This is a genomic window from Dysgonomonas sp. GY75 (assembly GCF_015234155.1).
Lineage (GTDB): Bacteria > Bacteroidota > Bacteroidia > Bacteroidales > Dysgonomonadaceae > Dysgonomonas > Dysgonomonas gadei.
Map to the genome: position 1 here is coordinate 57,672 of NZ_JADCLQ010000056.1, position 57,671 is coordinate 115,342.

43 protein-coding genes and 1 pseudogene (2 of these 44 cut by a window edge) are annotated in these 57,671 nt (G+C 41.5%); 9 read left to right on the forward strand and 35 right to left on the reverse strand.

Features of this window, described 5'->3' with window-relative positions; translation table 11 throughout:
* From IR083_RS21520 to mutL, 9 genes are all read left to right on the forward strand, one after another.
* Window positions 1-1,144, forward strand: the 3' portion of a protein-coding gene (locus IR083_RS21520) for a peroxiredoxin family protein (protein ID WP_194225867.1). 89 nt of this gene lie to the left of the window's left edge; the window shows 1,144 of its 1,233 coding nt (coding positions 90-1,233); the start codon falls outside the window, past its left edge; it ends in the stop codon at window positions 1,142-1,144.
* Window positions 1,145-1,155: 11 nt separating this feature from the next.
* Complete coding sequence (locus tag IR083_RS21525) at window positions 1,156-2,199, forward strand: EFR1 family ferrodoxin (RefSeq protein WP_194225868.1); 1,044 nt, start codon at window positions 1,156-1,158, stop codon at window positions 2,197-2,199.
* Between the two features lie 244 nt (window positions 2,200-2,443).
* Entirely contained in the window at window positions 2,444-3,097 is a 654-nt protein-coding gene (locus IR083_RS21530) for a hypothetical protein (RefSeq protein ID WP_194225869.1), read from the forward strand.
* A gap of 151 nt (window positions 3,098-3,248) precedes the next feature.
* On the forward strand, window positions 3,249-4,724 hold the full coding sequence (gene guaB, locus IR083_RS21535) for an IMP dehydrogenase (RefSeq protein ID WP_194225870.1): 1,476 nt from the start codon (window positions 3,249-3,251) through the stop codon (window positions 4,722-4,724).
* Between the two features lie 145 nt (window positions 4,725-4,869).
* The gene (locus IR083_RS21540; protein ID WP_194225871.1) at window positions 4,870-6,885 is read left to right on the forward strand and encodes a peptidylprolyl isomerase; all 2,016 of its coding nucleotides are present in this window, start codon (window positions 4,870-4,872) and stop codon (window positions 6,883-6,885) included.
* Window positions 6,882-7,748: a peptidyl-prolyl cis-trans isomerase gene (locus IR083_RS21545; protein WP_194225872.1), complete on the forward strand. Its 867-nt coding sequence runs from the start codon at window positions 6,882-6,884 to the stop codon at window positions 7,746-7,748. Before IR083_RS21540 ends, IR083_RS21545 begins: the two co-directional genes overlap by 4 nt.
* A gap of 81 nt (window positions 7,749-7,829) precedes the next feature.
* Window positions 7,830-9,215, forward strand: coding sequence for a peptidylprolyl isomerase (locus IR083_RS21550; RefSeq protein WP_194225873.1), 1,386 nt, complete (start codon window positions 7,830-7,832; stop codon window positions 9,213-9,215).
* A 114-nt stretch (window positions 9,216-9,329) separates the two neighbouring features.
* Window positions 9,330-11,141, forward strand: a complete 1,812-nt coding sequence (locus tag IR083_RS21555) for an OstA-like protein (RefSeq protein WP_199343261.1) — start codon at window positions 9,330-9,332, stop codon at window positions 11,139-11,141.
* Between the two features lie 93 nt (window positions 11,142-11,234).
* Window positions 11,235-13,076 carry a DNA mismatch repair endonuclease MutL gene (gene mutL / locus IR083_RS21560; protein WP_194225874.1) on the forward strand — a complete coding sequence of 614 codons (1,842 nt, stop codon included), beginning with the start codon at window positions 11,235-11,237 and terminating at the stop codon, window positions 13,074-13,076.
* A 12-nt stretch (window positions 13,077-13,088) separates the two neighbouring features.
* Here the strand turns inward: mutL and IR083_RS21565 are convergent, their stop codons facing one another.
* The 35 genes and pseudogenes from IR083_RS21565 to IR083_RS21730 all read right to left on the reverse strand — a co-directional run.
* Window positions 13,089-13,847 (reverse strand): hypothetical protein, encoded by a 759-nt coding sequence (locus IR083_RS21565; RefSeq protein WP_194225875.1) that lies wholly within the window; start codon window positions 13,845-13,847, stop codon window positions 13,089-13,091.
* A 2-nt stretch (window positions 13,848-13,849) separates the two neighbouring features.
* On the reverse strand, window positions 13,850-14,332 hold the full coding sequence (locus tag IR083_RS21570) for a hypothetical protein (protein WP_006799037.1): 483 nt from the start codon (window positions 14,330-14,332) through the stop codon (window positions 13,850-13,852).
* 101 nt (window positions 14,333-14,433) lie between these two features.
* Window positions 14,434-14,886 carry a GatB/YqeY domain-containing protein gene (locus IR083_RS21575; protein ID WP_006799038.1) on the reverse strand — a complete coding sequence of 151 codons (453 nt, stop codon included), beginning with the start codon at window positions 14,884-14,886 and terminating at the stop codon, window positions 14,434-14,436.
* A gap of 66 nt (window positions 14,887-14,952) precedes the next feature.
* On the reverse strand, window positions 14,953-16,245 hold the full coding sequence (gene ftsZ, locus IR083_RS21580) for a cell division protein FtsZ (protein ID WP_006799039.1): 1,293 nt from the start codon (window positions 16,243-16,245) through the stop codon (window positions 14,953-14,955).
* 73 nt (window positions 16,246-16,318) lie between these two features.
* Entirely contained in the window at window positions 16,319-17,650 is a 1,332-nt protein-coding gene (ftsA, locus tag IR083_RS21585) for a cell division protein FtsA (RefSeq protein WP_194225876.1), read from the reverse strand.
* A gap of 58 nt (window positions 17,651-17,708) precedes the next feature.
* Window positions 17,709-18,443: a cell division protein FtsQ/DivIB gene (locus IR083_RS21590; protein ID WP_194225877.1), complete on the reverse strand. Its 735-nt coding sequence runs from the start codon at window positions 18,441-18,443 to the stop codon at window positions 17,709-17,711.
* Between the two features lie 2 nt (window positions 18,444-18,445).
* Window positions 18,446-19,267, reverse strand: coding sequence for a glycoside hydrolase family 16 protein (locus IR083_RS21595; protein WP_194225878.1), 822 nt, complete (start codon window positions 19,265-19,267; stop codon window positions 18,446-18,448).
* Window positions 19,264-20,637 (reverse strand): UDP-N-acetylmuramate--L-alanine ligase, encoded by a 1,374-nt coding sequence (gene murC / locus IR083_RS21600; RefSeq protein ID WP_194225879.1) that lies wholly within the window; start codon window positions 20,635-20,637, stop codon window positions 19,264-19,266. Before murC ends, IR083_RS21595 begins: the two co-directional genes overlap by 4 nt.
* The gene (gene murG, locus IR083_RS21605) at window positions 20,630-21,742 is read right to left on the reverse strand and encodes an undecaprenyldiphospho-muramoylpentapeptide beta-N-acetylglucosaminyltransferase (RefSeq protein ID WP_194225880.1); all 1,113 of its coding nucleotides are present in this window, start codon (window positions 21,740-21,742) and stop codon (window positions 20,630-20,632) included. Before murG ends, murC begins: the two co-directional genes overlap by 8 nt.
* The gene (locus IR083_RS21610) at window positions 21,739-22,989 is read right to left on the reverse strand and encodes an FtsW/RodA/SpoVE family cell cycle protein (protein WP_194225881.1); all 1,251 of its coding nucleotides are present in this window, start codon (window positions 22,987-22,989) and stop codon (window positions 21,739-21,741) included. The genes murG and IR083_RS21610 overlap by 4 nt, the downstream gene beginning before the upstream one ends.
* A 6-nt stretch (window positions 22,990-22,995) precedes the next feature.
* On the reverse strand, window positions 22,996-24,330 hold the full coding sequence (gene murD, locus IR083_RS21615; RefSeq protein WP_194225882.1) for a UDP-N-acetylmuramoyl-L-alanine--D-glutamate ligase: 1,335 nt from the start codon (window positions 24,328-24,330) through the stop codon (window positions 22,996-22,998).
* Window positions 24,331-24,428: 98 nt separating this feature from the next.
* Window positions 24,429-25,691, reverse strand: a complete 1,263-nt coding sequence (gene mraY / locus IR083_RS21620) for a phospho-N-acetylmuramoyl-pentapeptide-transferase (protein ID WP_006799047.1) — start codon at window positions 25,689-25,691, stop codon at window positions 24,429-24,431.
* Between the two features lie 18 nt (window positions 25,692-25,709).
* A complete protein-coding gene (locus IR083_RS21625; protein WP_194225883.1) occupies window positions 25,710-27,161 on the reverse strand; it encodes a UDP-N-acetylmuramoyl-L-alanyl-D-glutamate--2,6-diaminopimelate ligase in 1,452 nt (483 codons plus the stop codon).
* A 103-nt stretch (window positions 27,162-27,264) separates the two neighbouring features.
* A complete protein-coding gene (locus IR083_RS21630; RefSeq protein ID WP_194225884.1) occupies window positions 27,265-29,472 on the reverse strand; it encodes a penicillin-binding protein in 2,208 nt (735 codons plus the stop codon).
* 24 nt (window positions 29,473-29,496) lie between these two features.
* Entirely contained in the window at window positions 29,497-29,823 is a 327-nt protein-coding gene (locus tag IR083_RS21635) for an FtsL-like putative cell division protein (RefSeq protein WP_006799050.1), read from the reverse strand.
* 34 nt (window positions 29,824-29,857) lie between these two features.
* Window positions 29,858-30,769, reverse strand: a complete 912-nt coding sequence (rsmH, locus tag IR083_RS21640) for a 16S rRNA (cytosine(1402)-N(4))-methyltransferase RsmH (protein WP_194225885.1) — start codon at window positions 30,767-30,769, stop codon at window positions 29,858-29,860.
* Window positions 30,770-30,771: 2 nt separating this feature from the next.
* Window positions 30,772-31,233, reverse strand: coding sequence for a division/cell wall cluster transcriptional repressor MraZ (locus IR083_RS21645; RefSeq protein WP_006799052.1), 462 nt, complete (start codon window positions 31,231-31,233; stop codon window positions 30,772-30,774).
* A 487-nt stretch (window positions 31,234-31,720) separates the two neighbouring features.
* Window positions 31,721-33,490, reverse strand: a complete 1,770-nt coding sequence (locus tag IR083_RS21650) for an alpha-L-rhamnosidase C-terminal domain-containing protein (protein WP_194225886.1) — start codon at window positions 33,488-33,490, stop codon at window positions 31,721-31,723.
* A gap of 148 nt (window positions 33,491-33,638) precedes the next feature.
* Window positions 33,639-34,541 carry an AraC family transcriptional regulator gene (locus IR083_RS21655; protein WP_006799054.1) on the reverse strand — a complete coding sequence of 301 codons (903 nt, stop codon included), beginning with the start codon at window positions 34,539-34,541 and terminating at the stop codon, window positions 33,639-33,641.
* Between the two features lie 567 nt (window positions 34,542-35,108).
* Window positions 35,109-35,960, reverse strand: coding sequence for a hypothetical protein (locus IR083_RS21660; protein WP_194225887.1), 852 nt, complete (start codon window positions 35,958-35,960; stop codon window positions 35,109-35,111).
* A 65-nt stretch (window positions 35,961-36,025) separates the two neighbouring features.
* Complete coding sequence (locus IR083_RS21665) at window positions 36,026-37,285, reverse strand: hypothetical protein (RefSeq protein ID WP_194225888.1); 1,260 nt, start codon at window positions 37,283-37,285, stop codon at window positions 36,026-36,028.
* A 4-nt stretch (window positions 37,286-37,289) separates the two neighbouring features.
* Window positions 37,290-39,158, reverse strand: a complete 1,869-nt coding sequence (locus IR083_RS21670) for a transglutaminase-like domain-containing protein (protein WP_194225889.1) — start codon at window positions 39,156-39,158, stop codon at window positions 37,290-37,292.
* Between the two features lie 162 nt (window positions 39,159-39,320).
* The gene (gene rpiA / locus IR083_RS21675) at window positions 39,321-40,019 is read right to left on the reverse strand and encodes a ribose 5-phosphate isomerase A (RefSeq protein ID WP_194225890.1); all 699 of its coding nucleotides are present in this window, start codon (window positions 40,017-40,019) and stop codon (window positions 39,321-39,323) included.
* A gap of 21 nt (window positions 40,020-40,040) precedes the next feature.
* Window positions 40,041-40,811: a 3'-5' exonuclease gene (locus IR083_RS21680; RefSeq protein ID WP_194225891.1), complete on the reverse strand. Its 771-nt coding sequence runs from the start codon at window positions 40,809-40,811 to the stop codon at window positions 40,041-40,043.
* An 89-nt stretch (window positions 40,812-40,900) separates the two neighbouring features.
* Window positions 40,901-42,025: a DNA polymerase III subunit beta gene (gene dnaN, locus IR083_RS21685; RefSeq protein WP_006799057.1), complete on the reverse strand. Its 1,125-nt coding sequence runs from the start codon at window positions 42,023-42,025 to the stop codon at window positions 40,901-40,903.
* Window positions 42,026-42,200: 175 nt separating this feature from the next.
* The gene (locus tag IR083_RS21690; protein ID WP_194225892.1) at window positions 42,201-43,016 is read right to left on the reverse strand and encodes an SDR family oxidoreductase; all 816 of its coding nucleotides are present in this window, start codon (window positions 43,014-43,016) and stop codon (window positions 42,201-42,203) included.
* Complete coding sequence (gene uxuA, locus IR083_RS21695; RefSeq protein ID WP_194225893.1) at window positions 43,000-44,220, reverse strand: mannonate dehydratase; 1,221 nt, start codon at window positions 44,218-44,220, stop codon at window positions 43,000-43,002. Before uxuA ends, IR083_RS21690 begins: the two co-directional genes overlap by 17 nt.
* Window positions 44,221-44,277: 57 nt before the next feature.
* A complete protein-coding gene (locus IR083_RS21700) occupies window positions 44,278-46,326 on the reverse strand; it encodes an alpha-glucuronidase (RefSeq protein ID WP_194225894.1) in 2,049 nt (682 codons plus the stop codon).
* A 307-nt stretch (window positions 46,327-46,633) separates the two neighbouring features.
* Complete coding sequence (locus IR083_RS21705; RefSeq protein WP_194225895.1) at window positions 46,634-47,602, reverse strand: glycoside hydrolase family 43 protein; 969 nt, start codon at window positions 47,600-47,602, stop codon at window positions 46,634-46,636.
* Between the two features lie 41 nt (window positions 47,603-47,643).
* Entirely contained in the window at window positions 47,644-48,795 is a 1,152-nt protein-coding gene (locus tag IR083_RS21710) for an endo-1,4-beta-xylanase (protein ID WP_194225896.1), read from the reverse strand.
* Window positions 48,796-48,829: 34 nt separating this feature from the next.
* Window positions 48,830-50,239 (reverse strand): MFS transporter, encoded by a 1,410-nt coding sequence (locus IR083_RS21715; protein ID WP_006799063.1) that lies wholly within the window; start codon window positions 50,237-50,239, stop codon window positions 48,830-48,832.
* Between the two features lie 29 nt (window positions 50,240-50,268).
* Window positions 50,269-52,965, reverse strand: coding sequence for a glycoside hydrolase family 11 protein (locus tag IR083_RS21720; RefSeq protein WP_194225897.1), 2,697 nt, complete (start codon window positions 52,963-52,965; stop codon window positions 50,269-50,271).
* 13 nt (window positions 52,966-52,978) lie between these two features.
* Complete coding sequence (locus tag IR083_RS25035; RefSeq protein ID WP_410492896.1) at window positions 52,979-55,414, reverse strand: glycosyl hydrolase 115 family protein; 2,436 nt, start codon at window positions 55,412-55,414, stop codon at window positions 52,979-52,981.
* Between the two features lie 48 nt (window positions 55,415-55,462).
* Window positions 55,463-57,136, reverse strand: a pseudogene (locus tag IR083_RS25040) (glycoside hydrolase family 43 protein); the annotation flags it as partial.
* A 102-nt stretch (window positions 57,137-57,238) separates the two neighbouring features.
* Window positions 57,239-57,671 carry the 3' portion of a hypothetical protein gene (locus IR083_RS21730; protein ID WP_194225899.1) on the reverse strand. The gene runs 185 nt beyond the window's last position, so only the last 433 of its 618 coding nucleotides appear in the window; the start codon falls outside the window, past its right edge; its stop codon occupies window positions 57,239-57,241.

The following is a 57,671-nucleotide window of genomic DNA, read 5'->3' on the forward strand; positions in this document are numbered from 1 at the left end:
ATGGCGCGGCGAGTTCTCCGTCTCTGACCAGAAATTCCCGTTCCTTTTCGATGTAGTAAATGCGGCGACAGATTCGGCGACAGTATATCTGATTAACGGAGCTGAACGCGTTCCTCTCAAAGGCATCCGCTATTCTTCGGATACAGTTATCATCCCCATCGAAGCTTATGATGCTGAACTAAGAGGTGTCATAAGCAACGGAAAATTCGATGGGCGATTTATAAAACTCTTTGTCGAAGGCGGCGATGAAGGTGTGCCTTTCTCCGCTGCGAAAACAGATGCTCCCCGTTTCGAAAAAGCAACTGCTCTGGCGACAGCCTCTCTTGCAGGAAAATGGGATATCCAATTTATAAGCCAGAAAGGCGATACAGCTCGCAATGTCGGTATCTTCAATCAGAATGGAGATATCCTTACGGGTTCCATCCTTACCAATGCCGGAGACCTTCGCTATCTTGAAGGAGCATTGACAAACGATGGCTTCCAATTCTCTGCCTTTGCCGGATTAAGCCCCTACCTGATCAAAGGACAATTTGAAGGTAACGATAATTTCACGGGAGAGTTTTACACCACAAGAGGTGTAACTAAACTAATCGGGAAGCGCAATGCCGAAGCGGCACTGGCCGACCCTTACAGCCTTGCATACATGAAAAAAGGATTCGACCGTCTCGACTTTACCTTCCCCGATATTGAAGGTAATAAAGTGTCGTTGTCTGATCCTAAATTCAAGGATAAAGTAGTCATTGTCTCAATACTTGGCAGCTGGTGCCCTAACTGCCTCGACGAGATGGAATATCTTTCACCTTGGTATAAAGAAAACAAAGATCGCGGCGTGGAGATCATAGGCTTGTCCTTTGAGCGGAAAGACGATCCCGAATACGTAAAGACCGTTCTTTCGCGTCTGGTAAAACGCTATGATACTACATATGATATCTTATTCGCAGGCAAGCTGGGTGATGATGCAACGGCCAAAGCCCTGCCTCAGGTAAGCAAAATAATGGGCTACCCTACTACCATTTTTATCGACAAGAAGGGCAAAGTCCGCAAGATACATACCGGCTTCAACGGGCCGGCTACAGGGTTGTTTTACGAAGAGTTCAAACAAGACTTCAACAAAGTAATAGACGAACTCCTCGCAGAAAAATAATCATCCCTGTCATGGACAAACTCAGGAAAGCACATGTGTTTTACTTTTCGGGTACAGGTAATGCCCGACGAGTAGCATTGTGGTTTTCTGAGTTTGCAGCTAAAAGCAATATCGATTGTCGGCTTACAGATATCACAAAAGCCGACACTCATCTGCAGGAGCCGGAAGCGGAGACTTTGATTGTAATCATATCGCCCATCCACGGCTTTAATTATCCCAAAATAACCCTCGACTTTATCCGCCGTTTTCCAAAAGGAGAAAACAAAGTGGTGTTGATGAATACCAGAGCCGGACTTCGAATCGGCCGTTTCGTTACACCTGGTCTTACGGGGATCGGATTCATGTTATCCGCATTCATTTTAAAGAAAAAGGGCTATCATATCACAGGGCAAGTCCCTTTCGACATGCCTTCAAACTGGCTATCCATTCATCCGGCATTGAGTGACAAATCGGTAAAGTTTCTGCATCAGAAAAATTATGCCCGCCTCGAGAAGCACTGCCAAAGGATATTATCCGGTAAACCAGACTTTGCATCCGATAAGGACATCGTGCAGGATGCTCTTATATCTCCTGTTGCATTGGCTTATTACCTTGTCGGACGGTTTGCCCTCGCAAAATCATTCTACGCTTCTCCCGCTTGCGATAACTGCGGCTTATGTATAAAGAAATGCCCGGTGAAGGCAATCGAAAATATAAAAAGTCATCCCTTTTGGACATCTAGGTGCGAAAGCTGTATGAAATGTATGAACGAATGCCCCAAGAAAGCAATTGAAACCGCGCACGGATTGTTTCTGACTGTCTCATTGGCTGCATCATTTGCTTCATCTTATCTTATACACCATTTTATATCAAACGATATCCAATCCGGCTTTATAAAATCAGCCGTTTTCACATCTGTCTTCATGTTGTTACTGTTCGCCCTGTATAGATTACAGCATCTTCTGCTCAGGATAAAATGGATTGGAAAACTTATTTCATATTCCTCATTAACCCGTTATAGATTCTGGGGACGGTACAAATCTATCCCTGATAATAAATGGAAGGATAACGAATAAAAAAGGTAACAAAAGTAACAGTATTTTTAGTAAACAGTCATCAACTTATAATATGTAAAAACTTTGCGCCTTTGCGTGAAACAAAATAAAGGGTAACTGCCCGTAGGGCGAAGTAACTTGTAACTGCTTTTACATATAGATAAATGAATCCTGGAATGATAAAAATAAAGTATCCTGCACTATGATTTCGAAATAAATATCTAATTTTGAACCCATATATTTTTATTATTAACCGGTATCTTCAATGAAAAAACAGCTTTTGCTCATCCTCCTGTTAGCAGTATACTCTAATCTGTCGGCCAGTGTATATACTCCTGATAAGTTACTATATAATGGGAAAGAATACAGTATTGTAGAAAGTAAATTCTTATCACATTTCTTTGTTAACAAAGCGGATCATACCGAAACTACTTTTGATAGCGAAGTTTTTGTGTCTACCGGGATGAGACAGGGTTATATAGGAACATTCCAGATCGAGAACAACCAGCTTTATGTGACGGCAATACAGAAATATTATATGGAGGATCTGCAAATAAAGAGGGAGAACGCATATGCTTCACTGTTTCCAAATACAACCCGGACAAAAGCAGGATGGGTGTCGGGTCTGATGCTTGCAGGAGAAGTCCCCGAAGAGGGTATTAAGAACGGAGATTCCCCCAAAAACTATATACTTCTGGAAATAAAAGACGGAACCATTATTAAGGAACGAAAACTAAACAAAAAAGAACTGAACAACTTTAAGAAAAAACAATACCAGTCTTTCAAAAACACAGAAGAATACAATACGGTTTTCAACCAACTTAAGGCACAGGCTCCTGACTATGTTTCCGATAAATCAATAGATGAAGCAATAAAACAATTCATATTGAAACATTCCGGCAAAATATTGACGGATTAACAAATCAGGCTGAATTAACGCTTAATTGTTAAATTTTTAACTGCTTCTAAAAACTTTTGGCAAATCCACATCTTTTTTAATCAAAAAGAAACTCTGTTTGGCAAAAAATGACTATATTTGCACGCAATAAATTTCAAAAGCTCTTTTATATATGTCTTTTATTGCAGATAAAGTAGTCATGGATGGATTGACATTCGACGATGTATTGTTGATCCCCGCATATTCAGAAGTTCTCCCACGCGAAGTCGATCTCTCGACAAGTTTCTCACGCAATATCAAATTAAATATCCCAATCGTTTCGGCAGCTATGGACACAGTCACAGAGGCTAAACTGGCTATTGCGATTGCCCGTGAAGGGGGTATTGGCGTTATACACAAAAATATGTCGATCGAAGCCCAGGCCCAACAGGTAAGATTCGTAAAGCGTGCCGAAAATGGTATGATATCGAATCCTGTAAGCATTCTTCGGGACAAAACAGTAGGTCAGGCGTTGGCTATGATGGCCGAATTCAAAATCGGAGGTATCCCTGTTGTGGATGCCAATAATTATCTTGTGGGTATTGTTACCAATCGCGACCTGCGTTTCCGTCGCGATATGAACCAGTTGATAGATGATGTGATGACCAAAGACAGGATTATCACTACACGCCAAAGCACCGATCTGGAAGCTGCGGCAGACATTCTGCAACAACACAAAATAGAAAAACTGCCTGTAGTAGATTCCGAAAACAGACTGATCGGACTGATTACATACAAAGACATAACTAAAGCTAAAGATAAGCCATTTGCATGCAAAGACGAACACGGACGTTTACGTGTCGCTGCCGGAGTAGGTGTGACATATGATACGCTCGACCGTGTAGCAGCATTGGTCGAAGCGGGAGTAGACGCCATTGTTATAGACACCGCGCACGGACACTCGAAAGGGGTAGCCGATATGCTGAAAAGGGTAAAGATAGCCTATCCCGGCATAGACGTAGTAGTGGGCAACATCGCCACTGGCGAAGCAGCCAGATATCTGGTAGATGCAGGAGCAGATGCTGTGAAAGTCGGTATTGGCCCGGGTTCTATCTGTACTACACGTGTAGTAGCAGGAATCGGTGTTCCACAACTGTCAGCTATCTACGATGTTGCTAAAGCGCTGAAAGGAACAGGTATTCCGTTGATTGCCGACGGAGGTCTGCGTTATTCGGGAGATATAGTGAAAGCTTTGGCTGCCGGAGGTTATTCGGTAATGATGGGTTCATTACTTGCCGGAGTGGAAGAGTCCCCGGGCGAAACTATCATATTCAACGGACGTAAATTCAAATCGTACCGTGGAATGGGCTCTCTCGAAGCAATGGAAAAAGGCTCGAAAGACCGCTATTTCCAGGATATGGAAGCCGATATAAAGAAACTTGTACCTGAAGGTATTGCTGCCCGTGTACCATTCAAAGGCTCATTGTTCGAAGTTGTTTACCAGATGACTGGCGGTTTACGCGCAGGGATGGGTTATTGCGGAGCTAATAACATAGACGCGCTGCATAACGCTAAATTTACGCGCATCACAAATGCCGGAGTAGCTGAAAGCCATCCGCACGATGTGGCGATAACAAGCGAAGCGCCTAATTATAGCCGCGGAGAATAAATTCGATCGCATAAATTCTGAAATAAATTAAGGCTCTGTATGTTCAAAAAACATACAGAGTTTTTATTTTAGAATATTTTAAAACATTATAAGCCTATATTTCTTGTATCTTTGTCTCTGGTTTATTATTACATAGCTTATTTATATGATAAAAAAGCACTCTTTATTATTCTTCGCACTACTTACAACATTAGGTATGCTTGCACAACAGGACGATACTGTTGTATTCACAATAGATGGAGTACCTGTGTATAAGTCAGAGGTTGAATACGCCTACAAAAAGGGAAATGCCAATGCCGAAACCAAGCAGAATTTTGCCGACTTTGTAAATTCATATATAAACTTTAAGTTGAATGTAACTGAAGCTAAAGCCCAGCAATTAGATACAACGGCATCTTACCAGCGGCAGCTCTCGTCCTACAGGTCGCAGATGGCTCAGCAATATATGAATAATACCGACTATGAAGACGAATATATAGAGAGAATATATAAGCGGATGAAGGAAAATGTGGAGATCAACCATGTTATGTTCCCTTTCGACAATAAAGAAATAGTATTGCCTGCCGATACTCTGAGGATGTATAAGAAGGCAATGGAAGCCAGAGCTAAAATACTGAAAGGCGGATTCACCGGAGCTGAGCTGAGTACCCCCCGTTCGGGTGCGATGTTCTATCCCCGCGCCGAATCCCGCAACGGATATATAGGCTGGGTATCTCCTTTCATGTTTGCCGCCAAAGTAGAAGATGCCATATACAGCCTGCCGCTGAACGAGGTGAGTATGCCTATACGTGCAGCCCGGGGATATCATATTGTGCAAGTACTGAACAGACGCCCGGCAATGGGAGCCGTAGAAATAGAACAAGTCGTATTTAACTTCTCACATCTGCCTCCGTCACAACAGCAGATAGACAGTGTGGGTAAGGTTGCGTGGAGAGAGTATGAAAACATTAAGTCTCCGGCAGATTACCAGTCTCTTTGCGACTTATTTTCCAAAGTTCACAAAATGGGAACTAACGGATGCTACTTTGGCATCATAAAACTGGATTCGAACCTGCCTATGGATTTTACTATGGCAGCTTTCAGTCTGGAAAAGGCCGGTGATATAAGCAAGCCGGTAATGTCAAACTATGGCTATCACATTATAAGGCTGTTGCGGAAAATACCGACAGAGAGTCTTGATGTAATGAGAAATCAGTTGCGGGAAAGAATCCTCAGAAGTGATAAAGTGCAGGAACTTAGCGATGAGAAAAGACGCAGTCTGAAAAGCTACTTTAATGTTACAGTCAATAAAGAGGCTTACTCCAAATTATATGAAATAACAGAAACCGTCTCCCCTCGTGATTCTGTGTTTCTGAAAATGATAAAGAACGGTGACGATATTCTGTTCGATATAGACGGACAAAGGGCATATCCGGTTCGTGAATTTGCCAAGTATATTAATTACAGGCAGAAAGAAAGAATAAAAGATACGAATGACATTACAATTATGCAGATTGAAGAAGCCTCTCCTTATAGTCTGTCGTCGGATATACTCAACGAATATTTTGAAGGATTTCAGGCACTTCTGCTCTCCGATTATGAAGAAAATACGCTGGACAAAAGATTTCCTGACTTTGCCCGCATAGTAAATGAGTTTTCCGATGGTCTGTTATATTATGACGTGCAAAATAAAAATGTGTGGGAGCGCTCAAAGACAGATACGGAAGGTTTAGCAGCTTGCTTCGACAAAAACAAAGTGAAATACTCATTGGATGGCCCGAGATATAAAGGTATGGTGGCATACGCAAAGAGTGGGGATATACTCAAGAAAGCCGAAGCTGCCTCTAAAAAGGTAAAATCCCGCGAAGCTTTTATCAAAGAGATAGATGATACGTTGAACAAGGATTCTATACGAGTCAAAATAGAACCGGGACTATGGATAAAAGGTGGCAACGCATATGTAGACAATAAAATATATGAAGGTGCTACACCTCCCCCATTCAAAGGATATCCGTATTTCTTTGTGACCGGAAAGTTTATAGATACACCTGAGGACTACACAGATGTCCGTTATGCAGTGGAGCTGGATTATCAGGAAAAACTCGAAAAAGAGTGGGCTGCTTACCTCCAAAATAAATACAAAGTAGAAATTAACAAGTCGGCATTAAATTTGAAACAATGAAAAAGATCCTTATCTGCTTACATCTGTTTTTTATGGTTTTCGTAGCGTTTTCCTGTAGCGGAAGCGGGGCAGCCGATGCCGACCGGGCTTTAAATCCGATTGTTACCGTGGGAGATAAAACGCTTTATCAGGCCGATCTGGACGAAGTTATTCCTATTGGCCTTTCTGCCGAAGACAGCACTGCTGCAGTCAAGTCTTATATCGATATGTGGGTAAACGACCAGTTGATATATAACAAGGCCCTGCAAAACATTATAAACAAGAAAGATATAGACGAGTTGGTCGAAAGCTACAAAAAGTCACTGATAACAAGTTCATATCAGGAACAATTGCTGAAAGAGTATTTTTCAAAATCCGTTTCGGAAAATGAACTCAAAGCATACTATGAGCAGAATAAGGATAAATTCAAGCTGGAAGACAATATTATTAAGGGGCTGTATCTGAAAATCCCTGTAAATTCAAAACAGCTGACTAATTTTCAGAAATGGTATAAACAAGGAAATGATGCTGCGATAGAAAATATTGAAAAGAATACATTGCAGAATGCAGTGGCTTACGAATATTTTTATGACAAATGGGTAGGACTGGTGGATGTACTGGAGAATATGCCACCTGCCGTTACTGATGAAAAAATATTTCTTCAGAGGAACAAGAATCTGGAATTGCGCGACTCATCTTTTGTATATCTATTGAATATCAAAGAGTACGAACTGGCCGGAAGTGAAGCCCCGTATGACTATGTGAAAGGGCAACTATCCGAAATGTATATGGAACAAAAGAAGGCTGATTATTTGCAGCAGGTGAAAAAAGACTTGTATGACAAAGCCGTTTCGGATGAAGAAATTAAGTTTTATAATAAATAGAATATAACTTCTTTTTTTACGTTAAGAGAAAAAGTAATACATTATCACTATATTTACGCGATTTTTTAATTGAACATACAAATGGTAAAACAGGCCGGAAAATTTATTTTATTAGCAATACTATTAAGTTCGGGGCTTTTGTGTAAGGCTCAGGACAATATCATCGACCAGATAATCTGGGTAGTAGGAGACGAAGCTATACTAAAGTCGGATGTAGAAAAAGCCCGGCAGATGATGCTGTCGAGGGGCGAACGTATCGAAGGTGACCCATATTGCCTGATACCCGAACAGCTGGCTGTACAAAAACTGTTTCTCGACCAGGCCAAGATAGACAGTATAGATGTGCCTACAGCAGAGGTGTCCAGAGGAGTAACCCGTCAGGAAAACATGGTTATTGCTAATCTGGGTTCCAAAGAAAAAGTAGAAGAATATCTTCAGGCTTCGATGAGCCAGTTGCGCGAAGAATGGAGAGAAGAAATCCGCAACGGCTATCTGGTATCGGAAGTCAAGAAAAAACTGGTAGGAAAAAAGAGTAGCCTGACTCCGTCGGAGGTAAGAAGGTACTATGCCCAATTGCCACAGGATAGCTTACCATATATACCCACTACCGTAGAAGTACAGATAATCACAAATGAACCGATAGTTCCTCTGGCTGAAATAGATAAAGTAAAAGAACGCCTTAGAGATTTTACCAACAGGGTAAATGCAGGGGAAAGCTTCTCCACACTGGCTATTATGTACTCCGAAGATGGTTCTGCCCAGAACGGAGGAGAAACCGGATTCAGCGGACGTGCCAGTTGGGTTACGGAATTCTCCAATATGGCTTTTTCGCTGAACGATCCTAAAAAAGTATCCAATATAGTAGAGACCGAATATGGATTCCATATTATCCAGTTGATCGAACGCAGAGGTGACCTGATAAACGTGCGTCATATTCTGCTTCGTCCGAAAGTGCCGGAAGCTGAATTCGAAAAAGCAATTGCCAAAATGGATTCCATCACCAAGGATATAAAACAAAACAAATTTACATTCGAAGATGCAACGGTGCTATCATTCGACAAAGACACCCGAAAGAATAACGGATTAATGGTTAACCGTAAGGAAAGTGCAAACTATGGCACACCACGCTTCCTGAAAGAAGAACTTCCTCCGGCTGTAGCTATCGCTGTGGATAAGTTGAAAGTAGGAGAAGTATCGGATCCGTTCAGAATGAAGACAGATAACGGGAAAGAAGTAGTAGCCATCGTAAAACTCAGAAGCCGTACCGAAGGGCATGTAGCTAATGTATCCGATGACTATCAGGCCCTGAAAGAAATAGTAGAAGCGCATAAACAAGAGGATATACTTCGTAAATGGCTCCAAACTAAAATCAAGGGTACATACGTTTTCATAGATGAAAACTGGCGGAATTGCGATTTCCAATATTCAGGATGGCTCAAAGACGATACTACTAATAAGGTTAAATAAACCTATATTAAATAAAACGTGTTCAATAAACTTATAAAATATGCGATACAAAGGCATAGAATACCTCTGGTGAGTGTTCTGTGCCTCATTGCTCTTTATGCTTCGGCCCAGTCGATGCTGTCGCCACAGGTGAAACCGGATATTACACAGGTTCCCAAAAAACCACAGGACCCTGTGAAGTCGCAGTCCGCAAGCAAAGGTGGAGTAAAAGTAATTGAGTTGGTCAATTCGAAAAGACTGATAAGACGGCCTGATTTTGAGCCGCAAATATTAAAAGACAGTGTTATATTCTTGCACGACGGAGCTTATCTCTACTGCGACAGTGCTTATTGGGATGAGAAGCAGAATTCTTTCGAAGCTTTCAGTAATGTCCGTATGGAACAAGGAGATACCCTGTTCCTGAACGGAAGATATATGCATTATGACGGGAATACGAAGTTGGTAAAGGTTCGCGAGAATGTTAATCTGGAACATTCCCCTAAAAGCAAAAGAAACCCGATAACATTGTTTACCGACAGTCTTAATTATGACCGGACTCTGAATCTCGGTTATTATTTCGACGGCGGTATGCTTGTAGATTCACTCAACGAATTGACTTCTTTCTGGGGACAATATGAACCCAATATCCGCATTGCCACATTTAAGGATAGCGTAATCTTGAAGAATCCGAATTTCACGCTTTATTCGGATAAGTTGAAATATAATACGAACGAAAAGATAGCTATCTTCACTACTCCGACCGAAATAGTATCCGACAGCGGAGTTATCTATACGAGCAACGGATGGTACAATACTGAGACCGAGAAATCACTCCTTCTCGATCAGTCGACAGTAATGAATAAAGAAGGAAACCGCTATCTGAGAGGTGATTCTATCTATTATTATAAGACACTGGGCTATGGCGAAGTATTCGGTAATATGTTTTTACAGGATACTGTAAAGAAAATAATTCTTATCGGTAATTACGGTTATTATAATGAACTAAACAATTCGGCATTAGCTACCGATTCCGCTTATTGTATCGAATATTCGCAAGGAGACAGCCTGTATATACATGCCGACACGCTAAAATTACTGACTATTATAGACAGTACCCATATTCCTAAAATCAAACCAGTAACGGCAGATTCTCTGATAAAGACCGAACCTCTGATTCTGGACTCTCTGGCCAGGGATTCTTTGCATATCATCGACCGATTCCAAAACGATTCGGCACGGGTAGACATGGGACTTCCGGCAGACACAATGCCGCTTTATACAACCTCTGCATTACATGCTGTGGATACCACAAGAAAGGAGTTCCGTATGATAAAGGCCTATTATGGGGTAAGGTTTTATCGTTCCGATATGCAAGGTGTATGTGATTCCCTGCAATTCAACTCCAAGGATTCTATTATCCATATGTATCGCGACCCTATATTGTGGAATACCAACAGGCAGCTGTCGGGTGATACGATAGATATCTTTATGAATGACAGTACTATAGATCGGATGCATGTAAAGCAGTATAGTTTCTCTATCGAAGAAAAAGATTCTATACACTTCAATCAGCTGAAAAGCCGTTCGATGAAGATTTTTTTCGAAAATAAGAAGGTAAAACGAGTCTTGGCCGAAGGAAATGTAGAAACAATCGCCTATCCGGAAGAACGGGACGGTACACTAAACGGTGTCCTCAATTGGCTGGAAGGTAGTTATCTGCAGATTTTTATGAATGACGGCCAGTTCGAAAAGTTAGTCGTGTGGCCTAAGCCTGTAGGAAAAACAACCCCTTTCCATTTGATAACTCCTGAACAATTAAGGCTGAAAGACTTTTACTGGTACGATTATATAAGACCTCTGGATAAAGACGATATATTCAGGAAAGCGCCGAAAAAAGCCGGGGATGTACGCCCTAAACGTCCGGCAGTCTTTGACAGAGAAGAATAAAGACCATTATAAGTTATAAATTACGAATTATAATAAGTAGTTAATTGTTGACTGCTAACTGTTGACTGTTGACTGTTGACTGACATACAGGATATGAGCGATATAATACATCTTTTACCCGATTCCATAGCCAATCAGATTGCCGCGGGAGAGGTCATTCAACGACCTTCATCCGTAGTAAAAGAACTGGTCGAAAATGCTATTGATGCAGGGGCCGACACTATACAACTTATCATCAAGGATGCCGGACGTACATTAGTTCAGGTCATCGACAACGGTAAAGGCATGTCCGCCACCGATGTGCGCATGGCTTTTGAACGTCACGCAACTTCGAAAATAAGGTCGGCTGATGATCTTTTTGCCTTGCATACAATGGGATTCCGCGGAGAGGCATTGCCTTCTATTGCCGCTATTGCGCAGGTAGAAGTAAAGACCCGCAGGGAAGAGGACGAACTGGGCACTTTACTCCAGATTTCAGGTTCGAAAGTTGAAACTCAGGAATGCATCGCCTGTCCCAAAGGGAGTAATTTTTCGGTAAAGAATATCTTTTTCAATGTACCTGCCCGCCGTAAGTTCCTTAAATCGAATGATACCGAACGGAGGAATATACTTACCGAGCTGGAACGGATAGTATTGGTTAATCCCGGAATAGAATTTTCTTTCACCGACAACGATATTGAAGTTCTCCGGTATCCTGCATGCAATCTGCGTCAGCGAGTTGTAAATGTGGTAGGAAAGAATTTCAACCAGCAACTGATATCCATCGATATAGATACTTCTCTGGTAAAGATAAAAGGATTTGTGGGTAAACCCGAATCGGCCCGCAAAACAAGAGCCTTGCAGTATTTCTTTGTGAATGGGCGATATATGCGCCATCCGTATTTCAACAAGGCCGTGACAGCCGCTTTCGAACCGTTAATCCCATCGGGCGAAAATCCGAATTATTTCATTTATTTCGATGTTGAGCCGGACACTATCGATGTGAATATACATCCTACAAAGACCGAAATAAAGTTCGAAAACGAACAGCCTATATGGCAGATACTATCGGCAGCGGTAAAAGAAGCATTAGGTAAGTTCAATGAGGTGCCTACTATCGACTTTGATACAACGGATGCAATAGACATACCTATTCACGACCCGTCGAAGAATGTAAGCCAGCCACGTGTGAATATAAACCCATCATACAACCCTTTCAAAAGTCCGGTCTCAAACTCAGGTTATCAGCGTCAGAATGTAGACTGGGAAAAATTCTATGAAGGATTTGAAAAAGATAAGGGTAGTTCGAACTTAGATATAGAGCCGGATACGGATGTGAATATATTCGGCCATTCGTCCGATCCGGGGATGAATACCTCTTCTGTAAGCACCGAGATGGTAGTCCATTACCAATATAAGAATAAATACATACTTACATCTGTAAAATCGGGACTGATGCTCATAGACCAGCACCGGGCACATGTACGTATCCTGTTTGACCAGTTTATCGCTCAGATTCGTCAAAAGAGAGGTATCTCGCAGCGAGCTTTATTTCCCGATATAATAGAGTTGTCGCCTTCCGAAGCGGCGATGATCCCTTATCTGATGGATGATCTGGAAGCTGTAGGATTCGATTTGAGCCATCTTGGCAACAATGCCTATGCAATAAACGGAACACCTTCCGAAATCACGAACGTAGATCCTGTGCAGCTTGTACATAATATGATAAGCCGGAGTGTAGACAGCGGAAGCGATGTAAAAGAAGAAATACAGGAATCCCTTGCCTTGTCGATGGCCAATGCGGCATCTATCCCTTATGGGCATAAATTATCCGACGAGGAGATGAATAAAATTGTAGACCAACTGTTTGCATCCCCTGCGCATAAGCATACTCCCGATGGTAAGACAATCATCTCATTACTCGAAGATGATGTGATAGAGAAAATGTTCCGGTAATAAAGAGCATTTCTATTTCCCCCATCCAAAAGACATGCCCAGACTGACGCCTAAAGAATGCATATTCTTCCCTTTTATTTCTATTTCGTCCACGACTGAGCCATCATAGTAGTCTGTAGTTACTGCTTTGAATTTGGGTTTAGTCAATCGAAGACGGTAGTTTATCCCCAGTGTAAGACTGGTTGTATTGGTTAATTTATAAGAGGATGTAAGTTGAAGTGCTGTTATTATATTCTTGTCGGATACAAAATTATCATCATCAGGATGCCATATATATCTTACATTATACTTTGTATTTGTATCATGTTCTTTCACCGTGTAGCTTGCTGATGGAACATACATATCCTCCAAGCCAAAACCCAGATGAGGAACAAGGTCAAATTTTTTGAACCTGAATTTGTAGAATGCACCAATAGTCAGTTTGGCACCGGGATTACCGTCATTTTCGCTAAAATGATCACTACTGAGATAATAAGAATTAAGATCAAACTCATTGAGGTAATTAGCGCTCTTATGATTCTTATTGTAAGAATACAACGAGACCGAAAGATCGGAATAAACCCCTATATTTCGGGATATGAGAAAATTTATTCTGCTTTTCAAATCTGTCGACCTGTTTTTCCTTAATCCTTTATTAATATCCGGATTATCGAACCACTGATTTAAGCCGAAAATTTGTTCCACTTCAAAATCCAACCAAAATTTCTTTTCCTGTGCATGGCTACCCGAGAACATAATCAGGGGCACGATAAAAAATAGCATTCTCTTCATTATCAATATAATTCTATCGGATTGGTACTGGCTTCAAAAATCTTATCTTCATTATCGGTCACCACAACCTTGAAGATGTATGTATCGGCAGGAATTGATTTCCTCAAAACAAAAGCATGGCTATATGGTTTCGGACCAAAAATTATTTTGGAAAATAGTTTGGAAATTTCGCTTCCGGCAGGATATTCTGTACCTATATCGACATTGCAGTATATCCGTTCCGATTTGATACTGCCTGTTATATTGTAATAATAATCCGCGTGAGTGTACTCATCTTCTTCCAGATAGCTGATAGCGATTATATAAGCCTCTTTCTTTATCGGCTCATCTGATACTATTGGATTTTTACCCTCATTATTTACATTATAAATTTCTATGCCGATCAGTTTGGGCGGTATAGTTTCCTCTGCATCTTTTTCGTCGCATTTCATTGCTATGTTCAATATGAATACTATAGAAATGAGCAGGTATAATTTCAATTTCATAGTCAATACATTTTTAGATTAGGCTAAGTATTATATAAAACGAAAAAGCAGAATGTTTATTACACCCTGCTCTTAAATTATATAGATTATCTTCGTCTATTTTATTTGCTCAATAGCTTCTTCACCGTCTCCGAAATGGCTTTACCTGCTGCAACTCCGGCTAACGCCTTTGTAGCCACACCCATTACTTTGCCCATATCGGCAGGTGAAGTTGCCCCAACCTGAGCGATGATTTCACCGATTTTAGCATCCAATTCGTCTTGCGATAGTTGTTTCGGAAGAAAAGCTTCTATCACAGCCAATTCTGCCAATTCGTTTTCAGCAAGATCTGCGCGATTCTGAGTTGTATAAATAGCAGCACTGTCGCGGCGTTGCTTTGCCATCTTTTGAAGTATTTGGATAGCCGCCTCGTCGGAAAGCTCGTCATTAGCCCCTTTTGCAGTTTTTGCCTCTATGAATTCTTTTTTAATTCCACGCAGTGCTTCCAGTCTTACTTTATCTTTCGCACGCATTGCATCTTTTATTCCTTCACTAACTTGATCGAATAAGTTCATGGTTATATGTTTTTTATTATATTGTTTTATTAAGTAACAGAAAGAGTCAAATGTAACACTATCGAATCAGAATAGTTCCCCCGGTTTCTTTGCTTCGGGCTTATATTCTCCCGGATTAAATTTATCGTCACGTTTAAATACCGGAGTATTTTCCAGCGCATCCACAATACGGTCATTATCCAGTTCTTCTGTAGATAAGATAATAGGCTTGGGGGTGAAGAAAGATGTTCTCACCGCCATTGTCTGCACCCCGTCTTTACCGTAGTGCTTTTCTATCATCTCGTTGATACGGCGTTTTTCTTCTTCCTCTGTCCTGATGCGTTCTTCTTCGAGTATTTCCTCCTCTTCTGTCATTTCGCGGTAATGCTCATCTATACCCGGAATACTGGACATACCAAATCCTGTGGCAAGAAGAGTTATCTTCACTTTTTCTCCCAGTTTCTTATCAGTAGCTGTACCCCAGATAACTTCGATTTCTGGGCCGAAGCGTTTCATAAAATTAGCTACAGCTTCCATTTCTTCAACAATGAGAGGATTTTCATCGCTTGAATATATATTAAATAATATTTTCTTAGCATCGAACACATCATTGTTATTCAACAACGGAGAGTGAAGCGCATTTACAATCGCATCTTCCACACGGCTTTCTCCTTCACCGTATCCGCTACTCATAATGGCCACCCCGCCGTCTTTGAGGATTGTTTTCACATCGGCAAAGTCAAGATTGATATGGCCATGTACCGTGATTATTTCCGCGATTCCTTTTGCCGCGATAGTCAATGTATCATCCGCTTTTGCAAAGGCATTCGGAATAGTAAGGTCGGCATAAATATCTATCAGACGCTCATTGTTGATAACCAGCAATGCGTCTACATTCTTCGCTATATCTTCGACTCCGCGCAAAGCCTGTATTATCTTTTTACGGCCTTCGAAAACAAACGGAATAGTCACAATCCCTACTGTAAGGATTCCCATATCTTTCGCAATACGCGCCACTACAGGTGCTGCTCCCGTACCTGTACCACCTCCCATTCCGGCCGTGATAAAGGCCATTCTGGTACCGTCGTTAAGCAGTCTTTCCAAATCGTCGCGACTTTCTTCCGCCGCAGCTTTGGCTACTTCCGGACGGTTACCCGCTCCAAGGCCTTCCGTTGTTTTCCGTCCCAACTGGACACGGGTTTCCACAGGTGATTCGCAAAGAGCTTGATTATCTGTGTTACACAATGCAAACGACACATCGTGTATTCCTTCGTTGTACATATGATTCACGGCGTTACCACCGCCACCTCCTACACCAATTACTTTTATTATAGTCTGGGTTTTCTTTGGAAACTGGAAATCAAGTATTTTTTCATCCATATTTTAGAGGTTGTTTATTTTTAGCTGTTGACTTTTAGCTGATAGCTTATATTTATTTTACTTATTACTGCATTTACTCTTCGTCGTTGAACATTGTTCCTCCGAAGTTCTGTATTTTTTCAAAAAAGCCAAACAAAGTTGTTTGTTTGCCGTCTTTTTGTTTCTTGTGCTTTTTGTTTTTCTTTGTATCTTCCTCCGGTTCTTCTTCCTCTTCAGCAGGAGGGGTAGGGGGCGGAGTAGGAGCAATTACAGGTTCTACCTTAGGTATCACAACTTCTTTCTTCTCACAATTTTCATTGGCAAAAAGCAACAGACTCAAGGCCTGTGTATATAAAGGATTCTGAAGTAATTCAGCTGCATTGTTTATGTATACGCGTTTTGCTACTGCACGTTTTACCGGAAGTTGAGATTTTTCGGCAAGGTAATCGACCAGGCCGTTCATCTGAGACGCTCCACCTATCATGATAATACCTGCATCCAGTTCATCTGAATACCCCGATAATTTTATCTGATTGATAACATTCAGTATAATTTCATCCTGACGAAGTTGTATCACTTTGTTCAGTTCTCTTAGATCTACATCGGGAGAAACGTCTGCGGCAGCCTTATTCTTCTCTTTTCCTAATTTTCCGTAGCGGATTTTGTAGGTCTCTGCAGATTCGAAAACGAAGCCAAGTTCCTGTACATCTTTTGTTATAGTACGCCCGCCAAATGGTATGACTGACATGAACCGCAACAAACCCCCTTTGTATATGGAAAGAGTTGTAGTACTTGCCCCAAAATCCACAAGGGCGCATCCCGCCTGCCTGTCATGTTCGTCAAGTACCAGCGCTCCGGCAGCAACAGGTCCTACTATGTAGCCTGCAATTTCTATCTGGGCTTTCTCGGTTATACTTTTTGCCAGATTGGTCTTTATATTCGGGCGGCCTATAACCAGACGGTAATGGCCTTCGAGAGTGGAACCTGTTTTATCTATCGGGTCTTCCTCATAATTTCCGTCCAGATAGTATTCGGGAGCAAGAACACTATAGTTAGTAAAAAACTCAGGCTTATTGAGTTTCGCCTGTTGTTCCAGATTGTCCAACAAAGCAAAAGTGATAGGCGTTGTTCCATCCAATAATTTGGTTTCCTTATGCTCTATTGCCCGAAGTGATTTTCCGGCAACCGACACATACGCCTTTCCTATTTTCTTACCTGTTTTGTTTTCGAGCAAGTTGATAAGTTTCTTAATCTTACCTGCCGCTTCGTCTATATTGTATATTACACCGTATTTTACACACGAATCGGAAGGAATACTTTCCGATGCAAGAATGGAAATCACTCCCTGCTCGTTCTTACGACCTACTACTCCAATTATCTTGGATGTACCTAAGTCGATGCCTACTATAAATCCTGATTGCTCCATATAATTCCTATCTTTATAAACCGGTTTGGATAAAACCGGTAAAATATCTATTCTTCATTTAACGTTTTGTACAGACAACTTGTTTGTCAAATTTCAAATTAATAACGGAATACTTGTTCCATCCCGTTTCGTTAAGCCCGTTTTCATAAAAAGCTAGCAATTTATCCAACCTTTCCTTATATCCGTATAGGTTTCCCAAGATAATCTGGTGATCGCCTACACGGGGTATTAATTTTATATCCTGATTAGGCAGGACTACAATTTGCTCAATTTGTGCGTTCCAGAACTTATCATTATGCAAAAATAGTGCAAATTTGTATAAGTCGGTCTTTGCGAAGTCTTCTTTTATTGCTCCAGTGGCAATAGGCAGATATGCGGTGAAACGTCTCGACAGAGGCATCTTGCGGCCTTCATTGTCAATATAGTAATTTTCTCCTGTGCCAGACATAACTCTCAGTACAGGTTTACGTTCTTCTATGGACGCTTTTATAGCCCCGTTATTGGTAACAAATACATCAGCCTTTTTCACAAGTTGATTTGTCAATATAGCCTCTTCTATTGCGTTTGTGTTGATATCTTTTATTTGTTTACCTGTCGGATCCAGCCCCTTTTCTTTTATATATTGGGCTATATCTTCTGTATCTACAAACTGCTCGTCATCAGTACCGTTCTTTACCTCGACCTCAAACTTGGAACACACGCCATCCTTTGGTTTTCCCTGAAAGTAGAAAACCGAGAAAATGAGATAGCCTGCAAGCAGGCAAATCCCAATGATGACTAATACTTTTTTCATAACTACTGTATCTTTCTGTACCCCCTTATGTAATCTATTGTAAACTCTTTCGGATAAATCAGATCCGAACCGATTTTTTCTTTCCCCGTAGGAAGTTCGTATATATTCAACATGAACTGCATTGGATATGCAGGTGATTGCTTTATCGACCTGATCAGTTTATTGTCAATATAAAAATCCACTTTCTCAGGACCCCAATCTGCTGCATAAATATGAAACTGTGTGACATCCATATTGAAACGTTCTTCGTGAAAAGCTTCTTCCAAAGCCGGATCATTAAATCTATGTATCCCATATCCAATAATTGAGGACTCTTTTTCGACATTGCAACCTTTTATCTCAACAATACATATTTCTGCCGATTGCTCAGGTTGCTCTTCATATCCTATCATCCAAAATGCAGCTACATTTGAAACTGTATCCGGAACTTTTGCCCTGATTTCGAAGTAACCGTATTGGGGCAAATATTTTTTATGACTGATTTGCTCTTCCCTTACAATACATTTTTCATTAAACTTATGCTGTCCCTTATCTGTTCCCAGAGGACCGGCATATAGTCCGGTTTGCAAAGATGAGCACTTTACCTCACCATTAAACTCAGGGCACCATGGTTGCTGGTCGTCTGTTATTTCCAATACAAGGTTACCATCACTAAAATGATAATTAGGTCGGGACTTCTCTCTCGAACTCCACTGAGGTAGATAACAAGGAATCCAATTATCTGTATTTAAAACACACAATTCAAATTCATCCTGAAATTCAAGAGTATATCCCTGCTTTTCTATCGGATTAGGAGGAAAGCCATATGAAGATGTTTTATTCATAAATATTCCTTCTCCAATATATCTTTTATCGGTTTCAGTAACTGGTCGATATCTCCTGCTCCCATAGTGAGCAGAACCTCTATATTATCCTTATTTTCCAATAAAGGTAATAATTCCTCTTTGTTGCACAATGTTTTAGGACACGTGACTTTATCGAAAATAATCTTCGAGGTCACACCCTCTATCGGTTTTTCTCTTGCCGGATAAATATCCAGCAGGATTAATTCATCCAATAGAGACAGGCTTCTCGCAAATTCAGGAGCAAAATCCCGAGTCCGTGTATATAGATGCGGCTGAAAGATACCAGTCAGTTTGCGGTTCGGGTATAGTTCCTTGACAGATGTTATGCTTGCGGCCAGTTCTTCCGGATGGTGCGCATAATCATCTATCATCACTATCTTATCCGTTTTTAGCAAGAAATCGAAGCGGCGCTTTGCTCCCATAAAGGTAGCCATGCCATGCCGTAATTCTTCCGCGGTGACTCCGTTAAGCCAGGCAAGAGCCATGGAGCCAATGCCGTTTTCTATATTTATTTTTACCGGTACACCGAGCTGTATGTTATCAATCGTTTCCTTCGGTGTAACAAAATCGAAACTAATTTCACCATTTCCTATTTTTATATTCTGTGCATGGAAATCTCCTTTGTCCATCGAATAAGTATATATCCGTACATCTTTTCCTGTTTTTGGCGAAAGCTTTATATTATGTTTCATTACCAATGCTCCTCTGGGCTGGATAAGGCTTGTAAACTTCTCAAAGCTTTTCAGATATTCTTCTTCCGTACCATATATATCCAGATGGTCAGGATCGACAGAAGTTATCAGTGCCATATAAGGATGTAGCCAATGGAAAGAACGGTCGTACTCATCTGCTTCCACCACTGTGAATTCGCTTTTATCGGAAAGCATCAGGTTACTGCCGTAGTTTTTCAATATACCACCCAGAAAAGCATTACAATCGAGATGCGACTGTTTAAGAATGTGTGCCAGCATACTGGATGTTGTAGTCTTCCCATGTGTGCCTGCACAACAGAGAGCTTTACTCGATTTTGTAATTATGCCTAATACCTGCGCCCTTTTCTGTATAGTAAATCCGTTCTGGTGAAAATACCTGACTTCTTCATTCTCAGCCGGTACGGCAGGTGTATATACAACCAGTGTACTTTCCTTATCTTTGCAATAATCCGGTATAAGCTTTATATCATCAGTATAATGGATTTCAGCGCCTTCGGTTACCAGATCTTTTGTTAGAGGTGTTTCGGTCCGGTCATATCCGGCAACCTTTTTGCCTTTCGACATAAAGTAACGGGCTAGATTGCTCATCCCTATACCGCCTATTCCTATAAAATATATAGATTGTATATTATTCATTTTCCTTTACCAATTTAATAACCTCATCCACAATACGGTTGGCAGAATCGGGTTGTGCCATTTTCAGAATATTCTCTGATAAAATTTTAAGTTTTTCTTTATTCTGTATTACGTCTAATGCCACAGGTACAAGTTTTTCGATCGCTTCATCATCCCTGACCAGAATAGCCGCATTTTTGTTTACCAGCGCCATCGCATTCTTTGTCTGATGATCTTCCGATACATTCGGCGAAGGGACTAATATCACAGGCTTTCCGAGCAGGCTAAGTTCTGAAATGGAGCTTGCCCCCGCACGGGAAATAACCAGATCAGCAGCTTTATAGGCCAAATCCATCCGCGATATAAATTCATGGATATGTATATTTTCGGGATTGCCTTTACCGGATAAATCCATATTCATTTCGAACGAATAGAGTTTTCCGCATTGCCAAAGCAACTGCACATCAGACTTTGCCAGATCATCAATTCCCGACAGAATACTTTTATTCATCATTCTCGAACCTAAACTTCCACCTATGAGCAGGATTGTTTTTTTGTCCGGATCGAGATTAAATTCCTTATCTGCTTCCTCCTTGGTAATAGTAGGAGATAGTAACTCCTGACGGCATGGATTGCCTGTCATTACTATTTTGCTTTCAGGAAAGAAACGTTCCATCCCTTCATATGCAACACATACTACAGAAGCCTTCTTTGACAAGAATTTATTTGTAACCCCGGCATAGGAATTCTGTTCCTGAATAAGTGTAGGTATTTTCAATGCATTCGCTTTGTATAGCACGGGACCACTCGCATAGCCTCCCACGCCTATTACGACATCGGGCAGAAAATCCTTGAGTATCCGTTTCGCTTTTATTAAACTCTTCTGGAATTTCAATACGGTAGATATATTCTTAAAGATATTTTTCCTATTAAGACCGGATATTTCCAGACCGATAATTTCATATCCGGCTGCAGGAATTTTCTCCATCTCCATACGCCCGATAGCTCCTACAAAGAGGATTTCAGCATCAGGATAACGCCCTTTTATCGTGTTGGCAATAGCTATCGCAGGGAATATATGTCCTCCTGTGCCCCCACCGCTTATTATTACTTTTAGCTGTTTCATATTCTATTTGCTTCATCAAAAGTTTCAAAATCCACATTGGCAATGCTTTCGTCTACATCTTCATGATCCGAATCGTTCAGTTTTGAAGAACAAGCCAAAATAATCCCGAAATAAGCGCAAGTAATAATAGTAGAAGTTCCTCCCCGGCTGACCAATGGTAATGGCTGCCCTGTTACGGGTATAAGATTGACTGCAACGGCCATATTAGCCAAAGCCTGTATCGTAAGTATAAGTCCTGCCCCCAGAATGAGGTAGCGGGGAAATTTCTTTTCGCATTTCGATGCAAGTACCCCACACCGGATCATTAATGCGACATATAAAAGTAGTACAAATAATCCACCGAGCAAACCCATTTCTTCGAGAACAATTGCAAAAATGAAATCGGAATATGCCTGTGGCAGAAAATCCCGCTCTACACCACTACCGGGAAGCCCGATAACGCCTCCGTTTGCAATCGCTATTTTAGCATGCGACACCTGATAATTGTCGTCTGTGATTTTATAGGCAATTGTCCCGTCTTCTTTTCTATCGTGGATAGAGGTTCCTTCCTGTTCACCGGAGTGTCTTTCTATACGGTTTTTCCATGTGGTAAGACGATCAGGGAAGTAGTCCTTAACAACTTTATCGGGTAATAAAGTTATACAAAGCAACACAAGTCCGACTAAAGCCGCACCACCTAAACCGACTTTCAGCAACCGTTTAAATTTCACCTGTCCAATCCATAACATCATTACAGATACACCAAAGAGAAGGCATGCTGTGGATAAGTTTTCAGGTGCAATCAATGCACAGATTGCAGCTATTCCGATAATCAATGTTTTAAAAATCCAACTCTCATTTTCGGGCTTCATTTTACTCAGAAAGAAGGCTATAAAGCCGATAGCCGATATCTTTGCAAACTCAGATGGTTGTATCGTAAATGCACCTACTCCCAGCCAGCGTTGCGCACCATTCACATCCTGCCCCATAAACATGGTGAAAATGAGCAGTATGGCCGAAATGGGCAGTCCCAATAATAGAGTAGAGAAGAAGCGGGTAGGAACCCTTTGCAGGAACATAACCACAGCAAACCCAATCAGCAGGAATGCAGCATGACGGAGTATCGGAGCCCAATGGCTCTGCTGACGGTAGGCGATTGTACTTGTAGCACTAAACACCTCAAGCAAAGAGATAATACACAATGCTATGAATATGCACCATATTACCTTATCTCCTTTAAACGCCCTTCCTAAAAAATTGAATTCCATATCTAATTACAATTTTCTGACATATTCTTTAAATTGATTACCTCTGTCTTCGTAATTCTTAAAGAGGTCGAAACTGGCACAACAGGGTGATAGCAATACTGTATCTCCCTCTTCTGCCAATGCATAAGATTTTTCTACAGCTTCTTTCATGGATGATACATCTGCTATGTTCTTTACTTTACCATCAAAGAACTTATGCAGTTTGCTATTGTCCACACCCAGAAATACAAGGGCACGCGCTTTGTCCTTTACCAGCTGTTCTATCTCGGTATAATCATTACCTTTATCCGTTCCCCCAAGTATCAGAACTACTTTTGTTTTCATACTCTGCAAAGCATACCAGCATGAATTCACATTGGTAGCCTTAGAGTCATTGATAAACTGAATGCCTTTTACTTTAGCCACCTTTTCGAGACGATGCTCTACCCCCTGAAAGTCGCTGAGTGAACGACGAAGATTGTCGTCGGTTATATCCAGCAACTTAGCGGCAATACCCGATGCTAATGAGTTGTACAGATTGTGCGTGCCTTCCAGAGCTAATAAATCCTGTTCCATAATAAAGACGGAATTAGGAGTGTTAATATCTATTTCATGATCATTCAGGTAAGCGATTGCATTGCCAACTTTGTGTTCGGCGAATGTATATTGTTTACCTTTAGATACCAGTTTCTTAATTTCTTTACTTACAATAGGGTCTTCCTCCCAGAATATGAATGCATCGGCTTCGGTCTGGTTCTGTACAATACGCATCTTAGCATCTATATATTTCTGTATATCATGGTCGTATCTGTCCAGATGGTCAGGCGTGATATTCAGTAAGATGGCGATATCAGCTTTGAAAGAATACATGTTTTCGAGTTGGAAACTACTTAGTTCCAATACATAATAATCATAGTTTTCTTCCGCGACCTGACGGGCAAAACTTCTACCGATATTTCCTCCCAATCCTACATTCAACCCCGCCGATTTCAGTATATGGTATATCAGGCTGGTTGTGGTCGTTTTACCATTACTGCCTGTAATACAAATCATTTTAGCAGTCGTGTAACGTTTGGCAAATTCCATTTCGGAGAGAATGGAAATACCTTTTTCTATAGCCTTATGAACAAGAGGAGCATAATTAGGAATACCCGGACTTTTTATAATTTCGGTTGCGGCGAGTACTAGTTCTTCTGTGTGTCCTTTTTCTTCATAAGGAATACCGTATTGCTCCAGTTCCGCTTTATACTTGTCCTGCAAAGGGCCGTTATCCGACAAAAAAACATCGAATCCTTTTGCTTGCGCAAGTATGGCCGAACCAACTCCGCTTTCGCCACCTCCCAGTATGATAATTTTGTTCATATATTCTTTAATTTCAAGATTCAAAAATTTAAGGTTAAAAAATTAGTTGTAAAGAACGATCTTTAAATTCTGAAATCTTAATTTTTTAAATTATCGTCTTATCTCATTTTCAACGTTGCTAATGTAAGTACAGCCAGGATAATTCCTATAATCCAGAAACGTACTACAATTTTCGATTCCGGCACAGCTCCTATCGGTTTTTGGAATAAAGCCTGTATACCAGAATTTCCCGCTTTCTGGAAATGATGATGCAGAGGCGTCATTTTAAATACACGGCGTCCTTCACCGTATTTTTTCTTGGTCAGTTTAAAATAAAACACCTGTATCATTACCGAAAGGCTCTCTACCATAAAAATACCGCATAATATAGGCAGCAATAATTCTTTATGGATAACCACAGCGAAAACCCCTATTATACCTCCCAGCGTTAAACTGCCCGTATCTCCCATAAATACCTGTGCGGGAAATGCATTGTACCATAAGAAACCAACTGTAGCCCCGATGAATGCCGAGGCAAATATCACGAGCTCCTGACTACCCGGAATAAACATTATATTCAGATAGGAGGCAAACTCAATGTGCCCGGATACATATGCCAGTATCCCTAACGTAACCCCTATTATTGCCGAGCTGCCGGCCGCAAGCCCGTCGAGCCCATCGGTCAGATTGGCCCCGTTCGATACAGCTGTTACAATGAATATAACAATGGTAACAAACAGTATCCAGGCAGCCGGTTCTGCATAGTCTCCCATGAAAGAGACAAGGTCTTCATAGTCTAGGTTGTTATTCTTCATGAAAGGGATGGTGGTCTGTGTCGACTTTGCTCCTTCGGCAGTATAACTGACCCGTTCTATGACGTTATCCTGATTGCGGAATTCTATATTTTCACGGATAATAACGTCGGGACTCAGGTAAAGTGTCATGCCCACAATTAGTCCGAGACCTATTTGGGCAATTATTTTAAACTTACCATGCAGCCCTTCTTTATCCTTTTTGAACACCTTGATATAGTCGTCCAAAAAGCCGAGCACTCCCAGCCAGACGGTTGTAATAAGCATCAGGATGATATATATATTATCTAAACGGGCCAAAAGCAAAACGGGTACAAGTATGGAGATGATAATGATGATACCTCCCATTGTAGGCGTTCCTTTTTTACTCAATTGCCCTTCCAGTCCAAGATTGCGGACTATCTCCCCGATTTGTAGTTTTTGCAGTTTGTCGATGATACGGCGTCCTATGATAGTGGATATCAATAATGATAATACCAGTGCCATGGCTGCACGGAACGAGACATACCTGAACATCCCCGCACCCGGGAAATCTAACTGGTCTAAATAGTCGAATAGATAATATAACATTTGCTCCTTCTGATTTTTTTATTCTCCAAAAATACCCCTTATTACTTCTCTATCATCGAAGTGATGTTTCACGCCTTTTACATCCTGATAATCTTCATGGCCTTTTCCTGCTATAAGGATTACGTCGCCCTCTTTGGCCAATGTACAAGCTGTTTTTATAGCTTGCTCACGCTCTACGATCAATAGCGTTTTCTTCATTTGCTGGCTGTTCAGCCCGTCAGCCATATCGTTGATAATGGCCTGTGGTTCTTCGAATCGCGGATTGTCGGATGTAAGTATTACTTGATCGCTCAGGCGCACAGCCTCACGTGCCATAATCGGACGTTTGGTCTTATCTCTGTTGCCTCCACAGCCGACTACAGTAATTACACGCCCGTTACCTTCCAGTACTTCATGGATGGCTTCCAGCACATTCGTTAAAGCATCCGGTGTATGTGCATAATCAACAATAGCGGTATAATTCTCAGGAGAGCGTAATGTCTCGAAACGTCCCGATACCGGTTTTAATGTACTCAGGATGAGCAACGCCTCATCCGGATCCTGCCCCAGCAGAACGGCTGTTCCATACACAGCTAATAAATTATAAACATTGAACACACCGACAAACTGCACCTGCAATTCCTTATTATTGAATTCGACAGCTGTGCCGTCGAAGTGCTTCTCTATAATCTTAGCTTTAAAATCGGCCAAAGTTTTTACCGAATAAGTATATTTCTTCGCTTTTGTATTCTGAAGCATTACCGCTCCGTTCTTGTCATCGGCGTTGGTAAGGGCAAAAGCAGTTTCGGGTAAATTGTCGAAAAACATCTTTTTCGCTTTCAGATACTCGGTCATCGTTTTGTGATAATCGAGATGATCCTGTGTGATATTGGTAAAAATGCCTCCGTCGAATTTTAATCCGCTGATGCGCTTCTGATGTATAGCATGTGAACTTACTTCCATAAAAGCATATTCGCAGCCAGCATCTACCATCTTTGCCAGCATCTCATTCAGCGACAATGGATCAGGCGTAGTATGTGTGGCATGATATACCGTGCCATCAATATAGTTAGCTACTGTGGACAGTAATCCTACTTTATTCCCGAACTTACGGAACATCTCATATAGCAATGTGGCAGTGGTGGTTTTACCATTCGTTCCGGTAACTCCCACCAGTTTCAGTTTAGCAGAAGGGTCTCCATACCAGAGGGTAGCTATTTTGCCTGCCGCGTCAGCGCTGTCTTTTACCTTTATATATGTAATTCCCTCTCTCGAAGTATCTACTTTCTCCTGATGGATTACAACTTTAGCTCCTAAGTCGAGGGCGTTGTTTATATATTGGTGCCCGTCTACCTGTACTCCTTTGAGGGCGATAAAGGCAGAACCGGCGATTGCTTTACGTGAGTCGGTCTGAATACCAGTTATTTCAAGGTTTTCATTTCCTTTTATTTCAACTATATCTATGCCTTTTAATAAATCCTTTAATTTCATATCTGTATTCTTTATCTAGTTAAAGAGAGTATTAATAATATTACCAATCAGTTTAACGATCTATTGCTTACGAACTTAATCAAGTAATAAATAGGTCTGCACTTTAATTTAATTCTATTGTAATGCCACCGCCTTTTACTATCCGGCTTCCGGCAGGGATAGATTGCCTCTTCACTTTTCCCTCTCCTGTCAGATTGACTCTAAGCCCGGCATTTTCCAATAGATAGACAGCATCTCGTGCCCCCATACCTATAACGTTAGGAACAAGGCCTTGTTTTACGGAAGCATTATCTTCCAGTATAATTCCACCTGACAGAGAGTCACTCTTCGTCTTTATCCAGTCGATATTACTACCTGAAAATGTATAATTCTGGTCTAGCTTTTTCAGCACAAACTCTGTATTCTTTAGTAAGCCACCTTTAACTACAGGAATCAAGGAGTTCACAGTATCTTTCGGTGCAGGCAGAGGCGTAGATACCAAATGCTTAGTATAAATGCCTTCGGCTATAGCCTTGAACACCGTTCCGGCCATAAGCCCTCCCGATGGAGAACCCTGTGGTCTGCGTATACCTACAAAACATGTATATTTTGGATCTTCTGCAGGAAAATATCCACAAAACGAAACATAGTAACCTTCGTATCCTCCCCGTGATGCAATCATTGCCGTACCTGTCTTACCTGCCGACTGGAAAAGTGGAGAACCGGCTGCTTTTCCCAGACCGTCAGACACTACCCCTCTGAGCATTTCACGTACCTGCACTAACGTTTTCTCGGAGCATAATGCCGGATTGATAACTTCTGTCTCGAACTCTTCCTTCACTTTGCCGTCTTTCATAAAGGCTTTGGTAAGGAAAGGTTTTATCATCTTCCCATTATTGGCTATACCATTGTAAAACATCAGCATGTAGATAGGCGGAATCTGAGTCTCATAACCGAACGACATCCATGCCAGAGTTGTTTTTGACCATGGATTTGCCTTATCATCAGGCATGCGGACTATGGATGTACCTTCTATACCTTTGAGAGGTACATCCCATTCTATTTTCTTGGTAATACCTAAGTCACGGATATGTTGCGCATATTTCTGAGGATTATTCTCATATCCCTTCAAAATCATTTTAGTCATAACAACATTCGAAGAGATATACATACCTTCGGTAATAGTCATAAACTCTTTGCGTCCGCCTGTACGCCAATAGTGGTCGCGTACAACCCGGCCTTTATATTCGAAAAGCCCATTGCCGACACGCACGGAGTCATTTGGTGTAACTACCCCGTCCTCGAGGGCTACCATCACCGATACGGTCTTGAATGTGGAACCCGGTTCGGACATCCACGAGAATGCATTCGGGTTTCCTTCGGCGTATACCCCTTCCGATACTCTGTCGAGATTGGTTATCGCTTTTATTTCACCGGTAGCTACTTCCATTACAATGGCGACGCCTGATTCAGCTTTTGTTTCAGCCAGTTTGCCGTAAAGGGCTTTTTCGGCCATATCCTGAATGTCTACATTCAGTGTAGTCTTTATATCCCAGCCATCGGTAGGTTCTTCCAATACTACATCTATCCAACGGCCCTGTACACGTTCGCGTGTTTTCAACCCGGGCACACCTTTAAGTATCGAATCATATTTCAGCTCCAGTCCACTCGCTCCCCCGTCTTCAAAATCTTTAAATATAGAGCCTACAGTTCGTCCTGCCAATCGACCGAAAGGTTTTAGGCGCATGGTCTTTTCTTCGGTGAAAAGTCCGCTCCTGTTGCTGCGTTGATTAAAGAACGGAAATGTTTTCAGTTCTTTCAGGTCGACATAGTTTATATCGGGACGGATAATTCTTACATAACGGCTTCTTACCTTTATTTTCTTATTGGAACCGCTTTTTCGGTTGCGCTCCAGTTCATCCAGTTCTTTGCGGCTAAGCGCCCAACCATCTAATATTATCTTTTTGTATTGGGCGGCATTTCTGTCCGGAAATTTTTTCGCTAACTCCTGAGAAAGAGGTGTTGCATATTTCATCAGCGTATCTTTCTTTATACCCTCCGACATGAAGTCGACATATACGCCATATAAAGGTTCGCTAGTTGCAAGCAGACGGCCGTCGTCGGCATATATATTTCCGCGGTTGGGGCGTATCTCCCGGTCTTTTTTTACAGTTTCCTGTTTGCCAAGCTCGCGCCATTCGGGCCCTTCCGCATATTTGATTTTGAAAATGCAGACAATGATTGCTATAAATACGAAAGACATGAAAAAGACAATCCAACCGTAACGGCTGACTGCCACATTCTTCATTGTTCCGTCTGACTTCTTTGCCATATCCTTTTTCCGAGAAAGTCTCTTCTATTTCTTAATTTTATAAATAGGCTCCTTGGTTTGCTGCAAGTCTACTCCGTTCTGCTGGATCAAAGATTCAACTTTTGACTCCCGGCTTACCCCCATCAGCTGCGCCGCAATAGTTAATGATTCGAATTTCGCATCTTTCAGTTCATGTTGCAACGACTCTATCTGAGACCTCTTTTCTATACAACTGTATCTGTTACTTATATATAAGACCAGAATAACAAAAACAGTGATAATGAAACGTGCATTCTTCCAGAAAAAATCCTCAGTAAGGACTGTTCCTCCCAGAATATACATCACTTTCTTTTTTATATCTTTCGCTTTCATTCCTATTACAAGTCCTATGTAATTTATTTACAACTCAAATTTTCTCTGCTATCCTTAGTTTAGCGCTTCTCGAACGCGGATTTCTTTCCTCTTCTTCCCGTGAAGGCACAATTACTTTATTGTTTATCAATTTGAATGGCGTTTCAAAGTTTCCGAAGAAATCTTTTTCCACTTTCCCTTCAAAGTTACCTGTCTTAAAGAAGTTCTTCACAAGCCTGTCTTCTAAAGAATGGTAGGTAATAACTACCAGGCGACCGCCCGGTTTCAATATATCAAGTGCCTGTTCGAGCATTTCTTTCAGAGTTTCCATCTCTTCATTCACCTCTATGCGAAGTGCCTGAAAGGCCTGAGCCAATACTTTCTTTTCTTTTTCACCTCTTCCTACAAAGGAATTCAGTGTATCCAGCAAGTCACTTACTTTCCTGTAAGGCTTTTCTTTGCGGGTCTTTACTATTGCAGATGCAATGCGCCTCGACGACTTGAGTTCACCATATAAGTAAAAAATATCAGCCAGTTGTTCTTCTGTGTATGTATTCAGAATCTGTGCTGCCGTTTTCCCGGCTTTCTGATTCATGCGCATATCCAGGTCACTATCTTCGAAGCGGAAAGAAAACCCTCGGTCTTCGGCATCGAAATGATGTGACGACACGCCCAGATCGGCAAGAATAGCGTCTACTTCTTCTACACCGTGATATTTAATAAAGTTCTTCAGAAAGCGGAAATTGCTTCGGATGAACGTGAATTTACTATCCTCCTGTATATTGTTGATAGCGTCTTCATCCTGATCGAAAGCATACAGATGTCCCTTGTTGCCGAGGCGGGAAAGAATCTCTTTTGAATGTCCGCCACCACCAAAAGTAACGTCGACACAAATGCTGCCGGTACGAATATTCATACCGTCCACGCTTTCGTGGAGCAGTGCAGGTATATGGTACATCTCAGTCATGGTTAGCCGTTTTGTGAGTCGTTGTTCATTAATGCCTGTATACGGGAGCTGAAATCATCTGCCGGAATAAGCGTCTTCTCCAGCCCTTCTTTTGCCCATATCTCAATCGTATTATCCACTCCCAAGAACCTGACATCGGATACGATACTTACCATCTGGCAATATCGCTTCGATATCAGGATGCGCCCGTTCGTATCTATATCGAGACGTTCGGCATCGACAACAAACTGCCTGAAAAGAGCTTGCTGCTCCCGATCCCATCTGTTTAAGCGCGAACGTAATTTTGCTACCTCTTCTTCCCATACCTCCACCGGATAGAGGACGAGGCAATCCTGAAACAGATCTTTTCTGAGTATCAATGTATTCTGGGCAGAAGATTGAAGAATCTTCCTGAAAGCAGCCGGCACAAAGACTCTCCCCTTCGCGTCGATTTTCGCTTCTATATTACCCAAAAATTGAATCATTAACACTTTGAATTTTAACAATATACAATATGTGACGTAAAGGTATGAAAATTATACACTTTTCCCCACTTTTCCCCACTTAAAATTGACTAAAAGTTTTTAACAGCCCTGTTCATAAGTTTTCAACATGTATATTGAATTGATAATGTTTAACTTATAATACTTTATCAACAGGTTATAAACATGTTGTAAACAGTTCTTTTTCAGTGATTTTATAAATAGTAATTAATTATATATTTAGATTAAATGCACTATCCTTTTATGCTATGTGTAAACACAAATAGTCTATATCCCTTTTTGGATAGCCTAAAAGGAATACAAGCCCAGTAGATATAAGTTAAAAATAAAGTTGTTGTTAAGAATAATGATGTGCTTGATGAAACGGAACGTTTTAAGTAGCGAGGGCAGAAATAAAATTTATTTTGGTTATGCCGAGTCACGAAAAACGCCTAATATAATTGAACTATTTTGTATAGCAGGATTTGTTTTACTTCACCACAACTACTCCTTCAGGAGCCTTGATTTCCGATTTTATTTTTCCATCGGCTTGTTTTGTATGTTTTATCTCGATAATCCCGTATGGAGTAGGGAAAGTGCCTTCTACCCAGTCCAAATCTCCCAGATTAGGGGTTATCCGTACCTTTTTGCATCCTGCTTCTAAAGGTTCTACCCCCAGTACATGTCTGCTAAGCCATGTAGTAGGACCCGAAGCCCAGCCATGACAAAAACTATGGCGATATCCTTTATAGCAATATCCTCCATAAGAGGCGTGAACATCTACTTTTCCTTCGGGTACAACCTCGTCAATCCGTGCTGCATTTTTCATCCAATTGATATCGAAATCTTCCCAGAAGGTGGTTGCTCCAAGGTCGATCATAGCACCCCAATATTCACGTATGTTATCTATCGCACCTTTATAATCGCCTGCTTTTGCGCGCGCATCCAGCATATAGTAGCCATAGAAGGTAGACATCCCATGCACTCCGTTTTGTGCTAATACTTCATCATTCGCTTTCTTTGGTACAATAAGCCCGGATAGGGCTAATAGAGAGGCAGCCTGTTTGGACGAGGTTATATCAGGCACATGTTTTCTTAGTTTCTTCAAAGTTGATTGGCAGAGAGTTTCACTGTCCTTGTCATTCAGTATTCTACTCAATTCTTCACCTGCTTCGAATGTCATTACCATCATAGATTGCAGGCCGGCATGGATAGCCTCGGTATTTTCACTCGATGGCCAATCGAGAAAACGATTGCCGTCCAGTATCTCTTTTCCGTTTTCGTCTATCTTTTCACTTAATAGTTTAAGTAATCGGGACATATATTCCTGTTGCTCTTTAAGATATTCCAGATCACCCTGATACAGATACCAGTCGCGATGGATTATGATCCACCACATAGAATACGAACTGATACCATTCATCCATGCAGGCAGAGGTGTGATATCCCTTGCCAGATCGAGGCTTTTAGGCACAACATCGTTATATCCGAAAACAGAGTTAATTGTCATTACTTCGGGATGAAGGTCACCCACCCATACCAACCTGTCGCGTTTTATTGCATCCCACAGGTAGTCTTGCATATTGAGATGTACAGTGTAGGCTCCTGTAAGCCATATCTTGTTCAGGTATTCGTCGTTACAACGGAAAGAACCCAGATAGAGGATATCCCTGTATTCAAAGGATGCGCTTATCTCCTTTATTTCCACTTCCGTATCCGTATCTACAACATCTATGCGGACAAAGCGGAAACCCGAATTGCCTACAGTGAGTCGTCCGAGCCAGGGTAGAGTTATTATAAAATCACGCATGGCATGGTCGTTTGTTGCCCCGCCTTCGCCTCCGATATCGCTCATTGTTTCGGCAACCGATTCACCGAAGCGGATACGCACTTTCCCTACCGGATTCTTATTATTTATGGAAGTTATTATTTCCAGACCTCCTTGTATCTCTTTCCCGAAATCGAGGATAATACCTCCTTTATTCGTATTATCTCCGATTAGCTTAAGATAAGTTCCTACATTCAGGTCGGCTTGTCCCGTTCCTTGTTTTAGGATAGACTGGGCATTTATTACATATTTGCCATTACCACTGTCCGAAGTCCATACTATACGGGTAGGGGTAAGGTATTTTCTGGTTAGGCTTGTCGGCCGGGCTTTTATATCGCGGTAATCCTGAAATGGAAGCGGTAGTTGCTGGGCTGAAAAGTTATCGCTTAATAAGAACAAGATTGTTAATATAAAACAGTGTATTATTCGCATAATATAGATTATTAGTTAATTATCCAGCCAATATTGGGCTAAGATATAGATGATGGATATTCGCAAAGTTAACTTTTCCGTATTCTTTTATAAGTTAAGAAAATGACATACTTATTATACAAAATGACAGAACTTGATAGAGTCTAATTTATGAATTACGTGGGCCTTGCGTAAATTTCCGGTACTCGATAGGTGTCGTGTTATTTTTCTTTTTGAATGCAGTAAAGAAATATTCCTGATTCTCGAAGCCCATCATATAGGCAATCTCTTTTACAGGAATCATTGTGTTCGTAAGCAATTCTTTCGACTTCTGTATTTTTAGTTCCTGGATGTATTGCGAGGGGGCAAAGCCTGTATATTCCTTAAAGATTTTTCGGAAATTGGAATAGCTCATATTTAATTGGTCGGCTATATCCTGAGGTCTTATGTCTTTGAAATTTTCAAGGATAATGATTTTGGCTTTATTGATCTGATTGACCGATTCGGAATTTTCAAAAATGTAGTTCTTATCTAAAGAATATGCCAGCCCGAGCAGATGGTTCACAATTCCGGCAAGCATTTGTTGGAATCCCGATTTTTGCTCAATAGCAATTTGTATCGCTTGTTTATATAGTTGGACAACTTCATTATTGAGTCCCACATTATATATTGGTTTTTCTTTATTGAAGAAACCATTGTTTACACGGCTATCGATATTAATCCCTTTAAAGCCTATCCAGTATTCGTCCCATCCTGTTTGTTTGTCAGGCATATAATTGTGCCATTCGCCCGGAAACAGCAGAAACATATGGCCTTCGTTTATCGGATGTGTTTCTTTCTTCCCTGATGTATTGGATATATAAGAGCCTTTTCCCTTGGTAATATATAAAAGCTGATATTCATCCAAAATGCGTCCTCTATCTGTAGAAAATAAGTATCTGGTAGGGTGATTACCCGGTGGGTAGCTCATATTAGACTCTATACTCTGGTAGCCTACCGAGTTTACAGTCAGCCCCCATAGTAGGTCAGTTTCATTTACTATCAGATATTTTAAATGAATAGAGTCTTTCATTTTTTTATTACATTTTCTCTCTCTTATAATTTATTGAATGCTTCGCGTCCAAAAAATTCATCCATATCTCCACAAAAGGGAAATCAAACGTCTAAATTACATAAAAGTTCAAATGGTAAAGGTCCATTATGAACAATTTTTGGATTAATAATTCCTATTATTTTTTTAATTCGCTTTATTCATCCTTGTATAAACACCAATACAAATTTCTTTTTTATGAAAGTTTAAATTTATATTTTTCTGGTGTTTGAAAGTATATTCTCTATCAACTTTCTAAAGGTTTAAGCTCATCTATATTTAATTCCGAAAATTCAATTTCTCATTGGAAAATTAAAGGTGCTATTACAATATGACATCTGGGATAAGATTCCGGTGTTCTTTCTCTTTCCGAGAGTATCACAGCGATTTTCCCCAAACCTTTTTGATAAGATCACCCTTATTAAGATCCTGTTTAAATTTTTTTCGTTTCGATTTTCTAGGATTTTTATTGTCCGAAGAACTACTCCGGTACAGTCTGTATAAGATAGACTGTGCCGGAGTACCTTGTTTTTAGATCGGAGGTTTTTCTTATATTTTCTTCAATACAACAGATTGTGCACCAAACTCATTCGTCTTATCCAGCATCTCCATCAGTTTCTCCCATTCTGCAACAGGAATAAAAGATTTCTTATATTCTTTTCTGACATTTATCTTAAGGGTATTGCCTTCCATACTGGCAGAGGCACTGAATAGTCCGTATTCGTTGTCAACAGACTTGTTCAGGGTTTCAAGACCTTGTGTCTCATATCCTGCGGGAAGCTGTACCTGTATTTCATTTTCATAAATGCGGGCAGTAGGCAGATATGCATTTATCTTTCTGTTTCGTTCTTCAGGAGTTGGCTCCCATTGGCTCCCAATGAGTTTCCCTGCATCGAGAATAATATTGTTCCCTGCTTTTTTTACCAAGCCTTCTACCGTATATTTCACATTGTATTTCAGGTCGGGATTCTCCGGGATAGCACCGATACTGGTGACATTATACTCAATAACATCCTTCGGATTGAAGCCATGGTAATTGTATATTTCAACTTTCATACTATCCACCTGATCTTTTCTCCTCTTCTCGAAATTGCTGTTCATCTCCTCGATATATTTTCTGCTCTGCTTGCTCTTTTGCATCTCCTGCTCCTTGGTATCTTCTATGGAGAGATGTTTACGCATTGTTTTATCCCAGTCTTCGTATGTCACAAGGATGGACTGGGTGCTTTCTTTCAGTGAACCTGATGTTGTGGCCTCTCTGGAGATAAGCAGTTCGAGCGGATTGTCTTCCGAGAAAGAGACATTTATATTCATCAGGCTCTTATTCTGTCCGGCAGTCGTCTCCGGCAGTTTGAAAAAAGCGTCAACCACAGGCTGGTCTTTTATTTTACCTTTCTCCAAAGCTGTTCTTTCAAAGATATTTGCTTCCTGTCCCTGATTGTCGGGATAAATCTCACCTGCTATTCTCAGCCCGAAGGGATAAGTATAATATTTATAGCATAGTCAAGGTCGGATGCGCTGAGAATCTCATTCATGCGTGCACTGTACTTGTTTGTCATTAAAATGCTTTCAGTAGGTATCTTGAAATCCTTCAGATAGTTCTTAAACATAGAAAGGAATAGTCTGGAATTGAAATATCTGTCGTTAGATGGCCACATGAAATATAGCATATCCCTGATGTAGACAGCTAGTTGATCATTACTGATATCCGGGTTTTTCTTGACATGTGCTTCTATTACTTTTTTCACATCCTTGCGTATATTATCCCCGTACGGTAACTTCTCCGGATATGTCCCGATATGGTCGGCATCTGCCAGAATCAGATTTTTATTCAGGGTAGTACCTATTTTATATAGTCCTGCTTTGCGGGCGCTCGATGGTTTGTATATCAGATGGTCCCCGGTTCCGTTGTTGAGGATATTCATGCGTGTCATTGGCAGGTCGCGTAGAACAGACGACCATCGGCTTCTTTCAATTTTAGGCAAATTCTTTTCGGCAATATCAAGGGATACATCCTTTTCATCATTATATGATATGGTGAAATCTTTAGCTCCGTTCAGAGGAATATATTCCACAGTCATATGTTTCAGACTGATGTCACAATGCACAGAGTAAGAAAGGGTAGGATGTGATCCATAGAACAGAAAGTACTGGGCAGGAATATTCATTTCATCCAGTTCTGCATACTCAGAAATGAAGTAGTCAATTATGTCGCCGATCTGAAGATCGGGAATTGCCAGTTTTTTATGGCTTTCCTTCTCTTTTTTCCCTTCGGTAACTGAAACGGATTCGTCTACATCTACTTCTTTTATTGTCCCGTCCGGTTTAATTATGCGGACGCCTACTACAGTGGTTACTTTATTTTTTGCGCCCCATGTAAACCGGGTCTGCATCTTTATTTCTTCTTTAAACGACAAATCTGAATACTCATCCAGTGATACCTTGTCGTTTATCTTTACCATCCGGCGGTCGGTATTGGTATAGCGTACTCTTACCAATTGTATAATTTTTTTGCTTTCTACCTTTATATCTTCATGATGGGCTAAGATAACAGCCGATTCATCCTTATATTGTTCCGGTACGTTATAATCTTTAAATTCGGGCTTATCCCACGCCCACACTTCCTGCCGGATACGTTTTGCGTAGTCCGGATATTCTTCTGCTATTGTGTTCTGACTAAATTGTATTACAAGAACAAGTAATAGTATTTTAATACATGTTTTCATAGTCTTATTTTTTGGTTAAAGATATTTGTTCCATATATGCCTTTCTGAGCTTTGCGATATCGCTGTTCCATTCGGCGAACCGTTCCTTTGCGAGTAATAGGTTGGATATTGTAATCTCTTTTGTGTACACGATTGAATTGTTTTGTTCAGTATAGTTTATTCTGATTATATATCCATCTTCTTCAATAATTAGATTCTCCGGCAGATGTGAGGCTATATATCCCTCAGGAATATTCAACCTGATATTTTTCACTATGTGATGTTTATATAGAAATTCCCAGTCGTTTACCCGTTTAGCAGTATCGATATTATTGTTCATAAACTCTTTTTCTGTATCGGGCGCCAGATAATATTCATCATTTAGTATTTGTAATCCCGACTTACAAGCTAAATCATAGGTTAGTTCTACAACTTTTGATTGAGATGTAGCTCCTTCCAGTAATATATTACCGGCTTTATTTTGTGCATTGCCACTTTCTAAAAATATTTTCAGGGCAGTATCCAGTTTGTCTTTTGGGGTATTGTCCATCAGAGAAAGCAATACTTGCTTCGACTCTCCCATATAGTACTGTTTAACTTTTCCCTGTAAGGCATCGCCTGTTATTGAAAATTCACAATAAAGGCTGTCAGAGTTAAGTTCGGGAGAGAAGGATGGTATTCTGTTAAGTAAAAATTTTGTTTTGTCTTTATCCTCTACTAATGTCTGCCGCCCCTGAATTGTTTGCGGATATTCACCCAAAGGCATATATTTTATGGTAGGATCCAAATAGTATGTCCTGTCATCAAAAAACAGCGTACAAATCATGTGATTATCTGCAGAAAGAGATGGGGTACTATAATCATATGCTATATGGTTTGTTCCAAGCCATGACAGGCGTGCATCAAATCCTTCGGCTTCCAGTAAGGCTGTCAGCAGGTTGGACATTCCTTTACAATCTCCGTATTTCTTTCTTAATACCTCTTGAGCATCATCCGGCTTAAACCCGGCAATACCATCTTCGAACGCTATGTAACGTATATTGCTTTGTACCCATGCGAAAAGGGACCTGATTTTTTCTTCGTCGGTTTTGCAATTTTTTGTTATGTCCTGAGCTTTGGCTTTTATGATGGTTTTATCGTTGTTTACCCCTTTTACAATGTTATGGTACCATGCATACAGGTCGTCCAGTTTTTCGAAATAGGTGGTTTTCACGCCATTCAATGTAGACGATTTACTCAATACCAGTATATGGGGATAAATGTAAGAGCGGCCGGGCATACGGCTTTCACTCTTCATTTCTTTTTCGTCCTTTATTGTATATATGTAGGTATGTGCTTTGCTTTTCGGGTCTATTTTTACCTCCTTTGTGATGTTCTTTCCGAAGTTTCGCTCGTTAAGCTCTATATTCATCCAATCGGGAACAACGATTGTTACGGTCTTCTCTTTTATGAAAAGTGGCTCGGATAAATAGACCGATGTGAAATAGCGTGGATCTTTGTATGTTTTCTCAAACTTTACCTGTGCGGTAGAGCCTTTCTTATCGAAGAAAAGCTTAAAGTGGCATACTTTAGCATCTGTATAGAATAGGTCGTCATCTGAATATTGATTGTATTGCGGGGTGGAAGCTCTACCCTTTGTGTTGACTTTATCTATGGTAGATTGATCATTATACATTTCTACGACAGGTATGGATGTACCCATTTTGGTACATTCGTAATTTGTCTCTGTTTTCTCTTTAATAAAGATTTGTCCTTTATTTTCATCGAAAGTATAAGTTTCGTTCCTGCTGCTTATTACCACATTGTTATCATCCGATTGACCAAGAAGAGGCGCAGAAATAAGTAAAAGAAAAATTAGTCCAATATGATGGACTTTAATAACTGAGTCGTGCATTTTCTAAATTTGTCTTTAGGTGTATATAGTTGATAATGTATGTGTTGTCAAATGCGAATGTTAATCACAGTATAGATAATTATTTATGAAACAAATATAATAAAATATCTGATTCAATGATGATTTTGATTGAATTTGTAATTCTACTATGGATTTAGTATCCTAGATACTCATTATCTCCACATCATACCCTATGAACAATCCGCTTTCGATAACTCCCGTTATTGACTTAATGTCACGTTCAAAAGAGTTCTTTATTGAGTCGAACCATGCATCGAGGATAAAGTTTCCGTTTTCTGTAATAACAGGCCCGTCTTTTCCTTTTGCCATCCTTAGTGATACATCGCGGGCGCCTAATGCTATAAGTTCTTTTTCTGCATATAAAAGCGAAGTTGGAAATACTTCGACAGGAACCGGGAATTTGGAGCCTAACTGTGCGACAAATTTAGATTCGTCTACAATGATATAAGTTTCGGTACTGTTGCGGATCAGCAGCTTTTCTTTAAACATGGCTCCGCCTCGTCCTTTTATGAGGCTTCGTTGCGGGTCTACTTCATCTGCTCCGTCGAAAGTCCAGTCGGGTTTTTTGTCTAAAAGTGTAGTTTGAGGGATTCTTAACTGGATACAGGTCATCAATATCTCCAATGAAGAAGGGATGACTTGTATATGTAGGTTTTCTTTCTCGATTCTTTTGGTAATGGCAATCAAAGCCAGATAAACGGTGGAGCCTGAGCCAACCCCGATTATTTGTCCGTCTTTCATTTTAGCTGCGATTTCTTTCGCAACCTTTTCTTTCCCTTCTCTATTGATAATGGTATCCGACCATTTCAACGAATCGATGATATTCTTACCCCATTCCATAGCTTTCCATCTTCGCAGAGTTTACCGCTGCATCTCTCTCAGCTTTATTTTGGTCAGCACCTGTTTGGTATTTAGAGGGAAGTCTGCGTCCATCATCCATGCATAGAAACTCGGTTCTTTCTTCAATACTTCAGCCACAGGTTTCCCTTTATGCTTGCCGAAGTTAAAGACTTCTATCCCGTTTTCGTCTTTAATGATGCGTCCTGCCAGGTCAACATTATTGTTGAAGAATGAAAACTCCTCGGCCAGTTTTTCCATATCGTTCACCAAGTCCGGATATTTGTCCAATTGGGCTTTCAGTACTTCGAATGTGGCTAATGTATCGGCTTCTGCCGAGTGTGCGCCGGTAAGCTCCTTGTCACAATAGAACTTGTAAGCAGCTTCAAGGGTACGTTGTTCTTTCTTATGGAAGATAATTTGCACATCTATCATTTTCCGCTTGCTGAAGTCGATATCCACTCCGGCGCGTAAGAACTCTTCTGCTAAAAGCGGAATATCGAAACGGCTCGAGTTGAAACCTGCCAGATCGCAACCCTCCATCTGGTCGGCCAGGGATTTTGCTATCTGCTTGAATGTAGGGCAGTCTTTTACGTCCTCATCCGATATGCCGTGTACAGCCGTTGCTCCCGGAGGTATAGGCATCTCTGGGTTGAGCCTTTTGGTTTTTACTTCCTGCTTTCCGTTAGGGTAGACTTTCAGATACGATATCTCCACTATCCGGTCTTTTACCGTATCGGTACCTGTGGTTTCGAGGTCGAAGAATACAAGCGGGTTTTTGAGGTTTAGTTCCATAAGCTTTCAAGAAAAAACTTTATCATTCCTCATTTTTTAGAATCAGAAGAATGATAAAGTCTATATGTTTTGTATTTAAAATTCTGTCTTTAGTCGTTTAGCATCATTGGCATGAGCAACATTAGCAGGTCTTCATTCTCCTCATTCTCGGTAGGGATGATTAGTCCTGCACGTGAAGGGTCAGACAATTCGAGCGAAATATCTGTAGATGGGATGTTGTTCAGTATCTCGATCAGGAAGCTCGATTTGAACCCGATATTCATAGGAGAACCTGTATACTCGCAAGCGATAGTCTCTTCGGCAGCTGTGGAGAAGTCGATGTCCTGAGCTGTTACTACAATATTTCTGTCAGTCAGCTGAAGTTTGATAAGATTACTTGCCTGATTAGAGAATACTGATACGCGTTTCAGAGCATTCAGGAAAGTCTGCCGGTCGAGTATAACCTTGTTTGTATTGTTCTGCGGAATAACAGAGTTATAGTTCGGGTAGCGTCCTTCTATAAAGCGGCAAGTCATTGTATAGCTCGACATCTTTATATATGCATTATTCTCGTCGAATTTAATCTCTACTGTCTCAGCTTCTTTCGGCAGGATAGCCTTCAGTAAGTTGGCTGGTTTCTTCGGCAGGATGAAAGATGCTCTTTCGGCTCCTTTTGCCGATAATGTTTTGCAGCGAACCAGTTTGTGACCGTCCGATGCTACGAAGGTCAGGTCTTCAGGGGTGATATCGAAGAACACACCGTTCATCACAGGACGAAGTTCATCGTCTGCGCTGGCAAACAATGTGCGGTTGATTCCTGCAAACAGTACCTGCGGCTCGATAGTCAGGCTAACGGCAGTTTCTTTCAGTTCTTTTGGTTGCGGATAATCATCCCCGCTTTGTCCGATAAAATTGTACTTACCGTTGTGGAAGAAAATGAATGTTTCCAGATTGTCATTATTTATCTCAAATGTAAGCGGTTGTTCAGGTAGTTCTTTCAACGGGTCCAACAGGTTCTTCGCATTTACGGCAAACTTTCCGTTACCATCGGCTTCGTTTACTTCGAGGGAAGTAACCAGACGGGTTTCGGCATCGGCTGCAGTAAGTGTAAGTGTAGAACCTTCCAGTTCCAACAAGAAACAATCGAGAATAGGCAACGTGTTTTTTGAGTTGATCACCTTGCTTATCGCTTGCAAGTGACTTAATAAAGCAGTGCTGGAAACAACAAATTTCATATTATCAGTATGTTTTAGATTTTAAATTTCGCATATTATCAATAGAGCAAATGTAGGAATTTTTTCCATTTATAACAATATCTTTTTCTATATAACTGATATTTTATCCCTCAAATAGTTATTCTCTGCAAAAAGAGACAATTGCCAAAACATACTTCTTATTATATAAAACTGTTTACACCCCGCTGAAAGCGCTGAATCCCCCGTCTACAGGCAATATAGCTCCGGTCATGAAACTGGCGGCGTCACTGCACAGAAATTGTACAGCCCCGTTCAGTTCCGTTATATCTCCAAAGCGTTTCATCGGGGTCTTCGCCAATACTTTTTCGCTTCTTTCGGTCAGTGAGCCATCGGGATTGATAAGTACTGCACGGTTTTGATTTCCAATGAAAAAGCCCGGAGCAATAGCATTGACTCTCACCTTATCTCCATATTTCAGAGCCATCTCTGTTGCAAGCCACTGTGTGAAATTACTGATGCCTGTTTTTGCCACAGAGTAGCCCGGTACACGTGTGATGGCAGAATAGGCTGCCATTGATGTGATGTTGATAATATTCCCGCTTTTCTGTTCGGCCATGGCTTCCCCGAATACATAAGAGGGGTAAACTGTCCCATTTAGATTCAGGTTGGTAACCTTCTCCCAGTCGGCTATTTTCATATCGAAGAAAGGTTGTTCGGGACTCAGGGTAGCACCGGGTATATTTCCTCCGGCAACGTTTATCAGAATGTCGATTCTTCCATACAGGGATAAAATATTTTCCTTGCTTCTTTCGAGTATGGTAAGGTCTAGCACATCCGAAGCTAAAAATACAGCCTCACCTCCGGCGGCTTTTATTTCGTCAGCCAAGGCATTCCCTTTTTCTTCCGAGCGGCCTAAAATGATTATGACAGCTCCTTGCGAAGCCATGTATTTTGCAATACTTGAACCCAGTACGCCATATCCGCCCGTTACGATTGTTATTTTACCTTTAACACTAAAAAGTTCGTTCATATTCCAGCATATATTTATTATCGTTGTCTATACTTTTCTCTATCTCATCCTGTACTGTAGCTATCACTCCGTCCATCTGGGCAAAGGCGTACATGCGTCCATAAAATGAATAGCCGGGATTGTAGCCTTTATCTCCGTCACCGAGCATCAGTCTTCCGTGATCTACACGCATAGGCAGGGCGGGATTTTCTTTTTCGAAGATACGCACTAGTTCTATCAAATGTCCACGGCCTTCAAGATGCGGGGCTTCTATAAAGTCTCCGTTCTGGAAAACATCCGTGCTGCGCAGATGGATAAAACGTGTCCGTGATGCAAACCTGCGGGCTAACTCAGGAACATTGTTATGTATACCAGCACTAAGCGAACCCGCACAGAATGTGAGTCCGTTGTAAGGATTGTCTACTGCATCGAGAATCCATTCAATATCCTCCATATTTGTTACAATACGGGGGAGCCCCAACATTTGGAAAGGAGGGTCGTCAGGATGAATGCACATGTTTATATTGTACTCTTCGCAAACGGGCATCAACTGCGAAAGGAAATACTTCAGGTTTTCTCTCAATGCATTCCTGTCTATGTCTTTATAAAGCGATAGCAGGTTTTTAAATATTGCGACAGGATCTCTGTCTCCTTCTTTGATATTCCCGTTAATGAAACCTTGTGTCTTTACAATTATGGTATCTATCAATTGTTCCTTTTCTGCTTTGGTGATTGTCTTATCCAATGCATATACTTTCTCCATCTCTTCGGCAGAATAGTCTTTTACAGCTCCCTCCCGGTTAAGGATGAAACAGTCGAAGTAAGCAAAGTGTATTTTATCGAAATACAGTGAAGAAGTTCCGTCGGCCCATGGATATTCTAGATCGGTGCGTATCCAGTCGATAACCGGCATAAAATTGTAACATACCGTATTTATGCCTGCTTCTCCCAAATTGGCCAGACTTTCTATGTAATTAGCTATTAATTGATCTGCATTTCCTCCACCGTATTTTATAGCTTCACAGACAGGAAGGCTTTCTACTACCGACCAGCGAAGGCCCGCATCCTTAATGTAATTCTTCAGATCGTTTATTGCTTCCAATGGCCACACCTCTCCATTGGGTATATCGTGCAGAGCAGTTACGATACCTTCAACTCCTATCTGTCTGAGCATAGATAGGGTTATCTTATCTTTTTTTCCGAACCATCTCCATGTTTTTTCCATATAATTTGAATTTCAAGATTTTAGTTTACTACTGCTAACTGCTGACTGTTAACTGAACTAATTATGATGCTTCATATCCAGTTTAATCTTCTTCAGGTCTTCCAATTCGTGTACCGGACGTTCTATATCGTAAGGTACCGGTCGTTTCGAAAACGTCTGGAAATAAAGCAGGCAGGCATCTTTCCACCATACAGCATCCCGTGCCTGTATTCTCAGCTTCGATTGTACTTCCCTGAAACGTTGCTCGTCAACAAATGGCCCCATCCTGTCCCATAACTTCTGATAAGTTCTTACCTTCTGTACTCCTAAATCATACTTGAAACAAAGCGCCTCCCATAGCGTTTTTCCGTCTTTCATCCTGTAATCCCATGGCACATGATGGAACCATAGCAGGAGATTCTCAGGGCAAAGTTTAATGTCATTATAGATGTTATTCAATGGAGGAAAGTATTGAGATACGGCATTGCTCCCGTTCATCGTACGATCAAATCCTAAACCTGTACTATCTGCATTATGGTAATACCAAGGCATCCAGTCAGGGCGGGCACCGGGTACATCTCCCCATGGTTCGGGTCCATAGTGGTGGTCGAATGCAAATATGTGATGCAGACCAAGTGGCATCATATAGTCAACGGCGGTCTCCCGGGATGACAGCATCATATCCTTTACCGGATCAATAAAGTCTTTATTGTTTGAGAAAGTCATTTTTATCCATTCGTCTGCTATCTGCTCTGATGTCAATTGGTGATTCCATGCCAGACGGCCAAAAGCATACCAGTTGGCCTGAGCAAAATGATGTCCGCACCAGTTTGTATCTTCTCCAATATTTGCTACGGCAGATATTGCTGTGACCTTATTCGGGCGCAATGTTCCGTCTGTGATCTTTGCAATGGTAGAGCCTTTTCCATCTGAAAAGGTATCGCTGTCAAGCGTTTCCTTAAACAAAGGCGAAAGATATACCAGATGATTGGAAAAACCCAGATATTCTTGTGTGATCTGAAATTCGACCATCTCCGGTGTTTTGCGGAGTGCTCCGAATAATGGACTGAACGGTTCGCGCGGTTGAAAGTCGACAGGCCCGTTCTTTATCTGGATTATTACATTATCGCGGAATTGCCCGTCGAGCGGTACAAATTCCAGATATGCTTGTTTGGCCCTGTCTTCATCACTCGGATTGTAAACAAACGCACGCCACATGACAATACCGCCATAAGGCTTCAAGGCATCAGCCAGCATATTCGCCCCATCGGCGTGTGTGCGGCCGTAATCCTGAGGGCCGGGAAGCCCTTCGGAATTAGCTTTGACGAGGAAACCGCCAAAGTCGGGTATCAGTTTGTAGATATCCTTTACTTTATTGTTCCACCATTTACTTACTGCTGGATTGAGTGGATCGGAATCAGATAAGCCACCGAGTTCTTTCGGTGAAGAGAAATTTACAGCGAGGTACACTTTTACCCCGTAAGGACGAAATATATCGGCCAGTGCTTTTACTTTTTCCAGATAAGCATTGGTCAGTATCTCCGGTGTGGCATTCACGTTGTTTAGAACAGTTGCGTTAATACCTATCGAAGCATTAGCCCGTGCATAGGCCTCGTATCGTGGCGATAGCGTATTGGGCAGTTCGTTCCACTTCCATATTGAATAACCGGCATAGCCGCGTTCTACGGTACGATTCAAGTTATCCCAGTGGTTGAGAATGCGCACATCATAAGCAGGTATTTCCTCTAGATTCAGATTTGTCCTGTCTGTTTCCGTGAGTTGCAGATGAAGCAAATGGTAAGCACTGTATAACAGCCCGACATCTTTTTGTGCAGTGATGGTTATTTTGTCATTGTTACCTTTTATCTGATAGCCATCTTTCAGATGTTTCTGTTTTTTATCCAGATTAAATTCAATAGGCTGCCCCTGCCAGGAATTTTCCAATTCCCTTATAGCAATAGTTATTGCCGGACTTTTTTCTTTCGATGTGACTTTTGCCTTGTAGTGAATTGCGCTTTGATAGCGTAACCACAATTGACTGCCATCCTCTGCAAAAAGTAACAAAGGTGACAGGATAATTATAAATGAAAGACTAAAAACTAAAAGTGTGAATTTCGTTCGATTCATATTTTGTAACTCAATTTTTGTTTTTATAGTGATGACCGTGTTTAGTTAAAAAGTAACACAAGTAACGCTTTTTGCTATCTTTCGTAGGGGTGCTTCTTGTAGGTATCCGCCTTTTCCAATACCGGGCAATCACAAGGGATTGCCCCTACAACTTTCAAAAAGGTAACAAAGGTTACACTTATTTGTAATTTTTCATCTGTTACTTTTTCTAATCAATCTTTAAAATATTGATTTCTTAAATTTTAAATACAAAATATTAAAGAGCTGACTAACGACTAAAAGTTATTAGCCATACTCTATAGATAAATTATCTATCCAGTCCTTCAATAGTTTTAATAGTCCCGTCCGGATTATACTCCAGTTCTACGACTTTCATACTGCGGAGCCATGTCCTGCCGCCCGACGGCGCTGAATCGTGATGGAAAAGATACCATTTACCCTTATATTCCACAATACTATGATGGGTTGTCCACCCGATCACGGGAGTAAGGATTACCCCTTTGTAAGTGAACGGCCCGTAAGGATTATCACCTATGGCATAGCAAAGGAGATGAGTGTCACCTGTGGAATATGAGAAATAATACTTCCCATTGTACTTATGCATCCATGATGCCTCGAAGAAGCGGCGGTCTGTGTCTCCTTGTGTTATTGGCTGCCCGTTTTCGTCCAGAATAACCACATCGCGTGGTTCTTCCGCAAACTCCAGCATATCATCTCTCAATCGTGCGACCTTCCCGCAAAGAGCAGGTTCATTATCAGCCGGGAAAGTAGCAGATTCCAACGCCTTATTGTTGCGATATCGTTGAAGCTGCCCGCCCCAGATGCCGCCGAAGTAAATGTAATATTCCCCGTTCTCTTCAAATACACACGGATCGATACTGTAACTTCCTTTAATCGGGTTTTCCTGAGGGATGAAAGGTCCGTATGGTTTGTCACTGATGGCTACACCCAGACGGAAAATATCATTTTGGTCTTTCAGTGAAAAGTAGAGATAATATTTACCGTTTTTGAATGCGACATCGCTGTCCCACAACTGTCGTCCCGACCACGGTATATTTTCTGCGTCCAGTACCACGCCATGATCCGTTATAGGCCCGTCCACATCATCGAGAGAGAATACATGGTAATCTTTCATATTGAAGTGGTCGCCATTATCATTTTCGGGAATACCACTTTCCCAGTCATGGGATGGGTATATATAGATTTTACCATCGAATACGTGTGCAGACGGGTCTGCCATATAGTCCTGCGGAAATAAGTATTTTGCTTTTTTCATTTTACTGAAATTTAATGATTTAATGTTTAAGTATTTAATAATTAATTGTTTGGTAAATTTGCCCCATCTGCCATATCTATGATTTCCTTAACCACAGCCTTTGCCTTGTATTGGCGGTCGAATAATAACGGATAATCGGTGCGTCCGCGTATCGGAAAATCGTTTTTCCACGAATCATTGTCTGTAACACCCCATAGGGTAATACGCGCAATCTTATCACTATTATCTAAAAACAGTTTGAAGTAATCACCCATCCGCTCAGTCCAGACTGCAGAAACAGAATCCGGTAAATTTGTTGTATAAGGATTCATTTCCCTGTGATATGCAATTGTATCCGAGATATTAGCTCCCGTGTTTCCCCATGGTGAAGGCAGTGCGCTCATATCCAGTTCGGTGATATGAACTTTTACGCCGGTAGCAGAATAGGCGTCTAAGGCTGTTTTATATTCTTCCAGATTTGGATAATTCATCCCTATATGTCCCTGCATCCCCACACCGTCTATGCGAAGTCCTTTTTCTTTCAGCGAATTTACGAGTTTTACAATCGCATCACGCTTTCCTGCCTGCCACTCGTTATAATCGTTGTAGTAAAGCTCCGCATCGGGGTCAGCAGCATGAGCAAATTCGAAGGCGAGAGGTATAAAATCTTCACCTATGATTTTATAGAATCTGCTGTCGCGCCACGAGCCGTCATCGAGGATGGCTTCATTTACCACGTCCCAGCCTTTAATACGTCCTTTGTAGCGGCCGACAACAGTTGTTATATGATTTTTCATACGTTCAGTCAGTACTTCTTTCGAAACGTCTTTTCCTTTATCATCGGTAAAGAACCAAGCCGGAGCCTGTGAATGCCATATCAGTGTATGCCCGATGATAAACATATTATTTTGCTCGCCGAATTCTACAAATTTATCGGCATCCTTAAAGTTGAATTCACCTTCTTTCGGTTGTAAGAACATACTCTTCATACAGTTTTCGGCAACGATGGAATTGAACTGCTCCTTTACAATCTTTACGGCAGCAGAGTCTTTTCCCCAGATCTGGTTTGTATTAAGGGCGGTTCCGATCAGAAATTTGTCCTTGACCGCCTCTCTTAGAGAGGGCTCTTTTACTTCATTCTCTTTCCTATGTGGCGAACAGCTTACAATAGCGAACGCAATGCAAAGAGAGAGAACGGGTGTCAGTACTTTCATGATTTCTTTTGTTTTTATTTAAACGATATTTTATTTATTTCTTATTTAAATGCTTTTCTTCAATTTCCATATTTATTTTGTCAATCACGTTGTCTTCCAGTTTATATCTTGAAATAATAAACATCGCCAGAATGAGCAGCATCGCAGGTATTACGGCAACCAACCATAAAATGCCCTGTTGAGCAAGAGCAGATTGCGATACGGCGTTATCTTTGTCAAAACCGACGAATCCCAGTAATATATTGGGAATAAAGAGGCCGATAGCCATCCCCAGTTGAAAAACAATTCCGATAATAGCATTTACCGTACCCGAAATACGCCGGCCTGTAGTATATTCTCCGTAAGTGATTACTTCGGGAACCAGCGCCCACATATAACCTGTAGCGACAATGATGCCTGTGGATTTAATAAATTGCGCCACCATTATGATCCAGATTTGCGAGCGAAGCGCGGGAACTATCGATACAACATAGAGCAAAGCCATTCCGAGAACAGCGACAGACAGAAATACATAAAACATTTGTTTTTTACCAATCGCCTTTTTAATGGCAGGGACCAACGGCATAAAGATGAATGCCGGTAGAAAGCCTATTCCCTGGAACCAACCCGTGTAATTAGAAGCCTGTACATTGTATGTCATGTAATAAGCCCCTGCCGCATTGTAGATTGACATCAAGGCAAAAGCCGTAAAAACAAATAAAGCCACAATGCGCAACTGGCTGTTCCTGATAAATTCCATCCATAGATCGGAGATTTTTACTTCCGACGTTTTATCGGCTTCCATTACTATACGTTCTTTGCTTTGGGTGAAACAGAAAATCAATAAAGCCAAACCGATTAAGGCCAGTATAGTCATGGTGATAAACCATGCATGGGCATCGCCCGAGGTATTGTATGTCCGGGTAGGAGAGAGCGATTGCACGATTGTCGGGATACCGAAAGCCACAGTAAATCCGCCCAGGTTGGCAAGCACCATGCGGGTAGAGGTAAGCTTGGTCATTTCATCCCCGTCACGGGTAAGCGAAGCGAACAGTGCTCCGTAAGGCAGACTGACCACCGTGTAGAGCAGGCATAGCCCTATATAAGTGACAAAAGCATACACTGTCGATCCGGGAAAACCGTTCCAAAAACAGAGGACGGCAAATGCCATGAGCGGAACGCCGCCAATAATCAGATAAGAACGGTACTTTCCCCATTTGGGGTTATGCTTATCTACAAATGCGCCCAACGCCATAGACCCGAATATATTTATGACAGGCGGTATAAACACCATTACCGCCACGGTTTCCGGACGTAATCCGACAACAGTGGTATAAAAAATGGAAACATATTGCATCACCGTCTGGAATACCAGATTCTGTGCAAAATCTCCGCTACCGAAACCTATTCGTTGCAGCCACGACAGCTTGTAAAAACCTTTAGTCTCACTTATATTCACGTTCATAATTATTTATTTTATTGATATTGTTAGATTTATTCTGCGAAATCCCTGGCCGTATCCGGCGGCGATACGGATAGTTTTTCATTATTTTCCGGGCTGGTACCTATCGTGGTGTCGCCAACGGTCAGTGTATGCCTGTACACATTGGCTGTACCGCTACTCTGATAGCCTTCGACACATAGTGCAACCTCATACATTTTCCCCAGTTTCATACCCAGTTTTTCCCAAGCCCTGAAATGCTCGCTGACGGAAATGATGCCTTCGGTCTTCTTATCGGCGCGAACACTCCAGTATTGCTGGAAAGTAGTGTAGCCATTGATTGAGGGTTGTTCTACACGCGTAGTTTCATAGATGTCATACGTGCCGCCGTCTATTTCAACTGTCCCTTTAGATAGTGATCCGGGCGGACGCCAGTTGCCCCAAGACTCGACAATATAAAACTCCACAAGCGGATCGACCGACCAACCGTAAACGCATAGGTATGAATTGCCGATCGGCTGATAATCGCAACCGTAGTTGAGGGAAATATCGCCGGTTTCATCGTGAGTCTTCGTACAGTCAAATTTTCCCTGCGTTTTTGTGCAATCGAACTTCTTGCCTGTGCGGAACAGGACATTGTTGATATTGTTCCAGTAGCATTCGAATGCACCGTCTTCTTTCAGTATCATACCTACATCGCCTCTGTCGTACCAGAGTTCGTAATCGAACGCATCGTGTATTCCGGCTTTATTATCTGTAATAATGGTGTCAGGAACTGCCGTCACTTTCTTTAAATCTCTATTAAATCCCCCTGTATGGGAAATAATATCTGGTTGTGCTGCTGTAAACGGAGATGCCGGTAACCCTTCTTTATTTCTGAGGTTCGCTCCTTCGGGATTATCCGCCCATGCATATCTTACCAATACGGGATTTTGTATCTGATTGCTCCATACTTTTACCTGATTCTTATTTAAAATAGCGGCTTCCGCCCATACATACTTTTTATCTGCTCCGGCAATAGTAAAGCCATTGATTATGCTGTTGGAATACAAGCCTTCACCTACAGAATCGAATGTGAGGATGATCGTATTTCCTTCGCTCTGCATATTTTTTAACTGAGGTCCTGTACTGACAATGTTCTCACCATAGGCTACCCGCATTGCTTCCAGTGCCAGCCGGCGGGCAACATCTTTTTTGTTTAAAGGATGGATATCGTTCCATTCTCCGCAGCCTAGTGTTACAGCCATGCCTGTATAAGGTAAGAGCAGAGCCTGACGCTGAGCTTCCCTGAGTTCGGCCATTCCACTTTCGGCAGGTTGCTTCCAAGGTTTGTTCAGTTCGGGAAGTTGTGCATATATAAAAGGTAACTGCGGCTCAGCCCTTTGTTCTCTCCAATCATTGATAAGGTCAGGGAATAAAGTTTTGTATTCCTTTGCCCTGCCTGTATTGGATTCTCCCTGATACCACAATATCCCTTTTACTTTATAATTTGTTGCGGGCGCAATCATCCCGTTATACAATCCCATCGGTTTGTACTGGAAAAATATATTTGGCGGGGAAGGCGGCAATAGAGTACCGATCAGGTATTTCCACTCTCCGGTAAGATCTGTCTGCTTATTACCTATGATTACTTTATAGGGTTTGTCTTCTTTTATACCTCCCCATTCATTTGTTACTATTCTTATTGCAACAGTGTTTTTACCGGCAATTAATGTTCCTCCCGGGATCTGGTATATACGGGGCGGATACTGATAACCTGTTGTTCCCACAAATGTTCCGTTTACAAAGGCGGAATCGGAATCGATGATATATCCCAGTCGCAGGGTAGCTGGTTTTCCTTCATCCTCTTTTACCACCTCAAACTCTTTCCGAAGCCAAATAACTGCGTTTTTCACATCCATGCCTTTATCCTTCCATAATCCCGGCAGATAAAAGTCGTTCCATCCCGATGTATCGATATTCTTTTTGTGCCATTTTCCAATACCTTTGTCTGTCTTTATCATTGCCGAGTACCATTCATTACTTGCCTGTTGTTCCTCTTTTTTTGTTTCTTCAATAAAGCCCGGTGCTGCACATTTTTTTGCTTCGGCTTCAAGGGCAGGATAGTTTTTTAATGTATTGGCACTGATCCAGGCCTCGGCAGGTGATCCGCCGATTGCAGTATTGATAATTCCAACAGGTATTTTATATTTATCATAAAGTTCTTTTGCAAAAAAGTAGGCAACAGCCGAAAAATCGAGGATATTCTCCTGTGTGGCAAATTTCCAGTTCCCTCCCTGATAGTCTGTCTCTTTTCCGCTGAAATTATAATACATCGGCACTCTGAATAGCCGTATCATCGGGTTATTTACCTGCTTTACTTCATCTGCATACAAATCGAGGGTGCGGCGTATTGGCAGTTCCATATTCGATTGACCCGAACAGAGCCATACATCACCTATCAGAACATCTTTTATTGTGATTTCATTGATATTTATTGTGTATGGTCCTCCGGCAGTTTGTGCAGGTAATACAATTCTCCAGTCACCTTTTTTATCGGCTTTTGTCCGGTATGTTTTATCCATGAATTTTATAGTGACAGATTCTTTCGGAGAGGCCCATCCCCACAGTTGCAGGGGAGTATCCCGCTGCAAAATCATCCCGTCGCTTATCAGGCGCGGCAGTTTTATTGCGGATTGGACGGCTGATACCGATACTGCTAATATAAATAGGAATATTGTCCTGTATAATGATGTATTAATAGATCTCATTTTTGTAATATCTTTATTTTAAATCGCTTTGTGGCGCGCCTAAATAGCTCGGTTTCAGACATCCCGTATCCAGCATTATTTTTTGAAAAACGATACCCGGTTCAAGAGGACGGATACGGATCGTGTGAATACCTTCTTTATCAATATTATGGATGGTAGAAGTTTCTATGATCTGTTCGGCCTGCCATTGTCCCAGTTCGCCTTTATAATGTCCGTTTATATTTACTATTTGTTCCTCCCCGCCATTTAAGGAGACTGCATAGCGTAATCCTTTATTGGCATTGAAATTCAATGTCGGGGATGTAAGGACTATCAATCTGGCTTTTCCTTTTGTTTTCAGATCGGCTTTATATTCCAAATAAACGTCTTTACCGGGGTTTTCGGTAACAGGCGTAGTTGTTACACCCGATACGGTTTTTCCTAAATCGGGAATAATAACCCATGACACTTTAGCCCCGTTGTTGGCTGTTGTGTGGTTTTCGGCTTCGATCGATACATAGCCGTCCGCTTCGGCGAATATCTTTTCTTTATGTATCATTGTTTGCATAATGTATTCTACTTTGGGCATCACTCTCTTTTCAGGTTGCTGCCAACTGGTATAACCGATACGTATCTGGTCCATCATATGCGACCATTTTCCTCCGGCTATGTCATTATTATAATGCATTGTGAGTATGGAATCCCTTGCGAAACACTCTTTTGCTTTATCCGCCCAATAGTTTGCCTGTATATCCATTTTAGCAGCATAGTGTCTGTTCCTGGCCACCGCATAGTACATTTCGTACAGATTGGAGCAAGCGTTTACCGGGAACAAAACCAACTGGTCGAAGGCATCCTTATATTCATTTGGCATCAGATAATATAGGCGCATGGCATCCACTACCAGATTACGATAATCGCTTACGACCGTTTCGAATTCGTTGTAATTTTCGAGACTGTATGTATTCTCATTCAGCAGTTCGGGTGTAACCCTGCGGTTATATTTCGTATAAAGATTTATCAGACGGGCAGACTCTTTTGCATATTTTTCCCCGAATTGCCGGGCGCACCATTCTTCGGTATGAAGCAGCAGGTTATCCGCATTAAATCTATCGGGATTCCAGGCCATATCGAGGAAAAAAGAGATGGGATACTCCATCGGTTTCAGGTCGCCGACATTCACCACCCATATTTTATCCACTCCGTATTGGTATGTGAGGTTCATCTGTTCCCAAATGCGTTGTACCTGACTGACATTTATCCATTTGTAATTACGCGGGCCTCCTACATAGTCGAAATGGTAATACATTCCGTATCCTCCTTTGCGTAGTTTTGCGTTAAGGTCGGGAAGTTTGCGGACATTGCCCCAATTGTCGTCACAAAGTAGCAATGTAATGTCGTCAGGTACACGCATCCCCTTGTCATAATAATCCTGAACCTCTTTATACAAAGCCCATACCTGAGGAGTTTCCTCTGCCTTTTTACCTGTAACTTCTGATATTATCTTGCGCTGGTCTTTTACGATTTTTTGCAGTAATGCGATATCACTCTCCTCGCTCATCGGTTCATCCCCATCGCCACGCATGCCTACGGTTACTACCGTTTCGTAGTTTTTCATGCGTTCCATTCCTCCTTTCCAGAAGTTCTGTAGGGCCTTCGGGTTCTTATTATAGTTCCATGCACCTTGCCCGTAACGTTTCCATTCAGAGTGGGCGCGTCCCATCGGTTCGTGGTGCGATGTACTTATCACGATGCCATATTCGTCCGCCAATTGTCCGTTGAGAGGGTCATCATCGAAAAACGCATTTCCCCACATAGCCGGCCAGAGAAAGTTCCCTTTAAGGCGTAAAATTAATTCGAACATGTGTTTATACATCTTCGAGTTGACACCGCCGAATTTCTCGATGCACCAACCCTGAAATGCGGGCGCTTCGTCATTGATGAAAATACCCCGGTATTTTACGGCCGGTTCGCCGTCGGTATATTTTCCCGGCTTTATATACAGATTTGTCTGGTGTTCGACAGGGACGTCCGCCCACCAATACCATGGCGATACGCCGATTTGTGCTGAAAGTTCATAAATACCGTAGATTGTTCCCCGCTTATCACTCCCGGCAATAATCAGTGCTTTTTGTATATCTCCGGTCGGATTATCGATAGTTTGTATCACATACTTTTCATTTTTTCCGGCCAGTTCGTTCTTATCTATCTTGCCGTCTCTGAACAGTTTGTCGATGATGGCCGATTTTCCTGCCGTTCCGATAATAATCGCCGTTTTGCCGGAAACAGACGGGAGATTCCCGGAAACTTTCCTGAAATCATCTTTCAGGTCGCCGACCGCGCGGATCACACCCGCATAGTCGTTAACATCGGAAATTATCTGGACAGGCTTGCCGTTTTCGACCAGAGAAAGATATTCTTGCCCGGCAGAAGGAAACACAAATCTTTCTACACCGAAAGGGTTCGCAATATCCTTTGCCGGCAATTTTCTGTCATCGACAGGAGTAGTGTCATTATAAACATAACAACCGATTATTGTACCTGTAAATCCGCCTGCCGACTGTGTACTGAGATTTTTTGCGTCAACATCTTCTGCTATCGTTTCCCAGCTTTCTCCATCATCGAATGAATAGAGGAACGAATATTTATCTTTTTTGCCTTCTACCTTCAAGGTTACTGCTTTTTTGGCTGTACCGTCTGGAATTTCAGTTTTCGCTATGGTTTTCACATCCCCCTCAGCACGTTTCAATACAAGATAATACTTGCCGTTCCCGTCAATGGTTTTTCCGAAAACAAAATTATGTTTCTCCCGCTGATAACAAACCAGGCCTGCAATATCCCCTTCATTATCCGGTAAATAATCCATTTTTATCTGCACCGAAAAAGTTAAATGCTGTTGGCGGATACCTGTAAAAGCCGGTTGATTCGGTTCATAGATCGTGCTTCCGGTAGAACTGAGTGTAAGCATTCCGTTAGCGATTTTCCACCATTTATCTTCAGGTGGAGTACGCAGCATCAAATAGCGGTCATCGAGCTTTTCGTCGTCGAAATCGTCTTTCCATGTAAAATTACCTTTATAACTTTCTGCATTCGGCTGGAGATTCGCCTTGTTTACAATGTAAGGAATTTCCTCGTTCGCTTTCAAAATCACCGGATATCCGTCAACCCATGTCACAGGCAGCATAAATGTTTCTCTACCTGTATTGTAATAATTGCCTTCGTATGGGCGGCAGGCAAGAAAAACAGCGTACCAGTCGCCTTCTGCTGTTTGTATAAGGTCGGCATGCCCGGCGGAAGTCACCGGATTCTTACGGTTTTCCGGTAAGTCGCGCTGGGTGAGAATCGGATTGTTTTTCCAAGGGATATAAGGACCAAAAATACTTTCGGAGCGGAAAACGACCTCTGAATGCTGAACACTGGTACCTCCTTCGGCACATAGGAGATAATAATAACCATTGATTTTGTATAAATGCGGCGCTTCTATCCACACCGGATGTTTGGCTTTATCCGTACCTCCGTCTACAATCATTTTCTTCTCACCGAAAATAGAGTCGCCCTCAACACTAAACTGCCGCAGCCAAATAGACCTGTGCCCGTCCCATTCGGGTTTCCCGTCCGGTTCGTCGTTATGGACGATATAAGCCTTTCCGTCTTCATCGAAAAAAATATCGGGATCGATACCTCCAAAATGCAGGGGAACAGGTTCACTCCAGTTATTTTCTTTCGGGTTCTTGGTTTTCACGATAAAATTGCCGATCCCGTCAGTACAGGTAGTAATGAGATAAAAAGTATCATTGTATTTATTGTAGCGGATTGTAGGAGCATAGATTCCTCCACTGAGCCGGATTCCGGCTTTAAGTTGCAACTGCGAAGGACGATTCAGCACATTGCCGATCTGCACCCAGTTTACCAGGTCGGTACTGTGAAATATCGGGATACCCGGATAGTATGAAAACGTTGAGGTTACCAGATAGTAATCCGAACCCTTGCGACAGATACTCGGATCGGGATAAAAACCGCTGAGAACCGGATTGAAATACTGGTTCCGGTCGTTTATAGCCTGTGCGAAACAGGCATCCTGTCCCTTGTATTGAAAATAGTGAAAATCTGCTGTCTGGCTATTTCCGCTGTGGGGAAAGGCTATAATCAGTATTAACATTGCCAAACAGGTGTACAAGTCTTTTGTTCTCATAAATATAGTCGGATTATTATGATTTCGTCAACTATTCTTATTCCGGCTCTGCGGCTACACGTATAAACATGCATGCCGTAAAGAGTTGGGAGGTATGTAAAATTAGTCATTTAGTATTATAGTAGCTATATAACATCCGCTTGTATATCTCTCTTTAGAGAATTGGGGAATTATCTCATTACCATTAAACTCTATGCGGTAACATTTAGCAAATGTTTGACCTGATGATTTTACCTTTGGAATATCCCAATAGGTAACAAATTCATGTACCGCTTCATCACCAAATACATAAGGGCATTTCAACTTGTAAGTGAGCATTTTCGCTTCGGGACAATCGTTTACCCATAAACTAAAATCATTATCCAAATAACGATAACCGTTATTATATCTCACCATTCCTAATATGGGACGGATAACGTCACTACCGGGAGTATTATAAATTTTATTATCCCAATTTTTACATGGTTCGGAAACAATAATATCCAGTACGTATAAATCATTCTTTACAATGCCTGACTGAGCCTGCTCTTCAGAA

Excerpts from the sequence above, each read along its gene's own strand:
- IR083_RS21525 (WP_194225868.1), top strand. The coding sequence starts at position 1,156 with ATGGACAAACTCAGGAAAGCACATGTGTTTTACTTTTCGGGTACAGGT.
- IR083_RS21530 (WP_194225869.1), top strand. The coding sequence starts at position 2,444 with ATGAAAAAACAGCTTTTGCTCATCCTCCTGTTAGCAGTATACTCTAAT.
- guaB (WP_194225870.1), top strand. The coding sequence starts at position 3,249 with ATGTCTTTTATTGCAGATAAAGTAGTCATGGATGGATTGACATTCGAC.
- IR083_RS21540 (WP_194225871.1), top strand. The coding sequence starts at position 4,870 with ATGATAAAAAAGCACTCTTTATTATTCTTCGCACTACTTACAACATTA.
- IR083_RS21545 (WP_194225872.1), top strand. The coding sequence starts at position 6,882 with ATGAAAAAGATCCTTATCTGCTTACATCTGTTTTTTATGGTTTTCGTA.
- IR083_RS21550 (WP_194225873.1), top strand. The coding sequence starts at position 7,830 with ATGGTAAAACAGGCCGGAAAATTTATTTTATTAGCAATACTATTAAGT.
- IR083_RS21555 (WP_199343261.1), top strand. The coding sequence starts at position 9,330 with ATGCTGTCGCCACAGGTGAAACCGGATATTACACAGGTTCCCAAAAAA.
- mutL (WP_194225874.1), top strand. The coding sequence starts at position 11,235 with ATGAGCGATATAATACATCTTTTACCCGATTCCATAGCCAATCAGATT.
- IR083_RS21565 (WP_194225875.1), bottom strand. The coding sequence starts at position 13,847 with ATGAAGAGAATGCTATTTTTTATCGTGCCCCTGATTATGTTCTCGGGT.
- IR083_RS21570 (WP_006799037.1), bottom strand. The coding sequence starts at position 14,332 with ATGAAATTGAAATTATACCTGCTCATTTCTATAGTATTCATATTGAAC.
- IR083_RS21575 (WP_006799038.1), bottom strand. The coding sequence starts at position 14,886 with ATGAACTTATTCGATCAAGTTAGTGAAGGAATAAAAGATGCAATGCGT.
- ftsZ (WP_006799039.1), bottom strand. The coding sequence starts at position 16,245 with ATGGATGAAAAAATACTTGATTTCCAGTTTCCAAAGAAAACCCAGACT.
- ftsA (WP_194225876.1), bottom strand. The coding sequence starts at position 17,650 with ATGGAGCAATCAGGATTTATAGTAGGCATCGACTTAGGTACATCCAAG.
- IR083_RS21590 (WP_194225877.1), bottom strand. The coding sequence starts at position 18,443 with ATGAAAAAAGTATTAGTCATCATTGGGATTTGCCTGCTTGCAGGCTAT.
- IR083_RS21595 (WP_194225878.1), bottom strand. The coding sequence starts at position 19,267 with ATGAATAAAACATCTTCATATGGCTTTCCTCCTAATCCGATAGAAAAG.
- murC (WP_194225879.1), bottom strand. The coding sequence starts at position 20,637 with ATGAATAATATACAATCTATATATTTTATAGGAATAGGCGGTATAGGG.
- murG (WP_194225880.1), bottom strand. The coding sequence starts at position 21,742 with ATGAAACAGCTAAAAGTAATAATAAGCGGTGGGGGCACAGGAGGACAT.
- IR083_RS21610 (WP_194225881.1), bottom strand. The coding sequence starts at position 22,989 with ATGGAATTCAATTTTTTAGGAAGGGCGTTTAAAGGAGATAAGGTAATA.
- murD (WP_194225882.1), bottom strand. The coding sequence starts at position 24,330 with ATGAACAAAATTATCATACTGGGAGGTGGCGAAAGCGGAGTTGGTTCG.
- mraY (WP_006799047.1), bottom strand. The coding sequence starts at position 25,691 with ATGTTATATTATCTATTCGACTATTTAGACCAGTTAGATTTCCCGGGT.
- IR083_RS21625 (WP_194225883.1), bottom strand. The coding sequence starts at position 27,161 with ATGAAATTAAAGGATTTATTAAAAGGCATAGATATAGTTGAAATAAAA.
- IR083_RS21630 (WP_194225884.1), bottom strand. The coding sequence starts at position 29,472 with ATGGCAAAGAAGTCAGACGGAACAATGAAGAATGTGGCAGTCAGCCGT.
- IR083_RS21635 (WP_006799050.1), bottom strand. The coding sequence starts at position 29,823 with ATGAAAGCGAAAGATATAAAAAAGAAAGTGATGTATATTCTGGGAGGA.
- rsmH (WP_194225885.1), bottom strand. The coding sequence starts at position 30,769 with ATGACTGAGATGTACCATATACCTGCACTGCTCCACGAAAGCGTGGAC.
- IR083_RS21645 (WP_006799052.1), bottom strand. The coding sequence starts at position 31,233 with ATGATTCAATTTTTGGGTAATATAGAAGCGAAAATCGACGCGAAGGGG.
- IR083_RS21650 (WP_194225886.1), bottom strand. The coding sequence starts at position 33,490 with ATGCGAATAATACACTGTTTTATATTAACAATCTTGTTCTTATTAAGC.
- IR083_RS21655 (WP_006799054.1), bottom strand. The coding sequence starts at position 34,541 with ATGAAAGACTCTATTCATTTAAAATATCTGATAGTAAATGAAACTGAC.
- IR083_RS21665 (WP_194225888.1), bottom strand. The coding sequence starts at position 37,285 with ATGAAAACATGTATTAAAATACTATTACTTGTTCTTGTAATACAATTT.
- IR083_RS21670 (WP_194225889.1), bottom strand. The coding sequence starts at position 39,158 with ATGCACGACTCAGTTATTAAAGTCCATCATATTGGACTAATTTTTCTT.
- rpiA (WP_194225890.1), bottom strand. The coding sequence starts at position 40,019 with ATGGAATGGGGTAAGAATATCATCGATTCGTTGAAATGGTCGGATACC.
- IR083_RS21680 (WP_194225891.1), bottom strand. The coding sequence starts at position 40,811 with ATGGAACTAAACCTCAAAAACCCGCTTGTATTCTTCGACCTCGAAACC.
- dnaN (WP_006799057.1), bottom strand. The coding sequence starts at position 42,025 with ATGAAATTTGTTGTTTCCAGCACTGCTTTATTAAGTCACTTGCAAGCG.
- IR083_RS21690 (WP_194225892.1), bottom strand. The coding sequence starts at position 43,016 with ATGAACGAACTTTTTAGTGTTAAAGGTAAAATAACAATCGTAACGGGC.
- uxuA (WP_194225893.1), bottom strand. The coding sequence starts at position 44,220 with ATGGAAAAAACATGGAGATGGTTCGGAAAAAAAGATAAGATAACCCTA.
- IR083_RS21700 (WP_194225894.1), bottom strand. The coding sequence starts at position 46,326 with ATGAATCGAACGAAATTCACACTTTTAGTTTTTAGTCTTTCATTTATA.
- IR083_RS21705 (WP_194225895.1), bottom strand. The coding sequence starts at position 47,602 with ATGAAAAAAGCAAAATACTTATTTCCGCAGGACTATATGGCAGACCCG.
- IR083_RS21710 (WP_194225896.1), bottom strand. The coding sequence starts at position 48,795 with ATGAAAGTACTGACACCCGTTCTCTCTCTTTGCATTGCGTTCGCTATT.
- IR083_RS21715 (WP_006799063.1), bottom strand. The coding sequence starts at position 50,239 with ATGAACGTGAATATAAGTGAGACTAAAGGTTTTTACAAGCTGTCGTGG.
- IR083_RS21720 (WP_194225897.1), bottom strand. The coding sequence starts at position 52,965 with ATGAGATCTATTAATACATCATTATACAGGACAATATTCCTATTTATA.